Origin of the sequence: Alicyclobacillus acidiphilus NBRC 100859 (assembly GCF_001544355.1) — a bacterium.
Classification (GTDB): domain Bacteria; phylum Bacillota; class Bacilli; order Alicyclobacillales; family Alicyclobacillaceae; genus Alicyclobacillus; species Alicyclobacillus acidiphilus.
In genome coordinates, this window is the sequence record NZ_BCQI01000018.1 from 1 (window position 1) to 57,533 (window position 57,533).

A 57,533-nucleotide genomic window follows, 5' to 3' on the forward strand; every position below is an offset into this window, starting at 1 on the left:
CTGTGAACCGCTTATTCGTCGCGGATAAGATGATTCGACACACTTAAGCGTCTCTCAGCCGCTTATTTCGCCTCCGTTCCGACATTGCCCTGCCTGCCGTTCCAGCCGGCCTTGTGCGGCCCACGGTCCGCTGCCGCAGTGCGATCGCGAAGCCTGGCGAACGCGGAGAGTGGAAGGGAGTGACAGGGTCAGCGGCCGGGTCACCGACAGGGTCACCGACAGGGTCACCGACAGGGGCAAATAAGCGGCCTTGGGCCGCTTATTTCGGCGAAATGGCCCGGATGGCTGGCAAATAGGCGGCCTCAGGCCGCTTATTTGCTTCCATTCCCCCAGAATGGCGAGGATTCAGTCACTTAAGCGTCTGTGAACCGCTTATTCGTCGCGGATTAGACGATTCGACACACTTAAGCGGCCCAAGTCCGCTTATTTCCGCCTCCGTTCCCGGAATTGCCCCGCCGCCCCGCCGCCCGGCCGCCCCGCCGCCCGGCCGCCCCACCGCAGTGCCGCTCCGCAGCATCGCATTGTGTTCAGGTTACGCCAGGCGATAGCGGGGGAAATCGGACGGGAGGATGGATTCCGTCTCGGACTTTGGTCGGATGTCGATGTCGGCCGTCCGGCCGTTGCGGGCACAATGGGGCGGCATTACACTGTGGCTACCGCTGTCGCGGACAAGTGGCGACTATCGACTATCGACTATCGACGGTCAATGGTCAATGGTCAATGGTCAATCGTCGACCATCGATGGACATCCAGGTAAGGTGGCATGTGGTATGCGTAAAAACGTTATTCTCGGATTGTTGATTCTGGCGATAGGCATCATTTATTTGATGGCGGAGATGGGCGTCTTGAGTTCGGGCGCAGTTTGGCTGTCGGGCCCGGTTCTGTGGCCGCTGGTCTTGGTCGCGGCCGGCGTGTTCGGTTTGCCGAGTCGCGGCCGGTTTTCCGGCACGTCCGTGTTCATGATTGTCTACGGCATCCTGTTGTCGCTCAAAGACACCAAACAGTTCGTTTGGTTGAACCACATTGGCGGTTGGAGTCTCTTCTTCGGTGTCGCGATTGTGCTTGTCGGCGTGTCGTTTCTCATGCCGCGAGGTCACCGCTGGCGTTGGCACGTGCCGGTGATTGTGATCGATCACGATGGCCGAAAGAAGCGGTACGGCTACCGTTCGAGTCGTGCGTCGTCCATGCGGCATACGGGGGATGATTCGACTGACATAACAGACGGATCGGATGAGACAATCGATGTGGACGTATCTGCCGATTCGGGGAGCGGGACATCCGGGCGAGAGCGGGGGAGTGGACACGCGAAGGAAGCCGGACAGGTGGAACGAACCAAGAGATTGCTGGGCGAGCTGCACGTCGGTCAAGCGCCGTGGGTGCTGCGCGATCTCGACTTATGGAACGGCCTTGGCGATATTCGCGTGAACTTGGCGACCGCGCATATCGAGGATGGCACCTACACCATTGACGTGGCGGGCTGGATGGGCGATATCCGCGTGCTGGTGCCGGAGGATTTGGCCGTATTCGTTCAGGCGTCCGTATCGCTTGGCGATTTGACAGTGCTCGGTGAATCGCATAGCGGGGCTGGCTGCTCGGCGACGGTGGAAGACCCGAATTGGGCGACAGCCAGGCAGCGATGCCACATCCGAGCGGATCTTCTGCTCGGCGACATCAAAGTGGTTCGCGTATGACGGTGAAGAATGGAACGATTCGGACGCGCTTCGCAACATACTGCGGACTGCTCGGTGCCGCGGCATTTGCAGGCGGCGCCGTGTGTGATCGCCTGGCGGGGTATGGCCAGGCAGAGGTGCGTGGGCACATCGGCACGTGGGCGTGCTTTGGCGTTGGTGCGCTGGTCGTCGGCGCGCTTGTCGGCTACTGGCTTGCCCAGGGGATTCGCCGGCGCATCTACGATATCGAAGAGGCGGCGGTCTTGATCGCCGGTGGAAGATTGCACCACCGCATTACCGAGACGGAAGGGCGCGACGAGATCAACGAGGTCGTTCAGGCGTTCAACGCCATGGGCGAACGCATTGAGAGCCAAGTGGCCGCGCTGCAAAAACTTGCGCAAGAGAATTTCGATCTCGCCCAAACCGCCGAGCGAGCCGCCCAAATGGAGGAGCGCCAGCGCCTGTCGCGGGAACTGCACGACTCGGTCAGCCAGCAGTTGTTTTCGTTGACCTTGCTTTCGGCAGCCCTGCGTGATCGGTGTCCGGCGGAAGACACCGGCCTCGCCGCGCTCGCGGCGCAAATGGAGGTCCTCGCGAGCCAGGCGCAGCGCGAGATGCGCGCGTTGCTCCTGCATATGCGCCCTATCGATCTCGACGGCAGAGGCTTGCGCGAAGCCATCGAAGCGTTCTTGCAGGCCGTCGGGGACAGGCATGGACTCGCGTGCGTCTTTCGCGATGACACGGCAACGGTGCGGGGGAGCGTGATTGACGAACAACTCTTCCGAATCACGCAGGAGGCGGTGACCAACGTGTTGAAGCACGCGAACGCGTCCACCGTCACGGTCACCTTGTCCGAGTCGAGCGCGTACGTGGAATTGACCGTTTCCGACGACGGGCGCGGCATGCCGATCCAGCAGCGCGGCGAGGCGCTCGGGACTGGCGGCGACACGATTGGCCTGAGTGCGATGCGGGAACGCGCCGAGCGGCTTGGCGGCCAATTGAGCATTTTGCACCGTGATCAAGGAACCACTGTTCGGGCGGTCATCCCTTTGATGTCGTCCGGCGGATCGGAGGAATCGCCATGATTCAGGTATTGCTCGTGGATGATCACGATATCGTTCGCCTGGGGCTTCGCACGTATTTGTCGGGCCTGCCCGAATTCCATGTCGCGGGCGAAGCCACAAACGGCCAGGAGGCGGTCGATCTCGCCCTGCGCCTCTGCCCGGACGTCATCCTGATGGACCTCTTGATGCCCGTGATGTCCGGGGTGGATGCCATCAGGGCCTTGCGTGCCGCCGATTGCACGAGTCACATCGTCGCGCTGACGAGTTCGGTGGAGGATAAGACTGTGTTGGAAGCGATCCGTGCGGGTGCCTCGTCGTATGTGCTCAAGACGACCACGGCGGGCGAATTGGCGGAAGTGCTGCGGCGCGCCGCGGCGGGGCAGTCGACGCTCGACCCGCAGGTGCAGCGGACCGTGCTCGGAGGACTGCAATCTGCGGGATCGAACGAACCATGGCAGGAGCTCACCGAACGGGAGCAGGACGTGCTGCGCGCCATCGCCAAGGGCCAAAGCAACCAGGAAATCGCTGACAGCCTCGGCATCGCCGTCAAGACCGTGAAGACGCATATCAGCAATATCTTCGTCAAGCTGGACGTCCAGGATCGCACGCAGGCGGCGATTTACGCGATCCGCCACGGCTTGGACTGAGTCACTCGTCCCCGCTCGCCGTACGGATCAATGGCATGATGATGGGCGTTGGCGCCTTCATGTACGTGGCTGTTTGTACGACCGCCTTGGCGGCGTTCGACAAAGTCAGTGGCTGGCTGTCGTCGAATGCGCCGTCGTTCAGCGACAGCAACCCGAGGCTGACGGCGATGGCGTCTGCGGCCTCGTCGGTCGCCGGGATCGTCGAGAGGTCGGTCGGGTTGAACGTGAACAGGTCCGGGTGCGACAGCAAAGCGTCATAGCCGAGCGCCTCTGCGAGGATATGGGCCGCTTGGCCCCGTGTGATGTCGGCGGTGGGCTGCAGCGGGTGGTTGGGATCGAGCCAGCCTAATTCGTAAGCGGTCACCAGTTCGCGATACGCGGGATTGTCCTGTGCCACACTGGACGTGGCCGACGTGATCTGCGGCGATGCCGCGGCTGTGGCCGCGTTGTATTGGTTGACCGTTCCGAGGGCGTCCTGGACGAGCTTGACGAAGGACTCGACGGTCATCGCCTGATCCGGATGCACGTCGCCGTTGGTGTCGACCGGAATCAGGCCGCGCGACGCCAACAACTGCAACTGCGCCTGATTGGGATCTGTGCCGATGTCCTTTATGGTTCCTGTGTACGGTTGATAGGCGAGCGCAACGTTCTCGACAAATTGGCCTTGCAAGGCGTCGAAGTAGCTGTCCGTGATCGATTGCGGTTCAGGCGTGTACGCCAGTTCGACTTTCGGCGCTGGGGCCGAGCCGCCGTTCGCCGAAGTCGGCTGAACGAGCATATACGACAGTTGCAACGGATATTGCGTCAGATATGCGGATTCTGCGGCGGAGAGATCGACCGCGTTTGCTGCGGATGGAAGCTGCTGGCCGTCCTGTTGCAAATTGAAGTTGAGGGCTTCCAGTTCTCCAGTGTTCGGGTTCAGTTGGACGCTTCCACCTGCCGCTTGGTCCGGAATACCGTTGACCAGCGACACAATCTGGTACCATCCGCTTGGATTGTCCCCGTTTGTCCCGTCTGCGCCAGATACGTCGGCGTTCGACACCAACGCTAGGTTGTCGAGATGGCCCGCATAAACCGTCTTCACAATGTTTTCCGCGTCTGTTTCAAGCGCAGCGGCTGACAAGGTGTGACCTTGCGATGTCTGCGATCCGTCCGACGGGTTCGCGGCATATTCCGAATAGTTGGTCACGTAGCCATAGGTCGCATCCACACCGACGTTGACAATTCGTTTCGGGGCCGCATCCGATTTCGGCAACGTGAACTGAAAATTCCACGTCTGGCTGCCCGCGCTTTCCCACTCGTTTTCCGAGACCAAATCCGCATCCGGCAATCCAAACGCTTGCTCGACTTCGCGCAAGGCCTGTGCCTGTGTCCAATTCACCGCCGTCGAGCCGACTGGGGACGAGGTTGTTCCGTTGGCCAGCGGTGTCGGCCTTGTGTACGCTGTCGGCGTCGATGTGGTGCCGTTCGGCGACAGGTACAGGCCTGTCTGCGCGTCGATCGCGATGGTCGGCCCGCCTTGATTGACGGCGAAAGTTTCATCCCAACCGTCGCCTTGGTTGGCGGGTACATATTCGAGGGCCAACTTTGACGATCCGTCGCTTTGGAAGACCTCGTCGTACTCCAGATGCAATCCGAGCGCTGCCTGATACGCCTTCGTCGCTGCCGCCTTGGACGCGTCTGGCGTTGCGCTCGGGAATGACACGTTGGTCCACTGTTCATCGACGCTTTGGAGCTGGCCGGTTTGGTCGATGACGATGTCAAACCCGTCAAATGGCGCAGGTACGCCATTGACCTCGCGTTCGAAGGAAAAATCGTACGTCGTCGGTGATCGCAAGTCCGTTTCCGCCTGCGGCCGCACTTGCATCGTCACTTGGCCAATTCGCTTGGGATACAATTTTTCGGCCCACGATTGCGCGATACTCGCCGCCTGCGACTGATCTACCGGCGCTGGGAACGCGAATGAGAGATTCGATGGATTGTGGCTGTAGCTCAAGATGGTTCCGTCGATTGCGTCGACGTTGACGTAGTAACTGTCCGCTGGGCCGTCGTCGTCGCTCGATCCGAAGGTGATGTTGTACGAAGGATCCGAGCCGGAAGAATCGGCGACAAACGAGTCGCTTTGCACCACGTCCGACGCTGGGATCGAGAAAAGCTGCCGCGCTTCCTGTTCCGCTTGACTCAGTGTCCATTTGGCCGCGGGAACGGACGCGGTCGCAGCGGCCCCGGACGTGGTCGACGCGAATGCGGCAACCGGCATGGCGGAACCGACGACGGACATGGTGAGTACGGTAAGCGCTTGGCGTGGCGAGAGTAGTCTGTGTTTCATCAGCCCAACCTCCAACTTGTAGGATCGTCCGAAAAACGTCACAGACGCTTCTAGGGACTGGAATCCAGTCATCCAAACTGACGCCTGAGCTCTGCTGGACGTTACAGCGATGTTGCGAGTTGACGAATAAAATCGCTTGGAGGAACGAAATCCGTCGTTCGAAATCCGTCGTTCATGTTGAGGTTTTTTGTCGATTTGGGACAACCTACTTTAGGAACTCAAGTGAGCGAGGAGGAAACGCTGTGAATGCCAAGCGTATTTTCTTGGTTCAAGTTGTGGTTATTCTTGTCATCTTGGCGGGCGCGTTCGTCGGGTATTACTTTTATCACCAGTCGACGAAGTACCTCAAGACGGACGATGCCCAGGTGACGGGTCAACAGATTGTCATCGCTGCGCCGGTCGATGGCCAGGTCACGTCCTGGAACGGATCGGAAGGCACCCACTTCAGCCAAGGCGATGTCTTGGGGACCATTGCCGCACCGGGGGCGAGGGGAACTACCTCGGTTCAGGTGACCGCGCCGCAAGCCTCCACGGTGGTGCAATCGAACGTCGTGGACAACCAGTTCGTCGCCGCCGGCACCCCGCTCGCGTACGCGTACAATCTGAATCAACTGTGGGTGACCGCCAATATCAAGGAAACCCAGATCAAAAACGTCAGTGTCGGCCAATCGGTGGACGTCTATATCGACGCATATCCAGGTACGACGTTTCCTGGTGTCGTGCAACAGGTCGGCATGGCGACCGCCTCGACGTTCTCCCTGCTGCCAACGAGCAATACCGACGCCAATTTCACGAAGGTAACTCAAGTGATTCCTGTTCGCATTCGACTGCAGACGTACACTGGGCAATTGGTCCCAGGAATGAGCGCTTCCGTTCGCATTCACAAGTGAGGAGGTGAGCGATGTGGCCGAACTGGAAGGGAATGCGGCTGGTTCGTTCCCGGATCGATCAGATCGGGGAGAGATCCGCAAGGCCCCGATTTTGATTTCGTTGGTGTTGGGCGCCTTTACCGCCATCCTCAATCAGACCTTGTTAAACGTCGCGATCCCGAAATTGATGACCGATTTCAACGTCTCAGCGGATACCATTCAGTGGTTGACCACTGGGTACATGCTGACGAACGGAATTGTCATTCCGTTGACCGCGTTCCTGATTGGCACGTTCACCACGCGCCAACTGTTCTTAGGGGCCATGATCTGTTTTGGAATCGGCTCCGTTTTCTGCGCTGGCGCTCCGGATTTCATGGTGATGATGATTGGACGCGTCGTTCAGGCAGCCGGTGCAGGTATCATGATGCCGCTGATGATGACGGTCATTTTGAATCTGTATCCGCCTGAAACGCGCGGGAAGGCGATGGGGACCATTGGCATCGCCATGTTCTTCGCGCCGGCCGTGGGGCCGACCTTGTCCGGCTGGGTTGTCCAGAGCCATTCCTGGCGCATACTCTTTTATATCGTCATACCGGTTGTCGTGATCGATCTCATTGTCGCGAGTGTGTTTTTGACGAACGTGACCGAACGCACATTTCCGAAATTTGAGACGACAAGTTTTGTGACGTCGACGCTTGGCCTCGGCTCGCTGCTGTACGGCTTCAGCGAAGCGGGGAACAAGGGGTGGGGTTCCGGCATTGTTCGGGCGACGATTGTCATTGGTATCGTCTTCATCGTCCTGTTCATCATCCGGGAGCTGACGTCGACGCATCCGCTGCTCAATCTGAGGGTGTTTCGCTACACGGGATTTTCGATCGCGGCGGCGGTCAGTTGCGTGGTCAACATGGCGATGTTCGGCGGAGCCCTGTTAACGCCCATGTATGTTCAGAACATCCGAGGCTATTCCGCGCTCGATTCGGGGCTGCTGCTGTTGCCTGGGGCGATTCTGATGGGCATTATGTCGCCCGTGTCCGGCGCCTTGATGGATAAGTTCGGCGTGCGGCCGCTGGCGTTGATCGGACTCATCATCACGGTCATCACGACGTGGGATTTGGGGCACCTGACGTCCAGTACGCCGTTGTCGCACATCATGTGGGTGTACACGTTCCGCATGTTTGGGATGGGCTTCATCATGATGACCGTCATGACGTCCGGCCTCAACCACCTCCCGCGGACATTGAACAGCCACGGCACCGCGGCGGCGAACACGGTGCGGATGGTCGCGGGATCGCTCGGAACGTCGCTCTTGATCACGGTGATGACCAACCGCACCAACACACATTACAACACGTATATCAACCACGTGTTGACGACGAATCCGCAGATCTCTCTCCAGTTGAGCACCTTGACGAACCAATTGGCCCAGATGATGGGCCAGCCTGCAGCCATCGGCAGGGAAATCGCGACGTACCTTCTGTATGAAGAGTCGCAACTGATGGCGGCTGTGCAAGGCGTGGACGACGCCTACCTTGTCGCTGCGGCGATTTCGCTCCTGGCTTTGATCATGTCGCTCTTCCTGCGAAATGTGAAACGCCCCGTGCCGCCGAGCCCGGCGGACCAACCGGAACTCCCGGAAGGTCGCTCAACGCGCCGCGCCATCGTGATACCGAGGAGGACGTTGCGACACGAAACCGAGTAGCGGGGGCGTCCAGGCAGCCTAAGGCTCACAGCCTTGGCTGCCTCGTTGTTCTGACTCGCCATCGGCGGACGGCGCCCGAACCAAGTCGGGTGGCAGTGTCCGAAGCATCTCGACAAATCGAGTGCCTCCGTCCAGGAGATCGGATTGCAGGGCTTCGCGCAGGGCTTTCGCGGTCGACGGCGACTTCGCGGTTGTGGAAATGGCAATTTGAACGACGCCTGCATGTACTGTGCTAGGCAGGTGAAAATCGCTGTGTGCCGCTTTGCTTGCGACGTTGATCAAAATCCGGCGGGCCTGCGCCGTTTGGCGAACCGCTTCGTTGACATCGGCGTCGTCAGTGGCGGCAAAGGCCAGAAACGCCCCTTCTAGGTGATGGGGTTGGTAAGTCTCGGCAATGTATTCGATCTCGCCCAACTCGACTCGGGCTCGCAGTTCATCGGAAATGTGCGGGCTGACGACGACAACCCGGGCTCCAGCGCGAACCAGCGCGCGGACCCGGCGCGTTGCCACACGCCCTCCGCCAACGACCAGACATCGTTTGTCACGGATTTGTAACATGATTGCGTAGCCCAAATGGAGTTCCCGCCCTTTGTCACATTGACTTTCTGCTCAGTTCAGTTTACATTTACGTTATCATTAATTCCAGATATGTTTATCGGAATATGGGGTGAATCGCGTGACCTTGACAATTGACCATACCGATTTAATTGCAGAGCTTGCAAATGAATTTGAATCCGCAGAACCGCAGAAGATTATTGAAGAAGCACTTCGCCGTATTCCGAATATCACGTTCGCATGTTCCTTCGGAGCGGAAGACATGGTGCTTTTGGATATGTTGATGAAGATCAACCCGGAAGCCAACGTGTTCTATCTCGATACCAACGTTCTCTTCGAGGAAACATACGACCTGCGGGATCGGGCTGTCGAGAAGTATGGCATTCCGAATCTTCGCCAGGTGCTCCCGACATTGACGCTCAAGGAGCAGGCGGAAAAGTACGGCGACGCATTGTGGGCATCGGATCCCAACAAGTGCTGTGACATTCGCAAGGTACAGCCGCTGACGCAGGTTTTGAAGGATTACGACGGTTGGATTACGGGAATTCGCCGTGAACAGGCGCCGACGCGCGCCAACGCGAAGACGTTTGAAGTCGACGCGAAGTTTGGTCTCGTCAAGGTCAATCCGTTGGTTCGTTGGACCGAAGGTCAAGTATGGCGTTATATCAAGATGAACGATGTTCCGTACAATCCGTTGCACGACCAAAACTACCCGAGTATCGGCTGTCTCCACTGCACGCGTCCGGTCAATCCAGGCGAAGACCCGCGCAGCGGCCGTTGGGCGGGGTTCAACAAGACGGAGTGCGGACTGCATCCAACCGCGTAACGTGTCTCATCTTCTTCGCTTCGGCGTGTTTGGAGCCGAAGCGACGTTCATTTGACTGAGTTTTGAAATAAATAGGGCACCATTGAATGGGCAGTGAGGTGAGACAGTGGATCAGGAGAAGAAGCTATCCAAGGTGGAGTACATCAAGCAGTCGAGCAACTATCTTCGTGGCACGATTGAGGAAGCGTTGGCCGACGACAGTACACATTTCAGTGAAGAGAATATTCAAGTTCTGAAATTTCACGGAACGTACCAGCAAGATGATCGTGATCTGCGCCGTCAGTTGACGAAAGAAGGCAAAGAACGTCATTACATGATGATGATTCGCGCTCGAATTCCCGGCGGCGTGTTGAGTGCAGATCAGTATTTGCAATTCGACAAGTTGGCCGATGAATACGGAAACGGCACCATGAGGGTCACGACTCGCCAAACGTTCCAGCTTCACGGCATCCTGAAGTCGAATCTCAAAGCGACCATTCGCGGCATCAATGATGTTCTCATCACGACGCTCGGCGGATGCGGAGATCAGGTCCGCAACATCGTAGGCTGCGCGGCACCGCATGAAGGCCCGTTCTACGATGCTGTCCGACAGGATCTGTTGGCGGTCGTTGACGCGACGTCCGCGAAGACGCACGCCTACCATGAGATTTGGCTCGACGGCGAGCGTGTCGATCCCGCCGTGGACGCAGCCAACGAGACCCTGTACGGCGAATCGTACCTGCCGCGCAAGTTTAAGATCGCGTTCGCCTATGAAGGCGACAACTGCGCCGACGTATACTCGAACGACATCGCCGTGATCGCCCATCGGGACGGAGATTCCGTGGCTGGCTACACACTTGCCATCGGCGGGGGCATGGGCCGTACGGCGAGCGACAAGCAGACTGCGCCCCACCTCGCGAAGGCGTTCTGCTTCGTCGAACCGAGCGAACTGGTCGAGGTGTGCAAGACGGTGATTGCGATTCAGCGTGATCACGGCAACCGCGAAAATCGCAAGTTCGCACGGATGAAGTATCTCGTGGCAAACAAAGGCATCGCCTGGTTCCGCGAGGAGGCCGCGCGCCGTTTGGGCTACGAGTTGAAGCAGCCCCGTGACATCGAATGGACGACCTCGGATGATCACCTTGGCCGCATGGAGAGTCCCTCAGGCAAGGTGCACCTCGGTCTGTTCATCCAGAACGGGCGCATTCACGATGTCGAGGGCATGTCGCTGAAGAGCGTTCTGCGGGAGATCATGATTGCGTATCAGCCGCAGGTTCGGTTGACGACGCAGCAGAATCTCATTCTGGCCAACTTGTCGCCGGAAGCCGCGGACGAGATCGAACAAATGCTTCACGAAGCGGGTGTCAAGCTCGCCGAAGAGCATACACAGCTGCGGCTGCGCTCGATGGCGTGCCCTGCGATGCCGACCTGCGGCTTGGCCATCGCCGAGTCGGAGCGGGCATTGCCTGCCGTCATCGACGATCTGGAAAAGACATTGCATGAGATCGGACTTGGAGAGCAGCCTATTTCTGTGCGAATGACCGGTTGCGCCAACGGCTGTGCGCGACCCTATATCGCGGAGATTGGGTTCGTCGGCCGCGTGATCGGCAAATACGACTTGCTGCTCGGCGCAAACGTCGAGGGCACACGGACCAACCAATTGTTCAGAGAAATGGTGCCGGTTCACGAGTTGGTCCCCACGTTGCGGCCGCTGTTGGAGGCGTATCGCGATGAGCGGCAGGCTGGCGAGTCGTTTGGGGATTATTGCAGCCGTGTTGGGATCGAGAGACTTCAGGATCGGTTTGTCCCTGTATCCTAAGTCGCGCATACAGGGGGTTACATGATGGCAACTGGCAAGGTGGTTCTCGTCGGCGCGGGCCCTGGACATCCGGGGCTCCTGACAGGGCGAGGCCGGCAGGCCATCGAACAGGCGGACGCAATCGTCTTTGATCGACTTGCTTCGCCGCGCATTCTGGCCTACGCGAAACCGGAGGCCAAGCTCATCTACGTCGGAAAGACCGCGAAGCACCATACGCTGTCGCAGTCGGAGATCCAAGATGTGCTTGTGTCCCTGGCGCAACGTGGGCTGTTTGTCGTTCGCGTCAAAGGCGGCGATCCGTTCGTCTTCGGCCGCGGTGCCGAGGAAGCCCGCGCCCTCAGCGAGGCCGGCGTGAAGTGGGAAGTGGTGCCAGGGGTCACATCCGCGGTTGCGGTGCCTGCTTACGCCGGCATTCCCGTAACGTTGCGCGACGTCTCACCATCGTTCAGCGTCATGACGGGCCATCGATCCGATTCCGAGGAACCCTCACTGGAACACGACGGCTTGTTGCGCGGGACTGGGACGTTGATTGTCCTGATGGGTGTAGCGCATTTACCCGACATCGTCGAACGGTTGATTTCGAGCGGCAGGTCACCGCACACACCTGTCGCCTTGGTTCGCTGGGGCACTCGGGCGGAACAGACGACGATTGTCGGCACGCTTGCGAACATCGTCGATGTCGCCGCGCAGCGCAAAGTGACCTCGCCCGCCGTGATCGTGGTCGGCGACGTGGTGAAGGAGCGAGACCATCTGGCCTGGTTCGAGCAGTTGCCCTTGTTCGGCAAACGAGTGCTCGCCGTCGCTTCGACGACCAACCAAGCGATGGCCTTGGCGACCGTTGCGGAAACGGCAGGAGCGGAAACCTACGTCGCCTCGATGGAACAGCTCGCCGCGCCGAATCGCGACGCCCTGTCCGACTTTTGGCGGCAGTGCCAGACATGCGCCGCCAGAGTCGGTGTCTTTTTCACCACGTCCTTCGGCGTCCGCACGCTGTTTGAAGATATGCGTGAACGCGGCATGGATGCCAGGCAGCTTCATCGCTTGGTCATTGGCGCCTCTAATCCGTTTGTGGACGAAACGCTTCGCTCTTTTGGTCTGCTTGCCGATGTCAGCTCCCGCGAACAAATGACCGCCGCAGGCGTCGATCTCTGGTGGACCGAGTCGGCGGAGTGGCTGGAGTCGGCCCAGCGGATGGATGGGACGGAGGAAATCCCGGATCGTCGGATCGCCGACAAGGCCGCCGTGATGCGTCGGCTCCCTCTGCTGACGCGGCGACAGCCGCATGTGGATCCCGATGCCGCCATTCTCACCTGGCGGGATTTGCTGCACACTTGGGCTGCCGACGGGATCGACTTTGCGTGGGTCGCGTCGGACGCTGTGAACGTTCTCGACGACTTGGGCCTCAGCCAAGGCGAGTTTCCCGTTCTGTACGCCAAGGCTGGCGTGATGGACGAAAGGGCTTTGTTGAGCGAGATCGACGAGCAAGCGGGGAGCGGAGTGGAGTTGGACAAACGGCAGCGGAGCGGGAGATTGGCGGAGGTTCATAGGCGATGACACGCGGAGTTCTATTTATTGCGCATGGGACGCGTCGGCGTCACGGGATCGAAGAGTGCAACGAATTTCTGCACGCGGTGGCTGAGCGGCTCACCCCGCGTTCGGCCCCGCTTGCGACCTGCGCGTTTCTGGAATTGGAGCCGCCTGGCATCGAGGACGCCGCCGAACAACTGATTCGAGCCGGCGCGACTTCCATCACCATCGTGCCGTTGCTGCTGTTTGCCGCCGGCCACATGAAGTCGGACATCCCAACTGAAATCGCCACGGTCCAATCCCGCCATCCGAACGTCGCCTTTGATTTCGTCGAGCCGTTCGGCGAAGACGACGCGTTTGTGAACGCCGCCGTCGATCGCGCCCGTCAAGCGATCCGCCGCACGAGCCTGCCCGACAATGCCCGGGCTGTGCTGTTTCTCGGCCGCGGTAATCGCGATGACACGGCCCAGACAGCTTTTGAGCGCGTCGCAGACCGATTTGCCAAGCAACTCTCGGCCGCGGAGGTCGCGTCGGGGGAAGTGCCGTTGGCGCCGCTTCCGCCGCGTAAAGTTCAGATCGGATATTTGGCGGGTTCAGGCCTATCCCTCGAAGCTGCGCTGGATTCCCTGGCGGAAGAGGATTTTCGCGAGATTGTCATCCAACCGTATCTTTGGTTTTCCGGATGGCTCACAGACACTTTGCCTGATCGCGTTGAATCATGGCAGCGATCGTCCCGCCAAGCCGCCTTGGTCAACGTAACCATCGCCCGCCACTTGGGTGTCGACATGTCGATGGTTCACGCCGTCGCGCGACGCATTGCCAAGATTGGCTTGTCGCGGCTATCATAGACGTATCTCGGATGCGCATTTTCCTATTCAGGTGGAATATCCAATGATAAGACGATCCAAACCGCTCCTTCTGAAGCTGGGCGTTTTGATTCTGCTCATAGGCCTCCTCGCGCAGCCGGCTTGGCGCTTGTTGAACTGGGGATATCAAACGACCACGACGACCCTCGACATCGTGAAACTGGTTCACCACGACTTTCCCAATATCGGATATATCGAATTAGGCAATAGTTCTCCTTTGTTTCAGAATCGTCTCTTGGCGAAGAACACACTTGGGGTATATGTGCTGTTGACCGACGGCATCGAGTACAACTTCGTCTGGTACAAACTGGCGAAGAGGTTGGTCTTTATTAGCGAGGGCTGGGTCAATCAAGCGGTCGCCAACGGATTTTCGGATTCAAGCCCATTTGTATGATGAGGCGAATGGGGTGCGCCGGCAGCGGTGGGGCGGCGGTGGGGCAGCGGAGTCGCCGGATGCGAATAAGCGGCCCAGAGCCGCTTAAGTGTGTCGAATCATCTGATAAGTGACGAATAAGCGGTCGAGGGACGCTTAAGTGGCGTGGAACCGGCGTGATCGAGGCGTCGATAGGCGAATAAGCGTCGGTGGGCCGCTTACATGTGCCGATCCGTCCGGTTCTACACGAATAAGCGGCTGAGAGCTGCTTAAGCGGCAGCAGCCCATCGCGCCGGCGCACGATCCCGCCCGCCACCGCGATCTCGCCGCGCTCCCGCTCGCCATCCCGCCGCCTGGCATACGAAAGAGGGCTGGCCCGCAGCCCTCACCGCAAGCGCAGCCTATTGTAGATTACCAATAGTACCCATACGGAGACGCCAGCGCGCCCAAGGTCAACCCAGTGAGCGCTCCGAACGCGAAATAGCCGAGTGGTGCGTACACCGGTTGCACGTCCTCGGTGGCGTTTAGGTCACCGAGTGTGGACGCATTCAGTTCTCTTGTGTCCGCTGAAACGGGCGATGTGTGAATCAGGTAGATGCCGTGATGGTGCACACTGTGGAGAATACCAGGATACGCGCGGCCGTTCACGTGGTAGGCGATCACGTGCCGACCGACCAGTCGCTTTGCAACAGGATACAACGGATGTGTCATGCTGCATTCCCCCTCCTTTCGTCCATTCAGCGTATGCTGAAGGGCGGACGCAAGAAGGGGACAGGTGTCCTGTTAGGCGGGTCAAAGCATGGCGGGATCGAACAATCCGAATCTCCGATCCGCCGGTCGGCTGTCGGCAGGGGTGCCGCCGGGGGGATTGGCCGGCGATTCTTGCAGGCGGACACGGTGCAGCACCATCGCGGGCGAGGTTCGAATCGCTCGAAATCCCATGCCCGCAAGGCGTTTGAGCCAAGCGTTGGCGTCCCGATCCGCCGTTGGCACGTCGATGAACGCGGTGTTGCTTCCCGTCAATTCGAGGGCGTGTTGGACCAGCTCCACCGCGGTGTCTTCGTCCTGCGCGACGATGGGACCCAATCTGACTCGACCATCCGCCGGTAAACATAGACAAAAGCCAGACGCGTTGGTGACCGAATCGCTGTCGCCGACAAGCCAGGCGTTTGGCCAACGCTGCACCGCGCGCAGGATTTGTGGACGATAGACGCCGCACAGGGTTTGTTCGAGAGACGCCAGGTGCGCCCAGTGGGAAGCGGGCAACGGCTGGCTTAACGCTGCACCGAATGCCGCACTGCTTACGCGACGATTGCGAATACGTCCGAGCAGGCCTGGCTTGTCCGCTGGATCGCGCGAGAGCCGGACCACGCTGTCGCAATCGACGAAACCGATTTGGCGATACAGTGGGTAGCCGAATTCTGTCGCAATCAACTCGAATGTCGCCGGCGCGGATACAGAATTCATCGCGAATTCGAGCAAGGTGCGGGCGATGCCCTGTCTGCGCGCGTTGGGATGGACGATCACGTTGCCAATTGACCATCTGCCTTCGCCGCGTGGAAACAACGTGATCATGCCAAGCAGCGATCCGCCATCCACCCAGCCGTACCAGGTGCCCGTGTCGAGGTAGAGTTGCAGACGCGGCCAGTCCACAATCCATTCGGCGAGTTGGAGGAGACGGATGATGCCTGGCGAGTCGGCGGCCGACAGTGTGCGAATTCTGCCGTCTATCACGCGAACACGACCGTCTTGTTGCCGTGGACGATGATTTGGTCGTCCAAGTGCCACTTCACGGCGCGGCTCAATACGGCGCGTTCCACCTGGCGGCCGGCGAGTTTCAGGGCTTTCGCGTCGAAGCGGTGATCGACGCGGGTCACATCCTGCTCGATGATGGGGCCTTCATCCAACTCTTCGGTGACGTAGTGCGCTGTGGCGCCAATCAATTTCACGCCGCGATCGTACGCGCGCTGATAGGGATTGCGGCCGATGAACGCCGGCAAAAAAGAGTGGTGGATATTGATGATGCGTTCAGGGTATCGGTGTAAGAAGCCCGGACTCAAAATCTGCATGTAGCGCGCGAGGACGACGACATCGATGTCGTCGCCGAGCAATTCCAGTTGTGTCGCTTCGGCCCGCGTTTTGTCGGCGGGATCGACCGGCACGTGGTGGAATGGAATGCCAAGGCCTGTCACGAGCGACTCGGCGTCGCGGTGATTGCTCACGACCATGCGCAAGTCCGCGTTGAGGTGGCCATCCTGCCATTCCCACAGCAACTCTTGCAGGCAGTGGAGTTCCTTGGACACAAAAATGGCCATCCGCTTTTTCGATCTCGCCGGAGAGTATCTCCACTCCATTTGATAGCGGCTCGCGAGGCTCTCGAAGTCTCGGCACAGAGCCTGTTCGTGATTGGGGAGACTGTCGAGATCGAACTCGATCCGCATAAAAAACGTACCGCCCTCAGGCTCTGTGGTATACTGCGCCGATGCGGTGATATTGGCGTTGTGCGCCGCCAGAAACTGGCCGACGGCCGCAACGATACCGTGCCGATCCGGACACGATATCAATAGCCTGCCTCGATTTTCGTTCGCTTTCGTCATGAGGACACCTCGATGCCTAACTGTTCTTGTTGTTCTTTCGACAGGACGATCATCTTCGCCTTCGATGTCGCCTTCAATTCGCCGGATTCGCCTTCGATTCGGGCATCGACGAGAAGCAAACGCGAAGTCACTTTGCTCGGACGCGCCTCAATTCGAACCCGCTCGCCGACCCGAATCGGCGCTTTAAAGGAAATGTTCAATTCCGCGGTCACGGTCACCAGACCGAGGTTTAATGGCACGTAAGCCGATGCTTCGTCCAGCAAACAACTTGTGATTCCTCCGTGCTGCACACTGGGCCAGCCGATGTGGTGTTCTTCCGTTTGAAACACACCCGTCACGCCATCGCCGTCTCGTGTGAATTTAAGATGAAGCCCATGCGGGTTTTTGTCGCCGCAGGCAAAACAATAATCGTAGCCCAATGCAGACACCTCCATACATGCCACAGAGCCGATGTGTTGGCCCCGTGTCCAATCACCATTATGAAATTTCAAGATTTGCCTAGCAAGCGCCGCCTAGCAGGCGATGACTCAAATTCTACATCTATGTGACAAACTCATGAAATGGTAGAATGAGTGGCGATTGGATCATAGAGAGGGGACGAAACAGATGTCTGTACAACAGGTGGACACCTTCGACAACGGCGCGGGCAACGCGTTCCGATTGTTGAGCCTGCGGCGGAAGGTGCTGGCCATTACGGTGATCAGCGTGCTGGTGAGCTGGCCGATTTCCAGTCTGCTGAATCAATTGGTTCAACATTTGTTTCCCCACGTGCGTTTGGACATCTACGTCAACACGCTGATCAGTCTGATTGTGACGACGGTGTTGGTCACGTACACAGTCCAGTGGCTGATCATTCGCCCGCTCAACCGCGTCATTCAGGCGATGCATTCTGTCGCCGAAGGCAATCTGGCCATTGACGTCGATCACCACACCAACGACGAGGTAGGCAGTCTATCCAGGGCGCTCAATCACATGGTTGGCAACTTGCGTCAGCTCATTACCGAAGTGGCGCAAGCGTCGGAACAACTTGGCGCCGCGTCGCAGGAATTGTCCGCCAGCGCTGAGGAGAGCGGCAAGGCTTCGGAGCAGATTGCAACGACCGTCCAAGAGGTGGCGATTGGAGCAGGGCGCCAAACGGAAAGCCTCGAGCACAGCTCGAAGTTGTTTGAAGCCATGTCCGAGGAAGTGAACCGGATCGTCGAGCGATTCGAACGGGTCCACGAATCTGTCGAGGTATCGTCCCAAACGGCTGAAGCCGGCAGTCAGGACGTCGTCCGCGTGATCGAGCAGATGCAGTCGATTGAGCACGCCGTTCGCGAACTGGAATCGGTCATCCGGGGCTTGCATGATCGGTCCGCCGACATCGGCATGATGCTTGAGACGATCACGCAAATTTCCAAGCAGACACATCTGCTCTCGCTCAACGCCGCAATCGAAGCCGCCCGCGCAGGTGAGGCCGGCCGGGGATTCGCCGTCGTGGCCGGGGAAGTCCGCAAGCTCGCGGAGCAATCTGCGGCCTCCGCCACGGAAGTAACCGGCATCGTGACCACGATTCAGCAAGAGACGCAGCTGGCGCTCGAGTCCATGAGCCTGTCGACCTCCGCCGTCGAAGCAGGCACGGCCGTCGTCCACCAGGTCGACCAGTCGTTTGGACGAATCCGGGCAGCCATCGAAACGGTCGCCGACCAAATGGACGAAGTCTCCGAATTTGTAACGAACATCGCGCACGACGCCGCGCTCTCCAACGAACGCGTTCGCGAAGTGTCCGAAGTCGCCCGTCAGACGGCCATGGGCATGGAGAACGTCGCCGCCTCCACCGAAGAACAACTCGCCTCCATGGAGGAAATTTCGGCTTCGAGCGCAGCCTTGACGCATATGGCGGAACGCCTGCAGGAAGTCATCGGCCAGTTCCGCACCAATTGACCTGGCAGCGACGGCTGACGGGCGCGGAGGAAGCGGAGGAAGCGGAGGAAGCGGAGGAAGCGGAGGAAGCGGAGGGTCGCCTGCGCGATCGCGCTGCCGGCCGGGCGATGGGGCGATGGGGCGATGGGGCGATGGGGCGATGGGGCGATGGGGCGACCGACGCGAATAAGCGGCGCTAGGCCGCTTAAGTGTGTCGAATCATCCGATCCGCGTCGAAATAAGCCGTCGAGGGACGCTTAAATGGCTGAAACCGTCGTATTTTGGGGGGACGCAGGCGAATAAGCGTCCTTGAGCTGCCTATTTTGCGGTCGATCCCGCCATGTCACGCAAATAAGCGGCCGTGGGCCGCCTATTTGCCCGCTCACCCTCCGTCACCCCGTCACCCGGCACTCGTCGCGTCCTCCCGCTACGCTGCCACGCCCCCCACGTCACCCATCGCGATCCCGCCGTCGCAAGGGGAGTTTCGCCCCTTCCGCCCTACGCTTCTTCCACCGTCGGCGCCAGATCCGCTTCTGTCGGATAGGGTGCGTCCGCGAGAGACGCGAGGGTGTACGGGCGCAGCAACTCAGGCAGGATGCGGCGGACTGAGGTCGATCCGATGCGCTCCGGGTTGAACGAGTGAATGGGCATCACGACCTGCGGCTGAATTTCTTCGATGATGGCGCAGATCTCGTTTCGGGACGCGTGCCCGGTGGAGCCGATGGATTCAAACGCGAGACCATAGTGTTCGAGCCAGCGGAGCATGTTGTCCCAGGCGGGATCGTATGGGCCCAAGGGCGATCCGTTGGCGTGCATGAAGACGCCTCCGGCCTCTGGCGCGATGTCGGAGAGCAGCCAGAAACGGTCGTACGTCAGTTCCATGAGATACGACGCTTCCCGATGGGCGACGTCGTTCGCGGTCACACTGGGAATTTGCTTCTCTGCGATCCAGTCGCGGACGGGTTGTGAGAGTTGAATCGAGGGATCGGACCAGACGGCGAAATCGGCGAGGCCCTCGAACACATGCACGAGATATGCGGTCTCCGGCTGGAGAATCAGGGTGCGGCCGGTCTGCTTGGCGGCATTGTAAAATGCGAGATAGCGTTCCGGATGGCGGCGGTAGGCGTTGAAGTAGGCGCCGCCTGCGCTGTTGGCGGTGAGCTGCAGGGCGAGATCGGAGAGCTCGGCCTCGGTCGTGACGGACTCTTCGCCAATGGCGCGCGTGCCTTCAATAAACAAGGCGTGCGGCTGGAACGCTCGCGCCAATTGCGCGAATTCGCGCGTCCACTCCGGGTGCGCTCCGTGGAGGCGCAAGTCGCCTGAGTAGAGCAGGCGGACGTCAGGCGTCTCGATGAAGATGGAGCTGGCGCCTGGGGTGTCGTGATCGACCCGGTGAAAGTGAACGGAAATGGGGCCATGGGAAACACGAACGCCGTATGCAAGCGGCGTGTAGTCGAGTGTTTGACCTGGGCCTTCTCCAATTTCGTCCAGCGCGCTCAGCATGCGAAAGGTGTCGGTGCTGAGAAAGACGCGTGTGCCGCTGAGAACGTAGGGCAAGAGCCCGGTGTGATCCAGGTGGCAGTGACTGAGCGCGATGGCGAGCTTCGGGTCGGCTGGAGCGGTGAACAGATTGTCGATGTCCGGGGCGACGCCGACGCGAACGAGATCGCGAATGCCGCGCTCCCGCAACGTTCCGTCGAAGATGGGAATGTCGCTTCGAAACGCGCGTCCCATGTCGAACAGCAGGCGATAACCATCATGTTCGACTTGAATGATATTTCCTCCGATTGTACGGGTTCCTGCGTAGAAGGTCCACGTTGTGGTAGCCATCCGCACACTCCTTTTGTGCAACGTTCACACGATACTTCATGCAATGCCTGATCGACATTGGATTCGCCGTCTGCTTGCCAAGTCCTTGCTTGTCTTCCGTCAACCTTCTATAAAATCGTAGCAGATTGGAAAATTCATTGGCTGACTTTACGGAAAATTAACCTTTCTGTGATAGAGTATCAACTGACAAAATACGCGCTGTGGTCGAATTGGATCGAATGCGGCGCGTGCTCAAAGAGAGGAGTACCCGAATGCGCCTTCGAAGGACGATGACCGCGTATCTTATGCTGCTGCCTACGTTGGTCTTGATCGGTGCGTTTACCGTCTACCCCATCTTCAAGTCCTTTATCATCAGTTTCTACGACTGGGATATGCTCAATCCCGTCCGAACGTTTGTCGGGTTCTCAAACTACGTGCATATCTTCGAGGATCCGCTGTTCCGCACCGCGTTGTTCAACACGCTTCTCTATGTCGTTCTTTTTGTGCCCATTGTACTCGTGGTAGGCCTGGGCGCGGCGTTGCTCCTCAACGCGAAAATTCGATTCAGACCGTTCTTTCGCACCGCGATGTTTCTTCCGTACGTGACTTCGCTGTCGGCGACAGGCATCATTTGGTCCTGGATATTCAACAATCAATTCGGCATTCTCAACTATCTGCTCCATTTTTTCGGAATCCAGCCGCAGGATTGGCTGAACAATACGCATTTGACCATGTTTAATTTGGTTCTTCTGAGCGTTTGGCAGAACGTCGGTTACGTCGCCGTGGTATTTCTCGCAGGGCTGCAAGGCATCAGCCGCCAGTACTACGAAGCCGCCCAGGTCGATGGCGCTTCCGGCTGGCATCGGTTGAGGAACATTACCATTCCGCTGCTTTCGCCGACGACCTATTTTCTCCTTTTGCTCACCACCATCGAAGGCTTCAAAGTGTTCCTCCAGGTATACGTCCTCTACGGCGAGACGCCAGGGCCCAACAATACAGGCTTGACGCTGCTCTACTACATGTTCAACGAAGGCTTCAACGATTATCGAATGGGCTACGCTTCGGCCGCGGCCTATGTCCTTTTCCTGATTACGTTCATCTTCACTCTGGTGCAGATGCTGCTGTCCCGCCGCGTGCACTACGACGGCTGACACGTTTTTCCTGCGGCGGCTGGCCCGCGTTTGCGTGCGGTCGATCGCGGCGGTGTCCGGCGTGTTCCGTCGTTCCACAAATTTCAGTATTCGAGGTGCCCTATGCGGAAATGGTGGATTTATCTCCTACTGATTCTATTGGTTTTGTTCGTCATTGGACCATTTATCTGGATGTTGTCCAGCTCTGTGAAACCTGAGGGTGAGGTCCTGTCGCAAGTCCCGCACCTTTTCCCGTCTCACTTCGAGTGGGGCAACTATGTCGCGGCTTGGAAATCCGCGCCGTTCGGCCACTACTTCCTCAACTCGTTCCTGATTTCCGCCGCTGAGACGCTCTTCGATCTCACCTTTGGCGCGATGGCCGCCTTCGCGTTCGCCCGCATCGAGTTCGTCGGGCGCCGCGTCATTTTTGTCATCCTGCTCGCGACGATGATGGTGCCGGGCGAAGTCCTTTTGATCCCGAATTACATCACGTTGACCAACCTCAACTGGATCAACACGTATCAAGGTCTGATTGTGCCTTGGATGGTCAGTGTCTTCACGATCTTCCTGATGCGCCAATTCTTCCTGTCGATGCCGCAGGATTTGTTCGACGCGGCGGAAGTGGATGGCTGCCATCCGATGCGGACGTTGTTCGGCATCGTCATGCCGCTTGCGAAACCGATATGGATTACGGCCGGTTTAATCAAGTTTGTCGGATCGTGGAACGCTTTTCTATGGGTTATGATTGTGGCGAACTCGCCCAACCTGTACACCTTGCCCGTGGGGCTCGTCAATTTTTCGTCCAACGTCGGCACGGTCTATAATCAACTTATGGCCGCTGCGACATTCAGCGTCGTACCGCTGATTGTGCTGTTCTTGGTCGGCCAACGTTATTTCATCGAAGGCGTAGCTAGATCGGGGATACGGTAAATGGATATGAGTCGCGTGAACCAACTGAAAGATTGTCGTTTGTTTATTTTCGATCTCGATGGCACGGTCTATGGAGAAACGGAGCACTTTCAAACGTATGCCGACGAACTGACTCGCTTTGTCCCGCAGGACAAGCAGCAGCAGTTCCAGCAGGAAGTCATGAACGCGTTGGCTGAAAGCGGGCGTTCCCTGTACGGCAAGGTCTATGCTCGCGACACGGGAGAAGTCGTCGCGGTGAATGACGGTAAACAGAGCGAAGCCCATATGCACGTCGACGATCCGTGGGGATTGCTGCAAGTGAAAGCGGCCGTCTACGGCGTTCCTGAAGAAGCGCGAAACCAGGCCTTTTTGGCAACCCGAGATTGGATGGCGGCCGAGGCGTTCGCGATGCGTCCATTGGTCGGTTTTCGCGAGGCTTTGCTACGGCTCAAGGCGGAAGGGCGACACATGGTGCTGGCAACCAACAGTCCTGAACCCGACAGTCGATCCATTCTGACCAAACTGCAATTGATTGACGTGTTCGAGGATTTCGTATTCAGGGCGAAGAAGCCGTTCGAGACGCTCAACCATTTCCGCCGCTGGCTGGACAAGTACGATGTGGCGCCGGAGTTTGCGGTGAGCGTTGGAGATCACTATCGAAACGAGATTCTGCCGGCGATTCAACTCGGCATGAAAACCGTGTACGTCGACAGGTATATTCGCGAACCGCGTCCGGATGTGACGGTCCAAGTCAATCACCCGGAAGAACTGACGGCAGTCCTGCTGGGGAGTTTGAAATCGCCCCTCTAACCGTGCGACAATGTGGGTAATCGCATGAGGGAGGGTGAATGCCAGTGGAGTATCGCACGTTGGGAAAGACGGGACTCAAGGTCAGCGCGCTCGGCTTTGGCGGATCGGAGATCGGCCATGGCGCCGATGAACAGACGGTGGATCGTCTGTTGGGCAGCGCGCTCGACGCCGGCCTCAATTTGATTGACACCGCGGCCTGCTATGGGCGCAGCGAAGAATTGATTGGACAGGCTGTGGCGCACCGCAGATCGGACTTTGTGCTTTTCAGCAAGTGTGGGCATGCGTCTGGGCTGCCGACGCCGGATTGGGATCCGAAGACCATCGAAGCGAGCATTGATCGCAGCTTGCAGCGTCTGAAGACGGACGTGATCGACGTCATGCAACTACATAGCTGTGGAGTCGAGATACTCCAGCAAGGCGACGTGATCGAAGTGCTGCAGAAGGCCAAAGAGGCGGGGAAAATTCGCTTCATGGGTTACAGCGGGGATCGGGAAGCGGCCAAATACGCGGTCGAATCCGGCGTCTTCGACACGCTGCAGACCTCCATCAACATCGCGGATCAAAGCGTGCTCGACGAAGTTCTCCCGCTGGCTGCAGAGCGGGGCATGGGCATCATTGCCAAGCGGCCGGTTGCCAACGTGGCTTGGCAATACGACACAACTCCGTCGAACAACTACTATGTGGAGTATTGGAAGCGGCTCAAGCAGCTCGACTTCGAATTCACGCGCGGACCTGTGGCGGACGCGGTCGGCACGGCGCTGCGATTTACGATCTCGACGCCTGGCGTGACCACGGCTATTGTTGGCACCACGAGTCCCGGCCGTTGGCAGCAAAACGCCAATTATGTGGATGCGGGCCCTCTCGACAAGGAAGTGTATGACGCCATTCGCAACCGCTGGCGCGAAGTTGCATCGGCTGACTGGGTCGGTCAAACTTGATGAATTCGACGGTCGCACAGCGCTGATCGCGGCAGCGATGGATGTGAGCGTGACTGAAGGTGAAATAGCGGGCAAATCTGCCCGCTATTTCTTTTTGTTCGACGGGTGCTGGGGATCGTGCGCGGACATTCCCAGTCATGCAAAGAGGGTCTGTCCCGAGCAGATTGGCTGCTTGTGGGATCAGACCCCTGTCACACTGTACCTATTCTCTCTTGTGTCGCATGTTAGCAAAGTGATACAGATTTGTCTAGGTATTACTCAAGCCTCAGGTGGAGCTTGCCAAATGACGACGCCGTTTTGTCCGCCGAAACCGAAGGAAGATGACAGGGCACGCGTGATTTTTGCCTTGCGGCTGACATTTGGGACGACGTCCTTCGGGGCGAGTTCCTCTTTGTCGTGGCAGTTCAGTGTCGGCGGCAGTGTTTCGGTTCGGATGGCCTGGATGCAGGCGATACTCTCGATAGCACCCGCGGTTCCCAGCATGTGACCGACTGCGCCTTTGATGGACGACACCGGGATTTCGTCGATGTGTTTGCCGAACGTTTCGCGAAGGGCTGCGGACTCGGCGAGATCGCCAGCCGGAGTCGCGGTTGCGTGCGCGTTGATATAGTCGATGTCATTGGCTGATAAGCCGGCGCTGCGCAAGGCTTTGGACATCGCGAGGGTTGCACCGCGGCCCTTCGGGTCCGGTGACGTTTCGTGGTATGCGTCGTTGGACGATCCGTAACCGACGAGCTCGGCATAGATGTGCGCCCCGCGCGCTTGCGCGCGTTCCAGGGTTTCCAGCACGAGCATTGCGGCGCCTTCCCCCATGACCATGCCTGTGCGGGCCTTGTCAAATGGCCGAGACCATTCGCTGAACGACTCCGGACCTTCGGTCGCGAGCGCGCCAGCGGCGCGCAATCCGGCAAGGATGGCGGGGCTGAACAGGCATTCCGCGCCGCCAGCCAGGACCATGTCCGCTTCGCCCAAGCGCAGCCAGTAGCTTGCTTCGCCGATTGCGTTGGCGGACGATGCGCATGCGGTCGAGTACGTCATCACGGAACCCTGGATGCCGTAGTGCATCGCGATGCTTGCGCCAGCGGCGTTCGGGATCGACTTTGGCACCAGGCGCGGGCCGACGCGCGACGAGCGGCCGGAGGACAGGCGCGCGGCACCGTCTTCCAGCGTTTGTACGCCGCCGAATGCGCAGCCGATGGAAATGCCGATGCGAGACGGATCATATTCGCCGCGCAAGGCCTCGGGGCTGGGGAAGCCCGCGTCCGCAAGCGCCTCCATGGCCGCGACCAATCCCATTTGCGTGAACCGATCGCTGTTTTGGATTTGCTTCTTATCGAGGTAAGGGGCTGGATCGAACGACGTTGCCGCCGCGACGACCGGGGCCCACCCTCGCAAATATTCGTCTTCTGTTTGGCGAATCGCTGACTGACCAGTGACGATTCCGTCCCAAAATATCGGCACCCCGACCCCGAATGGCGTAACGGCACCCATTCCGGTGACCACGATGCGCGTTTGGTTCGCCATGTTTGTACTCCTCTCAACACCACGATAGTAGAGCAAGTGGTGAACACCCTTAAATTTTATGACTAGGTCATAGTTCGTTATACTTATGATACCATGTCACTGTGCACATTACGACGATTTCCTGGAGATAAGGGGCTTCAATCGCGTGTTTGAAGCGGATCGGACGTGCTAAGATATGAAGATGTGCGATACATAGGGAGGTACAGAGGTGGGACAAACCGTTTCCAATCGATATCAGGATAAAGTGGTGTGCGTCACAGGCAGTTCGCGCGGCATCGGACGCAAATTGGCATTGCGTTTCGCGGCCGAAGGAGCCGACGTCGTCATCAACTATTTCCGCAATGGGGACGCTGCGCGTGAGGTTGCTCGCGAAATCGAATCACTCGGTCGCCGGGTGTTGCTCGTCCGCGCAAACATGGCGCAGGAAGAGAAGATTGTCGCGATGTTTGACGAAATCCGCAACGCGTTTGGCAGGTTGGACGTGTTTATCCACAACGCGGCCTCTGGCCGCAATCGGTCCGCGATGGAGGTCGACACCAAAGGGTGGGACTGGACCATGCAGGTCAACACGCGGGCCTTTCTCGTCGGCGCGCAGCAAGCGGCGCAGTTGATGCCGCAGACCGGAGGTGCGATGCTGGCCTTGTCTTCGTTTGGCTCGGATCACGTCTTTCCATACTATCTTTCCGTGGGTTCGAGCAAGGCGGCCCTGGAGTCCATTGTGCGGTATTTCGCGATTGAGCTGGCGGATCGGAAGATCAATGTCAACGCCATCTCAGCAGGAGCTGTCCTGACCGATGCGCTCGACCATTTCCCGGACATGGACAAGACGCTTGCCGAGGTAGAACGGAAGATGCCGTACCATCGGATGGTCACGCCGGACGACATCGCCAATCTCGCGCTGTTCCTGTGTTCGCCGGAAGCGGAGATGATCCGCGGCCAGACCATCAAAATCGACGGCGGAATCACACTGTTGGTGCCGTAGTCGACTCCGGATTGGGACGTGATGCAAACATGGACGGGTACAGGTTCAATCACGAGCTGCGCGTGCGCTGGTCCGAGGTGGACGGGCAGCTGATTGTATACAACGCCAACTATCTCGCGTATCTCGATCTCGCCTACTCCGAATATCTGCGACGCGAACTGAAGCTGGTCGAGGGCGTGCCGCCCACCGTGATCGTGAAATCGACGCTTGAGTTCAAGTCGCCGGCGAAATTCGACGACGTGCTGCAGATCTGGGTGAGAACGGTCCGCATCGGCACGAAGAGTTTCACCGTCGAGTTCTGTATCACGCGGGACGGGGAAGTCATCTTCGAGGCTGAGACGATTTACGTATACATCAATCCTGACGGCACGTCCGCGCCGTTGCCGGACAAGTGGCGACAGGTGCTCGAGTCGTACGAACGGAGGGAACATCAGTGAGATTTGCAGGCAAGGTTGCCGTGGTAACGGGCGGCGCTGGCGGCATCGGCCGGGCGAGCGCGCGTTTGCTGGCTGAGCAAGGGGCGAAGGTCGTCGTGGGAGATCTCAATCAGGCCGCGGGGGAAGCCGTCGCAAGCGACATTCGGGCCGCTGGCGGAGAGGCCGCCTTCGCTCCGGTCGACGTGGCGGACTATGAGAGCGTCGCGAGGCTCGTTCAGACGGCTGTCGAAACGTACGGCGGGATCGACATCATGTTCAACAACGCCGGCATCTTTGGCGACGGAAGTCAAAACGTGATCGATATGCCGATTGAGGCGTATCACCGCATGATTGCTATCAACCAGCACGGCGTCTATTACGGGATTAAGGCCGCCGCTGAACAGATGCGTGCGCAAGGGCGCCCTGGCGTCATCATCAATACCGCGTCCATTTACGCGTACATCGCCGATAAGAACCAGTTTCCTTATCACGCGAGCAAGGCGGCCGTGATCGGCATGACGAAGGCGGCTGCCCTGGAACTGGCCAGGTACGACATTCGGGTGGTGGCGATTGCGCCGGGGATGATCGACACTGGCTTGGTGGATCAGTGGCGGCAGGACGAGCGCGTCTGGAACACCATCCAGAAGGCGCACATGCGGCGCAAACTGGGTACGGCGGATCAGGTCGCGCAAGTGGTCGCGTTCTTGGCGAGCGACGAAGCGTCGTTCGTGAATGGACACGCTTATTTCGTCGACGATGGCGCCGCGTCGTTCAAGCGGTGAATTCAAGCGGCGAATACGACAACGGCTGGGTTTCCCCCTCATCAAAGGGGACCCAGCCTTTCTTATGTTCCAGTCCGCCTGTTCCGGTCCGCCGTTCAATCACGGCCAACGGCGGCGCTCCGGCCCTGATGGTTACACGTGCATCAGCACGTGGTCTTTCTCGCTGCCCGACAAGGCGTCCGAGATGAGGTTGACTTCGCGAACCATTTGGCCGAATTCGGCGAAGTCGATGGTCTGATCCGCATCGGACAAGGCTTTGGCCGGATTCGGATGGATCTCAACGATCACGCCGTGCGCGCCGGCGGCGATGCCAGCCCGGGCCATGGGACGGACGAACGCCGCTTTGCCGACGCCGTGCGATGGATCGACCACAATCGGCAGGTGCGACAAGTGCTTGACGACCGGTACCGCATTCAGGTCCATCGTGTTGCGCGTCGCTTTCTCGTACGTGCGAATGCCGCGCTCGCACAGGATGACGTTCGGATTGCCTTGCGCCAGGATGTACTCGGCAGACATCAGCCACTCTTCGACCGTTCCAGAGAGCCCGCGCTTCAACATGACCGGTTTCATCGACTTGCCAGCTTCGCGGAGCAGCGGGTAGTTTTGCATGTTGCGCGCGCCGATTTGCAGAATGTCGACGTACTCGGCAACGAGCGCCACCTTGTCTGGCTCCATGACTTCCGAGATGATGGGGAGTCCTGTCTTCTCGCGCGCGATGGCCATCATCTTCAGGCCCTCTTCGCCATGTCCCTGGAACGAGTACGGGCTGGAGCGCGGTTTGAACGCGCCGCCGCGGAGCAGGTGACCTCCGAGGCGTTTGACAGCTTGTGCGATCTCGACAATCCCCTCGACCGACTCGACAGAACACGGGCCAGCCATGATGGTCGGCGTTTGCCCGCCGATGATGTGGCCGCGAATGTCAATCACGGTATCTTCGGGATGAAATTCGCGGCTGGCCAGTGGATACGGGCTCTTGATGGGCACGACCTGGACGACGCTCGGCATGGATGCGAGCTTTTCTGTGAGGGCAGCGTGATTTCCAGGGACGACGACGGTTGTCGGGCCGGCCGGATACGGCGTCGCACCGGCTTCCAATACGGTGTCCAACACGTGTTTCTTCTGGGCGTCCGTGACTTGTTGATTGAGAATGATGACCATCATGCTTGGCTCCTTTCGCGTCCTGCGCGGTCGAGTACGTCTCGGGCTATCACCATTTTTTGAATCTCCGCGGTACCTTCTTCAAATCGCTGCATGCGCGCGTCCCGGTAAATCCGCTCGATCTCGCTGCTCTTAAAGTAACCGGGTCCGCCGTGGATCTGGAGCGCTTTGTCTGTGACGCGCTGCAGCATCTCGGTGCCGAACAACTTGGCCATGGCGGCTTCCGTCGTGATCGGCAAACCAGCGTCGAATTTGTCGGCTGCGTAGAGAACGAGCTGCTTGGCTGCTTGGATGTCTGTCGCCATCTCGGCGAGCCACATCTGAATGGTCTGCCGCTTGGCGAGCGGCTGGCCGAAAGTCACACGCTCCAGCGCGTGGTTCGCGGCCAGTTCGAGCGCGCGGCCGGCCGCGCCGACGCACGTCATCCCGATGGCTGTTCGCGACGGGTCCAAAAAGCCGCGGAATGCGACTTCGAGGCCGTCCCCTTCGCCGCCGAGGCGATTGGCCGCGGGCACGCGGCAATCGGTCAACCTCAGGTGGCCGTGCGCGGTACCAGTGACACCCATCGCAGGCGGCATCAACTCGATGTCAAGGCCTGGGGCATCGCGCGGCACCAGCAGCGCGAGCGTCCCTTCGCTACCTGTCGAACCTTCGAGCCGGCAGAAGAGGAGAAAGAAATCGGCGACGTCGCTGAAGATGATCATCCATTTCTCGCCGTTCACCAGGTATTCGTCGCCGACGCGCCGGGCCGTCGTCTTGATGTCGGCGCCAGAGCCGGAGTGAGGCTCGGTCAGCGTGAAGGTGACCTTGTGCTCCCCGCGAATGAACGGCAGGACGAACGTTTCCCGCTGTTCGGGCGTCGCTTTGCCGTCGATGGAGCGCCACAAACTGTTCATCACGTGGACGATGACGCGCATCGATCCATGCATTCCGGCGAATTGCTCCAGCAACAGCAAGTACTCGCGAAACGACAGGCCAACGCCGCCATAGTCGCGCGGCGCCGCCAAACGCAGGTACCCTCGTTCGTTCAACTCCTGCCAAATCGCAGCCGGGACAGCGCCGGATTCCTCAATCCGCTTTGCCCAGACCGACGCGGGGCCGCGGACATACGACTTGACGTCCTCCATCCATTCGTCGAAGGTGCGGTCCTTCACGGACATTCCTCCCAATTCATTCACTCACTTGCTTCGCGGCTCGATTTTGCCTTCTCGCGTCAACTTTTCCGTAACGTCGTTGCGCAGCACGTATTTTTGAATCTTGCCGCTCGCGGTGCGGGGCATCTCATCGATGATCTCCAAGCGTTCCGGCCAGTAGATCTTCGCCATCTGATGCGAACCCAGGAAGTCGGTCACTTCCGATAGATCGAGCGACGCGTATCCTTCGTTCAGGACAACGTAGGCGCAGGCGCGTTCGCCCAGCCTGTCGTCCGGCATCGCGACGACCGCGACGTCCGCCACCGCCGGATGCTGATACAGCAGATTTTCGATCTCGACGACCGGAATTTTCTCGCCGCCGCGATTGACGACGTCCTTCTTGCGGCCGGTGATTCGCAGATACCCATCTTCGTCGATCACGGCGAGATCGCCCGTGTCGAAGAAGCCGTCTGGCGTGAATCCAGCCTCAAACCACTCGTGGTGGTGCAAGTACGTCGCGAACATGGCCGGCGTCCGGATTTGATAATTGCCTTCTTGGCCCGGCGGCAATACGTTGCCATCGTCGTCCACAACGCGGATCTGCATGCCGTCGATGGCGCGGCCATCCGTGCCCCACAATTTTTCCACCGGATCGCCCGGTCGGCCCACGGTCACCAAACAACCCTCGGTCGATCCCCACGCGCCGACGATGCTGCAACCCAGCTTTTCGCGCGCCGTCTGTGCCAATTGCCGAGGAATCGCGGCGCCAGTCGCGATGAACAGCCGCAGTCCGCGCGGAGGTCGTTCGCACTTCGACAGGTCGGAGAGAAACGGCATCGCGGCCTGAACGAAGGTGGCACCGTGCGTCTCGATGGCGTCGCGCGCCCTGTCGACATTCCAAATCGCTTGGTAGACGCCGCAGCCGCCGATATAGAACGACACGAGCATGCCGTAGAGGAACCCGGTCTGATGGGCGAGCGGCGAAGGCACCCAAATGTTGTCGTCCTCCGTCAGCCCAAGCGTCGTCGTGTGCGCCTGCAAGGCGTTCGACAGGCTCTGGTGGGTATGGAGCACACCTTTCGGCTCACCCGTCGTGCCTGAGGTGTACAGGAGCTGCGAATAGCTGTCCGCCGTCGCGCGCCGTCCGCGCAAGACGTCCATGGCCTGGCTGTCGGCCAACGCCGTTTCCGGCGCAATCAGTCCGCCGAGCGTGTTCACGGTTGGATCGACCGTGCGGCTGTCGATCACGACGACGTGTTCAATTCCCTGCACTTCGGCCTGAACTTGGTCCGCGAGGACGCGATAGTCGAAGCGGCGGAACTCATCTGGAATGACGAGCAGACGGCTGCCGGAGGATTGCATGATAAATTTCACTTCGCGTTCGCGAAGCGACGGCAGCAAGGGGCATGGCACAGCGCCAATTCGCCACAATGCCACGGTCAGGACGATGAACGGCCAACCGCTCGGCAACTGATACGCAACGGCTTCGCCTGGTTGGACCCCGAGGTCCAGCAGGCCGAGCGCGCAGCGATTGGCGAGGCGATCCAATTCGCCGTATGTGAGTGTCGTCGTGGTGGTCTCACCGAGATCGACGACAGCGAGTTTATGCGTATGCTGCCGGATAGCTTCATCGAGTTTGTCTAGAAAGAGCGGAGAAGACATGGCCGCCTTCCTTTCATTCCGTTTTTCATACCTGGTCATATAAGCATTCTAACGGGGGTTGTCGACGAATTCAATACCAGGTGTTAATATCAGATTATAATTTTGCCTCGAGAATATGTCTCCCAGCTTTTTCGAGAGATTGAAAGGAGAACCTCGCAGTGGCCGCAACGTCATTACATAGTCGTCCTCGACAGTACCCGGCGTTAGGGAAACCAGGGCGTATTGGAACGTTGAATTTGCCGCATCGCATGATCATGGGATCGATGCATATGGGTTTGGAAGGGCGCAGAGACAAGCTGCAGCAACTCGCTGAGTTCTATCGAGCCCGTGCGCGCGGCATGGCGGCGCTCATCATCACCGGCGGTGCGGCTGTGGTGCAGGAAGGCGGCGCGGACGAGATGTTCGTGTTGACGAACGACGACGACTGCCGCATGCTCGCCGAGTTGGCCGCTGCCGTCCACGAAGTCGGCGGCAGAATCGCGCTTCAGTTGTTCCATTCGGGGCGCTACGCCGTGTCGAGTGAAATTGGCATGCAGCCAGTCGCACCCAGCGCGATCCCGTCCAGGTTGACGCGCGAGACGCCGCGAGCCTTGACCACGGATGAGGTGGAAGCGACGATTGAGGCTTTTGGCGAGGGGGCTCTTCGGGCGAAGGAACTGGGGTTCGACGCCGTGGAAGTGATGGGTTCCGAAGGATATCTGCTCAACCAGTTTCTCTCGCCGTTGACGAACCAGCGCGACGACCAATACGGTGGCGATTTCCCCCGGCGAATGCGGGCTTCGCTGGACGTCGTCCAGGCCATCCGCAAGCATGCGGGCGACGATTACCCAGTCATCTTCCGGATGTCTGGCGCCGATTTGATGCCAGGCAGCACGACGATGGAGGAGACATTGGCGTATGCGCAGGCGTTGGAAAGGGCAGGCGTCGACGCGCTCAACATCGGGATCGGATGGCACGAGTCGCGGGTCCCCACGGTGCAGCAGGTGGTGCCGCGCGGGGGATTTACGGCCATTGCCGGCAAGATTCGCGAAGCCGTAAAGGTTCCCGTGATTGGTGCGAACCGCCTGAACGTTCCGGAAGTCGCCGAACGGGCTGTCGCCGAAGGCTATCTCGATTTCGTCGCGCCCGCCCGGCCATGGCTGGCCGATGCGGAGTACGGAAAGAAAATTTTGGCTGGCGATCGCGCCGCGCTGAACGTCTGCATCGCGTGCAATCAGTCTTGTCTGGATCACACCTTGGTGCAGCCGCACCTTCCTGTCAGTTGTCTGGTCAACCCACAGGCCGGGCAAGAACTGCTGTGGCCAATCGCGAAGGCTTCGACTTCTCGGCGGGTGGCCGTGGTTGGCGGCGGTCCAGCAGGGCTGGAAGCGGCCGTGACAGCCGCGCGACGGGGCCACAAGGTGGTATTGTTTGAACGTTCGGCGAGTCTTGGCGGACAATTTCGGATGGCTGGAAAAATTCCAGGGAAGTACGAATTCTACGAAACGATTCGGTACTATACTGAAATGCTTGAACGGCTCGAAGTGACTGTTACAATGCAGACAGAACCTTCGCTTGAGGAACTGGCTGATTTCGACGACGTCATCGTGGCGACGGGCGTTGTCCCGCGCATTCCGGATCTTCCCGGCATCGATTTGCCGCACGTCGCCACGTATGCGCAGATCCTTCAGGGAGAAGTCGCCGTCGGACGGAAGATCGCCATCATCGGCGCTGGCGGCATTGGCTGCGATGTGTCGACGTACCTGGCCGAAAGCAGTCACGCGACGCCAGACGCGGTTGGCTATTTCCGATCCCAATCGCTCCCCGAACCTGCCCCGCTCAGCCGCGACATTACCGTCCTGGCCCGCAGCGACAAGTACGGCAATGGCATTGGTCGGAGCACGCGTTGGGTCGTCAAGCAGGAAATGAGCCGATTGGGTGTGCGCGTGATGACCGACGTGCAGTTCGTGCAAATCGTCCCTGACGGCGTTCGTGTCGAAGTGGCGGGGGAGCAGAAGACAATCGAAGCAGATCAGGTCATTCTCTGCGCAGGGCAGGAACGTGCGCCGTTGTTCTCGGACGCGGACGCGTCGGCTTCGGACAATCTGTCCGAGGCTTTGGCCGGACGAGCCCGCGTGCACATCGTGGGAGGGGCTCGGGAAAGTCGGGGCATCAACGCGGCGCGGGCCATTCGCGAGGCGTTCGAAGCGGCGTATCGGATCGATTGAGCCAGGGCCAGGGACAGAGTCAGCGATGGACGCGGATCGCACAGGCATCGGCGTCTTCATACATAATTGTTCGAGAGGGGTTTGGACAGGTGTTACTTGAAGGAAAAAAGGCGTTTGTCACCGGCAGCAGCCGAGGGATTGGGCGGGCGATTGCCATCGCCATGGCCAAGCAGGGTGCGGACGTGGTGATTCACTATCGCAGGGAACCTGACGAAGCTGAGGCAACTGCGGCAGTCGTTCGCCAGTTGGGGCGCGAGGCAATCGTCGTCAAGGCGGAATTGGAGAGTCAGGAGGAGTTGAACGCGGCGTTCGACGTGATCGAACAGACGTGGGGCAGGCTGGACGCGTTCGTCGCAAACGCGGCGGCCAGCGCCTTCAAGCCCATCGAAGCGCTGAAAGACTACCATCTCGATCGCACCTACAAAGTGGTCCTCCACAGTTTCGTGTTCGCCGCGCAGCGATGCCTGCCTCTGATGGAAGGCCGAGGCGGCCGCATCATCGCCATGTCGAGCATGGGGAGCACGTTCACCTTGCCGCGGTATTCGACGCTCGGTTCCGCCAAGGCGGCGATGGAAGCGATGACACGCTATCTGGCCGCTGAATTTGGTCCCAAGGGCATCACGGTCAACGCCATCAACCCCGGTGTGGTCGATACGGAGTCGGCCCGCTTTTACGGCGGCGACAACTACGACGACTATTGCCGGGACGTCATCGCTCACACGCCGCTTGGCCGCCTCGCGACGCCGGAAGACGTCGCCGACACGGCCGTATTTCTGGCGAGCGACTTGTCCAGGTTCCTGACCGGCCAAGTGATTCGTGTCGACGGCGGCTTGACGCTGTCCACCGGGGGATTTGAAAGCTTTTAAAGCGTCGGCCCAGATTGCGCGACAGCCATCTGGCGAAAGCATCCGAGCGAAGAATTTGCTAGGATAGAGACTGGATGAATGTAAAGGAGAAGATTGTACATGGCAGAGGCGTTAAACAGAGAACAAATCGAAGAACGGGTCCGCAAAGTCGTGGTCAACCAGTTGCAGGTTGAACCGGCGGACGTCAAGTCGGAAAGCTTGTTCGTGGACGATCTCGGTGCCGACTCCCTGGATCTGACGGAATTGGCCGTCGCCTTCGAGGATGAGTTCGAGATTGAAATTCCTGAGGCTGATTTCGGCCAATTGTCCACTGTGGCTGGGGTCGTAGCTTATATCAGCGGACGCTTGGCTCAATGACTTGGACGAACGGGCGCGCACTCGAGGCGCCCGTTCGTCGTAAAGAACGTGTCCGAAAAGTGCCGGTATCGACACTTTTCGGACAACCTCACAGAGGGGGTTGCCAGATTGTTTGACTTTGTTGGAAGAACGTTGTCAGAAGCCCGTGCGCAGGCTTATCTGGATAAAGGTTACTGGACGCAGGAGTCGTTTGTCGACGTCCTGGAGGCGGATGTCAAGGCGTATCCGGAATTCGTCCATCAGGATGAGGAGCGCTCCGTGACCTACGCCGAATTGTGGGCGGAAATTGAATCCGTCGCCGCTTCGTTGTACGAGATGGGCATTCGCAAGGGCGACACCGTCGCGTTGCAATTGCCAAACGCGCTCGATTATGTCGTCGGCGTGTTCGCGGCTGCTCGAATTGGCGCCATCGGCGTGTCGCTGCAAATCGATCTCGGTCGTCAGGCGATTCACTCAAGTCTCCAGACGTCCAAAGCGAAGGTCTGGATCATCGCCGATCATTTCCGCGGACAACCGCTGTACGAAATGGCCGAGGAGATTGCGGCGGATCTGCCCGCGCTCAAACAGGTGGTGCTGCAAGGCGATCCTGAACGGGCGCCGGAGGGCGCGGTGACGTTTGCGAGTCTGCGATCGACCGGAAAAAAACTGACGGACGCGGAATTGGCGGACAATCGCCCAGGTCCGTTGGACGCTTTTCTAATGGTGTTTACATCGGGGACGACGGGTTCCCCCAAAGGCGTCGTTCACCTGCACGCCAATTACTTGTGGGCGTCCCGCGCCTACGCCAAAAATTTTGGCTACGAACCGGGGGACGGCGTTTTGTGCCTGGCGCCAATCTGCCATCAGACTGGCATGCTGGCGGGCGTGATGATGACCATCGCGAGCGGCGGCCGAATCATGTTGCTGGAGCGGTTTTCGGCATCCCGCGTGATCAAGTGGATCGAACAATACAAACCGGCTTACCTCGTTGGCGCGCCGCCGCATGTGATCCACGTGACAAATGCGCCAAACCTGAAGGAAGCGGATACGAGCAGCGTCAAGTTGTTCATTTACGCTGGAGCGCCTGTTCCGAGTTCGGTGCTGGAGAGGCTGCAGCGCGAAGGCGGCATCAAAGTAGGCGGCATGTTCGGTTGGTCGGAAGGCTTTTTGGCGACGGCGACTCGCCCGGACGATCCGCTGGAGGCGCTCTCGTCCACGGTCGGCTTCGCCATTGAGGGCACGGAGGTGCGCCTCGTCGACGAAGACGGCAACGATGTCAAGCCGGGCGAACCGGGAGAGATGTGGTCCCGTGGTCCGAACTTCAGCGCAGGGTACTACGAAAATCCGACTGCGGCCCATCGCCAGTGGGACGCGGAAGGCTGGTTCCACTCCGGCGACGTGCTGCGGCAAGACGAAAACGGCCGATATCGGTTCATCGCTCGCGCGGACGACATCATCAACCGCGGCGGCACGAAAATTGACCCGAAGACCATCGAAGACGCCATCGCGCAACACCCGGCAGTCGAGAATGTCGTGGTCGTCGGCGCCCCGGACGAGACATTGGGCCAACAGACCGTCGCTTGCGTCATCCTGCGCGAAGGGCTGGAACCGTTCAGCCTGCCCGAACTGCGCGACTTTTTGGGCAAGCAGGGATTGGCGAAGTTCCAGTATCCGGATCGGCTGGAGTTCATGACCGAGTTCCCGACGACACACTCTGGGAAGATCAAGAAGAAGGATCTGCGCGAACGTTTTCGCCTGGAAGCGGAAGCCAAAGGCATCGTATAACGAGCTAGGACGGTCCTGAGAGGGAAGATGGCCTTGCAGGCCATCGCCGTTCTGCGAGGGAGCAGCGAGGAGGACAAACATGAGCATTTTGAACGCGTCGGAACTTGGAACCATCGCGCCGAATCGACCGCACTATGACGAGGCTCTGGTTCGCCGGGCGAATGAGATCCGGAATCGAGTGATTCAATTCCGTCAGGAAGAGGCTGGCGAATGGGGTCAGCAAATTGAACGGGATGAAAAAATCCCGGAAGCCTTGTGGGTGCGCTTGCGGGAACTTGGATTCCACAAATTGACGCAGCCGCAGTGGGTTGGCGGCGAAGGTTTGCCACTTGGGCTGTATTTTCCGATTCTCGAAGAGATCGCCCACTGCCACGGTACGATTCGCATGATGTTTCACGCCTACAACAGCATCTGGCGCACGGTTGGACAAGGTACAAAGGAGCAGCAGAAGTACTGGCTGACGAAGATGGTGAACGAGGGCGCCCTCGTCGCGTTTGCGTTGACAGAACCGGACAACGGTACGGGGATCGACTTGCGGACGACAGCCACCTTCGAAAACGGGAAATACGTGCTCAACGGCCGAAAGCATTTGATCACGTTCGCGGAAGAGGCGAGTGTGCTTGCCGTGATCGCGAAAACCGAAGGCGGAGCGGGCCGCGGCGGGTTGACCGCGTTTCTCGTGCCGCAGGGCCGCGCTGGCATGAAACTGGAGCCCATGGCGCACATGATGGGCGACAAGGGCTGCTCGCACGCGGTCATTACGTTTGACAACTGCGAAGTCTCGGAAGACGAAGTGCTTGGCGAAGTCGGTGAAGGATTCGGCGTCGCCGTGCGCGGTTTTCTGGATCAAAGTCGCGCGTGTATCGCCCAAAGCGCCGTTGGCCTCGCCCAAGAAGCGCTTGATGTGACGATGACCTTCGTCCGCCAGCGGGTGACCTTCGGCAAACCCATCGGCAGCAGACAGGCCGTCCAGATGCGCTTGGCGGAGATGCAGATAGCGGTGCAGGCGGCTCGTCTTCTGTGCCTCGACGCGGCATACAAGTACGACGCTGGCGAAGATATTTCTCTGGAAGCGGCGATGACCAAGGCGAATGCCATTCGCATGGTTGGCGACGTCACCGACGGGGCGCTCGCCTTGTTCGGCGGGATCGGCTACAGTGTGACCAGTCCGGTGGAGCGTTTGTACCGCGACGCGAGATCGCTCTGGTTTGAAGAAGGCACGGCAGAGGTCCAGAAGATGACCATCGCGGAGCAGATGCTGACCAACGCCCGCAAACGGGAGCGGGCCGCGCGGCAGGCAGAGTGATGAGGGCGGTTCAATTCAGCCCGGAATATGGGCTGCAATACGTCGATATGCCACGTCCCGATTTGCGGCCGGACGAGGTGTTGCTGCGTGTGGACGCCTGCGGTGTTTGCGGCAGTGATCGACAGGTCATCAAGGGAGAATCGGCGCCCCAGGGAACGGCTTTCCCGGTCATTCTCGGCCACGAGGTGGCTGGCACCGTGGTCGACTGCGGCGATCACGGTGCAGAGTGGCCTGTGGGCACGACGGTGATCGTCCATCCGTTCACCGCGTGCGGCACGTGTGCGGCGTGCGCGCGCGGCCAAGACAACCTGTGTATCCGCCAGGGGTGCATTGGCTACACGCGCCCGGGTGGATTCGCCGAATTCGTCGCTGTGCCTGTGGCCCAACTCGTCCGTCGGCCGGAGACGCTCGACCCAGCGGGTGCGGCCCTGCTCGTCGACGCGTATGCGACCCCATACCGCGCCCTGATGGAGGCCGAGATGGAGCCAGGCCGCACAGTGCTCGTGATTGGCACCGGGGGCCTCGGCCTCGCCGCGTTGCAGCTGCTGCAGGCCTGGCCCGCCGCGTCTGTTGGGGCTGTGAGCCGCCGTGCGGAAGGCGTCGCTATCGCGGAGTCGTTCGGCGCGCATCTTGCCGTCACCACGGAAGACGACCCTCGGAGTGTCGCGCGAAGTCTGCGTCGGTGGTCTGGAGCCGGGGGAATCGACATCGTGATCGATACCGTGTCGGATCGCTTGAGCGTCGCGTTTGCCGTGGATGTCGTCCGCAATGGCGGTACCATCGTCTGCGTCGGCATGTCCGCGGACAGCGTCGAGGTGCCGATGGCGAAGCTGGTGCGCCGCGGGATCCGCGTGATTGGCAGCTACGCATCGCGGAAAGCGGATGTCGAATCCATGGTCCGGTGGGTCGCTGAGGGTCGGTTCGATCCGGCGAAATTGATTGGTGAACAGTTGGACCTGAGGTCGGTTGCGGCGGCGTTTTCGCCAGCGAGATCGGCCGGGCGTGTCGTCGTCTTGCCGAATCAGGCGGATGTCGGTGCGCAAGGCGGCTGACGCGGCGGCTGGGAGTTGCACATTTGTGGACCGGAATCGACAGGAGGGAAGCCCGTGCCAAGTCAAGCATCCGTCATCTTTTCGATAGCTTGCAGATTGCTCTGGCGCGACGTTTGGCTGCCGCTGCTTGAGCGATCCCACGACTTGCGCGACGCCCTCGAGCGGGACCTCATCGCGTCCGGTGAGGACGAGCAGGCCTTGACAGATTGGCTTGTCAATCTGTTTGACGCCGAACAGGCGCCTGTGTCGCTCGGTGGCGTCCGTGAGGCTCTGTACCACGCGTTTGATTCGTTCCGGTCCATGCTGTCGGCGGAGGATCGGCACGCATGGCAAACCCGCATTCTCCAGGATCCGGTTGCGGCAAGATCTAAAGTGGAGACGCTCCTGCTGGATTTTCCCGACGTACCCATTGTCACATCCTACTACTGGCGCAGCGATCCTTGGCGGATCGCCTGGGTGTTGCACGAAGGTACGTGGTGGCAGTGCCGCTTCGATCCCGCAGCCATTCAGGCCCGCGGCCCCGAAGGGATGGTCGTTCGCCCGTTCACCGAAGTCCTGGCGTCGTTCACCGCCGTTCACCAAGACGCCGCGGTTCGCGCGGAGCAGTTGCACGCTGAACGGCTTGCGGTTCGCTTTTATTCGGGCGAGCACATCGTCTACCCCTGGTTTACGCAGCGATCGGCCGCAATCGCCGACGCTGGCTTGAGCGATGATGAGAGGAAGAGAATCGATGGCCCGTGATGATCGCGCAAAACAAAGCGACCGGACTAGCACGCCGGAGGAGAGGCTCGCACGCGGCAAAATTTGGTTGATTATGCTGGGGATCCTCGGCGGATTGATTGTCATCTTCAGTGTCGCAGTCACCAAGTTCGCTTCAGGCATCTCCATCCTGGGCTTCGTCATTGGCTTTTTTTGCATGGTGGTTGGCGCCATGGCCGTATTTAGCAAACGGGACAAGTAACGCCATCGGCGTGAGCGGGCTGAACTTGGGCTCCTGGTGGGGTAAAAAGGCAGGAGCGGCTCTCATAGAACCACTTTGCGCAATCCATCCTATGCTCGTACATCACAAAGGATGGAGGGATCGAAGTGGCGAAGCCGGACAATCGCAAGGACAACGTTGAACACCTGCAACAAGCCCTGAATCACACCATGGAAAATATGCGCGAAGCAGAGACGATGTTGGAAGCCCATGGCGACGACATGAACCCAAAGGACAAGGCCGCGCTGGAACAGAAGAATCGGCGCCGTATGCAAGCGATTGAAGGATTTCGTGAAGAAATCAAGGATGAAGCACACTATCAGGAGCACAACGAATAAGGACATCGCCAACCGCATGAATATGGTGAGTAACAGCAAAAATCGGGGGCCCATGTGCGGCCCCCGATTTGCGTGAAAGTTGTCAATACGCTTTTGCGAACCACACCGCATGAACCGATTTCTGGCCGCAGGCGACGCAGGATTCAGGGTGTGCCGGCGGATCGAACGGGATGTTTCGACTCGTTGCCGAGCAAGCGTCTTTGACGGCTCGTTCACAAGCTTCGTTCCCGCACCATCCTGCGAGAACCAAGCCGCGATCGCCGTTGATATAGCCGACGAGTTGTTCCATGTTGTCGGCCACGTGCGATCCTTCCTGAAGGCGCCGCGCTGCCGCAGCGTACATATCCGACTGGATGGTGGTCAACAACGCTTGCACGGCCGATACCAATCCGGTCAACGCCACCGGTATTTTGTCGCCCGTATCGCGACGGGCCAGGATGGCCTGGCCGTGTTCGAGATCCCTCGGCCCGATCTCGATTCGGATTGGAATGCCGCGCATTTCATACTCGTTGAATTTCCAGCCTGGGCTCACGTCGTCGCGTGCGTCCATCTTCACTCGAATGTCACGCGCCTGCAGCTCGTCCAAAATCGTCTGCGCAGCCGCAACGACTGGCTCCCGCGATTTCGGCGGACCAATGGGGATGACGACAACCTGCGTTGGAGCGACCTTCGGCGGAACAACCAAGCCGCGATCATCCCCATGCACCATGATGATGGCCCCGAGCAGGCGGGTCGAAATCCCCCAGGACGTGGTGTACACGTACTTCAACTGGTTGTCCTTGTCCAAATACTGAATGTCGAAGCCTTTTGCGAAGTTTTGGCCAAGGTAGTGCGAAGTCGCCGTTTGCAGAACCTTTCCGTCCTTCATCAACGACTCCAGCGAGTACGTATCGACTGCGCCGGCGAATTTTTCGCTGGGCGTCTTTTGCCCTCGAATCACGGGAATGGACAGGAAGTCCTCGACGAACGTCGCGTAGATGTCCAGCATTTGCATGGTCTCCGCGCGCGCTTCCTCTTCCGTAGCATGCGCTGTGTGGCCTTCCTGCCACAAAAACTCGCTCGTCCGCAGGAACGGCAGCGTTCGCTTCTCCCACCGAACCACGTTCGCCCACTGGTTCAAGAGGACCGGCAAATCGCGGTACGACTGTATCCATTGAGCGTACATGTGGCCAAACATCGTTTCGGACGTCGGCCGAACCGCAAGGCGTTCCTCCAGCGGATCGCCGCCGGCTTCTGTCACCCAGGGAAGTTCGGGATTGAAGCCCTCGATGTGTTCTTTTTCCTTCTGAAAGAAGCTCTCGGGAATAAACAGCGGAAAGTAGGCGTTGCGGTGCCCGGTCCGCTTGAACGCTTTGTCCAGTTCACGCTGGCATGCTTCCCAAATTTCATACGCGTCTGGCTTGAACACGATACAGCCACGAACCGGAGAATAGTCCATCCAGTCCGCCTTTTGAATGACATCTATGTACCAGCGCGAAAAATCTTCCGATTGTGGTGTGATCTCTTTGACAAATGCCTTATTTTCCTTCGCCATTACGGGCCTCCTAGACAAGGGTATCCTTCCTGCCATCTTACGGAATGCAACAATCGGCGTCAATTACGGTATACTCAACACACAAAGGAATACGGGAGTGAGCGCTGTGGACAATGTGACGCATGCCTGTCTCGGGATGGGTGTTTACGGAACCTACGTTGCCCTCACAGGCGACGCGTCGACTGGAGCCGTGGCTTGGTTGGCTTGTGGAGCGGCGGTTGCCGGCGCGGAGTTGCCTGATTCAGATATCGGATTTCGGATTTTCGGCGACGCTGTGAATTATTTGTACCAGCATCGCCAAGCATCTCACAGTATACCTTTTTGGATTGGCTACTCCTTGTTGACCGGAGCCATCTTCAACCTGTTTATCGGACACCACTTTCTGCTGTTCACCCTGCTGGCGTTTGTCGGCGTTTTGACACATATCGGTTCCGATGTGCTGACCACATATGGAACGAAAGCGTTGTGGCCATTTTCGGGCAAGCGGATTCGCGGAGACGTGTTGTTTGTCACAGAGCCCATTTTCGTCATACTGGCCGTGATTGGCGTCATCTTTGGCAGAAATCCAGCCAATCATCCATGGCTCGTTTACACGTTGGACGGCATCGCGCTGCTTTATACGCTGTGGCGGTGGATCCTCCACCATTGGTTGTTTGGTCGTGTCGCCAACCACGTGCGAGGTATGGCCGAATCAGGTCAATTTGCATCTGCGAATCCACTTCGTTTTCGTGTCACTCCTGCCCTTGTGCCCATCCCGCACGGGTACAAATATGTTGTGACGGACGGGGCTCGTTTTCAGTTCGGCTCGTTCACTTGGCGCGGCGAACCGATGGACGAAGCGGTGGTGGAGACAACCCAGTCGCCGGAGGTGGCATTCGCCTTGGAGAACAGCCGGGTGGGCCGGGCCATGCAATGGTTTTCGCCCATGTTGGTGGCAAAGCAGGAAACCGAAGGAAGTCTGACGGTCGTTCGCATGGCTGACGCCGGTGTGCGTTACTTTGACACGTTGTCGTTCAGCGCCGCTGTGGATATCGCTCGTACGACCGAGGGCGAGTTGGTGCTGGTCAACGAGGGCCTGAGAACACAGTCGGTCGACTTGCCGAAATCATTCAGCGACACATGGAAGCGCGTGGGCAGACGGATGCGCTTGACCATTCCCACCCCAAAGGGTTATCGATCCGGAAGATAAAACCCCCGATTACTTGTCAGCCTGATGACCTGGGTCGTCATTCGACTTCTGTTTGGCAAGTTGATCTCTTTCCCGTAAACATTCGGCCAACAATTCGAGCAGGCGCGACGGATTTTCCAGGGCGTCTGCTTCTGCCAATTTACGGGCGATTTCCTGATAGTCGGCTTTCTCCTCCGCCGCTGAACTGGCAACCGACACGGAATTCGGCGCTGAATCGGGCACGGAAGCGGTCGATTGGCCCGAAGACCAAGGCAAATCGTTCGCAGCTTGGTCGTCAAAATAGGAGAGCGGAACACCGTACGCGTGCGCCAAGCTGGCGACGACTGCAAACGACGGATTCGGGCGAGACCCGTTCTCCACCGCGCTCAAGTGGCTGATGGAAATGTTCGCCTTTCGCGCTACTTCCGCAAGAGTGTAACCTCGTTCTTCCCGGAGTTGCCGGAGCCGCTGCCCAATTTCCACTGGAAGACCTCCAAGCGTCGTCTCTATGTCTACAAATGTAGAATGACTGTCCGCCAAGGTCAACGTGTAAAATGAAAAATTATTGATCTACTGGTATGAGATACAACGTGACGCGTTGTCCAGTGACAAAGCAGCGGCGCTTCCAAAAGGTGTGGAACGGGTGATCGATCGGTTCTCCTGCATAAGTTTCCATAGTGGACCAATTCAAACGGTTCATTCCCCGCATAGCTCGAACGTTGTTGGCCGGAATGGCGCATACCAGCCAGTCCACGCCATACACATGTCGTGCGAGATCGACCGCCCGTTCTTTACAGTACCTGTTCATTCCCGTCCCCCGAACCTCTGGCACCAGGTACGTGCCAAGTTCGAGAAACCGTGGACTGGTATCGTCGCCCGGATGCAAAAGCAGCACAATCAACCCCAGCGGCCTTCCATCCTCGCTGGTTAACACGTCGATTTGCCCCTCTTGCAACCACGAACGAAACGCCCATTCGGCAAGTTGTTCCTCGAACCGATCATCCGTGCGGATATTGGAATCCCAATCTGGATCATCTCGATGCAGCCGGTACAGTTCGCGCAGGCAATCCCAATCGTTTGTTCGGAACACCGCCTTGCTGTCGGATTGAGGCGGGCCATCCATGTCACCATTGGCCATGTTTTCACTTCCATTCCACAATCGAAAAATAGAACTACCGGAATCTGGGGGATTCTGATATGATTTTCACAATAGTAGAAAACACTTGGAGTGGTTCAATTGACTGAACTGGCTCAGCGGCTAAAATACTACCGCAAATTGCGCAAGATGTCAGTTAGGGAGCTCGCAGCAGCTTCCAATGTGAGTGTAAGCTATATTTATGCCATCGAATCGGGGTCGAGGGGCAGCAATGTCGCGAAACTCGGACGGATCGCGCAGGCATTGCAGGTGCAGTTGAGCGATTTGTGGGGAGACGCTCGCCGCGATGGCCAAGATGAATGAACCGTGGTTGATTTTGGAGGAGGCCCGCAAGCAAAACGGATTTACACAGGCGCAGTGGTGTGAAGGAGTGTGCGCACAATCGCAGTACTCCCTCATCGAACAAGGCGTACTCGTTCCTGACGATACGTTGATGGATGCATTTTTACACCGGTTGGCTCTCCCGGCAGCGTCGAGGGAGGATTTGGGCGAAGTTTGGAGACAGCACCGCCGCGCTATCGAACTGCAAATTCGATGGTGGCGGGCGTTTGTTCGAGGAAGCGCGCCATCTGTCGCGTTTGAAGCGCATGGGTTCGAAGCGGACGGGCAGGGGACGTCCGATTTGACCCTCGAGGCAGAGTGCTACAGTCTGTGGTGGTTGGCCAGAGATATGTCGCATCGGTCGCTCGGACGCGGTGCGGATGCAGATCCGGACCCTGTCGCATGCAAGGTATCGGCCTTGTGGAGGCGCGTGATTTCCGAAAGTCATCACATCCCCCGGCACATGCGAGCGCTTGGCGATCTTCGGTTGCGCGTCGTGCTTGCTTCCGTCGAAGCGATGGCGGCGAATCTCCATGGCCGGCACCAATCCAGCTGTCTGTGGCTCGCGCGCGCGAACGATATGATCTTGCAGATCCCGAGTTATTGGGTGTAGGGTGAACTAAGGAGCTTACGGTAGAGGTGGCGGCGCGATGGCTACGGAAGAACAACGCGGATACGAAGATGCGATTCACCAAATCCACAAGGCCTTGGAGCGGAGAAAGCATCATTTGTTGGAACAAGCTCCGAAATCCTGCGACGATGACACAAGCAAGCAGATTCAGATCAGGCTGTCTGAAATTGACCACGTGATCGAGATTGTCCGATCACTCCATCGCTAGGCAGGTTGAGAAGCGTCTGCTACACTTTCTTTAGTACGTCCACGTGGTAAAGGATGAAGGGCATGACGCTCGAAAAATTGCGATCCGCTGACGTTGAGCATTTGTTCAAGGCCATTTTAGCCTTGGAGACAGAAGAGGAATGTTTCAGGTTTTTTGAGGACTTGTGTACAATTGGAGAGGTCCATTCCCTTGCACAGCGGCTTGCGGTTGCCCGGATGCTGCGAAATGGAGCGACCTATCATACGATTGAAGAGGAGACCGGGGCAAGCACCGCGACCATCAGCCGAGTCAAGCGCTGCCTGTATTACGGTGCGGACGGGTATCGCCTGATTCTCGATCGGATGGAAGAACGCTCATAATTTGGCTCGCGAAAACATTTGACATTTCCCAACCTTCTTTGTAGTCTGCATATGGTGCGCAGATGTTCAATTTGGTGTATTTTGGACTGCGTTGCGGATACTTACGTATAGACAAGTCGTTTGCATGTTGTGTTCAAGTCATGTTGTGTTTACGTATGATATCGACCTTATAGGGAAAATAGGTGACGAATAACTGTGAGACTCTTGGAGCAGGTGCAGGAACTCGGACAATTACTCCATCGTTCTCAAGATCAGGTGGAATTTAGTGAAGTCGCAGAATTTTTAAGCAAAGTGATGGCAAGCAACGTTTATATCGTTGGCCGAAAAGGGAAAATTCTTGGGTACGGCGTGGCAGAACACGCGCTGACCGAGGAATGGCTGGACATCATGACCAAAGATCAGCGTTTCCCAGGGGACTTCAACAAGCATTTGCTTCGAGTTGAACAGTCCATCGCGAATTTGACGGAAGAACAAAAGCAGCCGTTCTACGTGTTCTCGCCGGAAGAGAATGCGTCGTTCAAGGCCAAGTACATCGCCATCACGCCGGTGATTGGCGCGCGTGAGCGGCAAGGGACATTGGTCTTCGCGCGCTCGGAGCGTCCGTTTGATGAGGACGATATTGTGCTTGCCGAGTATGGTGCGACCATCGTGGCCTTGGAGATTGTCCATTCGCGTCAACAGCAGAAGGAAGAAGAAGGGCGCCAGCGGGCATTGGCTCATCTTGCCGTAGAATCGCTCAGCTTTTCAGAACTGCAGGCAGCCAAATATTTGCTCGACGCCGTCCGCAATGCCGCTGACGGGATCGTCGTGAGCAGCCAGATCGCGGACGAGCATGGCGTGACGAGATCGGTTATCGTCAACAGCATCCGCAAACTCGAAAGCGCAGGGACCATCGAGAGCCGCTCGCTCGGTATGAAGGGGACACACCTTCGCATTCTCAATCACTTCGTCGAGGATGAAATCACGCGCCAGTTCGAGCGGTAAATATGTGCGGCGCGGCGGCGGCTGGCGTGTGGTGCGGTGCCCGGGTGTCCCGCCCGATCGCGCCAGTCCGCCGCCTCGATGTGATTGTATCGCTTGGACCGCGAGCTGACGTGGCAAACGCAGCGGATCGAATGGAGCGGGACAGGGACGAATAAGCGGCCCACGGCCGCTTATTCGAACGAGAACGGATAGAATGGGGAAAATAAGCGGCCGGTGGCCGCTTATTTCTCCGAAATCGGGCGGATGGCCTGGTGTGGGGGCGATTTAAGCAGCCCAGGGTTGCTTATTCGTCGTGGATCAGACGATTCGACACAAATAAGCGGCCCTAGGCCGCTTATTTGCTGACGCCGCCGCCCCGCGGAGCGCCCCGCCCGATCGCGCCAGTCCGCCGCCCCGTTTGGTTTTTTGCGGTGGTCCGGCGTTTCAAGGCGATACAAAGTTGGCCGGACTTCATCGGGACGACCATGTGTCGCCGAGTTGGCTGTAATAGTAGCATAGGGTGCGCAGCCCTCGGTCGAAGTTGTCGAGGGAAAAGCGTTCGTTTGGCGCATGGAACCGATCCTCGTTCAACCCAAAGCCCATCAGGACCACCGGTACCTTCAGCAGTTGCGAGAACGTTTCGACCACCGGGATCGATCCGCCCATCCGCGTGAACACAGCCTTGTTTGGATATGCGTACGCGTACGCCTCAGCGGCAAGTTGAATGGCTGGGTGATCATACGGAGCCAAGTACGGTTTGCCGCCGTGTCCCTTGTGGAAGATGGCGACGGCGCCTTTTGGCTGGTGCTTTTTCACATGTTCGGCGATCCGCTCCAGCACATGGTCGGATTTCTGGTTTGGAACCAAGCGGCATGTGATTTTGGCCGTAGCCACGCTGGGGATGACGGTCTTTGTGCCTTCTCCTTGAAAACCTCCGGAAATGCCGTTGATCTCGAGTGTGGGACGGACCCACACACGTTCCAGCGTCGAATAGCCCGGTTCGCCATGCAGAGCGGTCAGCCCGAGCGACTTCCTGTACGCTTCGTCATCGTGGCCCAGCGTCGCGTAGCCCGCTCGCTCTTCTGCCGACGGTTCGAGGACGTCGTCGTAAAAGCCGTCGACCGTGACGCGGCCGTCGGGATCGTGAAAGGTGCTGAGCAATTCGACCAAAGCATGGACGGCATTCGGCACGGCGCCGCCGTAGAGGCCGGAGTGGAGGTCTGACGAAGCGGTTCTGAGCTCGACTTCGCCCGCCGCCAGTCCGCGCAAACCGTACACGATGGCGGGCAGGTCCGGGCGGATCATCGTCGTGTCGGAAATGAGCACCATGTCGGCCGCAAAGATGTCGCGGTGCTCGTCCAGGAAGGCGTCCAGGTGTTTCGATCCGACTTCTTCCTCGCCCTCGATGCAAAACTTGACGTTGACCGGCAGCGTTCCTCGCACCGCTAGCAGTGCTTCGAGCGCTTTGATGTGCAGAAATGTGGGCCCCTTATCGTCGCTGGCCCCGCGAGCGTACAGATGGTTGTCGCGGACGGTCGGCTCAAACGGCGGCGACTCCCAAAGCTCAATCGGATCGACCGGCTGAACATCGTAGTGGCCGTAGACCAGCACGGTCGGCGCGTTTGGCCTGTGCAGCCAATCGGCGTACACGACGGGATGGCCAGGTGTGTCCATGATGGCGGCGTGATGGAACCCGGCCCTGCTCAAGCTGTCCCGGATCCACTCGGCCGCCCGGCGGACGTCGCCGCGATGTTCGCTGAGCGCGCTGATGGACGGGATCGACAACAGTTGCTTGAGTTCTTGCAACTGGCGATCCCGCTCTTTGACCAAGTAATCTTCAATGTCTTGCACTTGGCATACTCCTCTCTTGGCTTGTCGAACAGTGAACGCTTCTCTTCGCAAACGAGCATACCGTAAAAGCGCGGGACAGGGAAATGGAAGGGCCAAAGCCAAGTTAACAAGTCGGCATGCAGAGTTTTTTGCTGACAGCGAACGATGTATACTCATAAAGAATGTCGGCGGCGCCATGGAGCAGGAGGAGATACAGGGATGGACACCCAGGAAATTGCCACGCATTTAGTGCGCAATAGTTATCGCATGTTCAAGGGTCGCACCTGTCATCCAGAACCGGATGCGATTCGGCAAATAGTCCTCTTGGTTAGAGCATCCTTGTTGCCCAACTATTTCGAGGTTCAGGCTCAAAGTTCATTGACTGCGACGATAGAGCAATTGCGCAAAGTGCTGACAGAACAAATTCATCGCGCCACATATCAAGAGTGTATGGGAAAGGGCGGCACCGCGGAGACGCACGACGCCGCACGCAACACGGCAGACAAATTCATCGAGCAATTGCCGCTGCTGCAAGACCTGTTTTATGAAGACGTGATTGAAACATTGAACGGTGATCCTGCGGCCACAGGCAGCGACGAGATCATCTTGACGTATCCTGGCGTATTGGCGCTTGGTATTTATCGCATGGCCCATCTTCTCTATGGTTTGAACGTCCCGTTGCTGCCGCGCATGATGACGGAATATGGCCATCGCCTCACGGGTATCGATTTGCATCCGGGCGCGACGATTGGGCGTGGCATCATGATCGATCACGGCACGGGCATCGTCGTCGGGGAGACGGCGGTCGTCGGGAACCACGTGAAATTTTACCAGGGCGTTACGCTCGGCGCGCTGTATTTTCCCAAAGACGAGGCTGGGGAACTGATCCGCCAGGTCAAGCGCCATCCGACCGTCGAGGATTACGTGGTTTTGTACGCCAATTCGACGGTTCTGGGCGGAGACACCGTCATCGGTCATCATAGTGTGATTGGATCGAACGCGTGGGTCACTGAGTCCGTTTCGCCGTACAGCAAGGTCGTGTACGAGACCGAGAGCATTGTCCGGCCGCGCGGGATTCAACACTCCTGACAAGCGTCTTGGAACTGACGATAGATTTGGACAGATTGAGAAATCTTTGGCTGGGGCATGGAAAAATTTCCGCATCTGTGTTAACGTTGTGGTAACCCTTTACCCCTGATTGGGCCACCTGCAAAGGTGTCCCTCTTTTTTTGTCTTCATGCATATCGATGCGAGGTGACCACGGCATGACGGACCATTATGTCTATGTCGTCGAGTGTTCGGATGGTACGCTTTATACAGGGTATGCACGAGACGTAGCACGGAGAATTGCGGCGCACAACGCTGGAAAAGGCGCCAAGTACACACGCGGAAGGACGCCTGTCCGCTTGGTCCACGTGGAAACGTTTGAGGAAAAATCAGACGCGCTCCGCCGCGAGCGGTCATTGAAGCGGCTATCGCGCCCGGAAAAGCTGAAGCTCGTGCATTCGCATACCATATCCCTTGAATCATCTCCAAAAATTCTATAGACGATACGCACGAAATGAAGTATTCTGATTCCCATGGCAGTCCACCAGTGGAGGATCGTATGGGAATTCTTCTGCTTCGCACCAAATACGGCTTTCTTGTATCGTCGCAATTCCTTTCGCAAATTGGCGACGCGTTTTTGCGCACGGCCCTACTCGTTCTCGTGGCCAAGCACTTTGGGACGAGTCCAGTGGGCATCAGCTTAATCCTAGTCGCCGATTTGCTTCCCTCTATCGTGTTGGGCCCGTTTGCCGGCGTGATCGCGGATCGATACAACCGCAAACACATCATGCTCGCGGCCGACTTGCTCCGGGCTCTCGTCGTTCTCGGACTTCTTGCAACGCTCGGTCTTCATTCGTTTTTTCTCACATTCGCCCTGGTTTTGATTCTTGGCTTTGTCACTTCGTTCTACGGTCCGGCCAAAAGCGCGGCGATTCCGGCGATCGTCGGCGATGATCACATCGGCGATGCCATTGGTCTCTCCCAGTCCGTGTCCGCACTGACACAGATTGTCGGCATGGCCTTGGGCGGTGTGTCCGCCGGCTTATTTGGCATCGGTCACTCGTTTTTGATGGACATGGTCTCGTTTCTGCTCTCCGCGGCTCTCACGCTGCCTCTGCCGAGCCTGGCCGCTCCGGCTAGCGAGGGTGAAGCAGGGGGGATGTTCAATTTCGGCTTCGCAGGCGGCTTTGACGCGATTCGCGAAGCCCCGATCCTTCGCTTCCTGCTCATCATGCTTCTCCCTGTCACGTTTGTGCTCGGCATATTCAACACGGCACAGTCGTCCGTGCTCTTGCAGTCGTTGCACCTCTCATCGTCCATGTATGGTTACAACGAGGCCTGTTTCGGCGTTGGCTCGATTGTCGGCGCCACGTTGGGATCGCGATTGCTCAAGCGAATTCGGGCCGGTTCGCTGCTGAACGGCGCCATCGGGGTGCTCGGTCTCTCGTTTGTCGGCGTTGTCGGTGTCGTCTGGGCGCGCGATCACGCCTCCTTTCTGACATCGATGGCAAGTGCGTTCGCATGGTCCGCCTTGCTGGGCGTGATTGTTCCCATCATCAACGTCCCCGTCAATACGCTTTTTCTGCGTGCCACGCCAGCGCAGGTTCGCGGCAGGTGCGCGGCCCTTCTGCAAGGCAGCGTCAACCTGTGCACGTTGATTGGACTCTTGATGGCCGGTGTGCTGGGTTCCGCAGTCGGCAGTGTCGCCATGACCTGGGGAAGCGGCGTGCTGCTCGTCCTGATCGTGTTGTGCATCCCGTTTGCCAAAGGCTTCAAGTCGCTCCAAATGGACGTCAAACAGCCCAGCCCTGGTGACCATCGCAGCGAGGTTCGCGAGCCAGTTTCCCTCATCTCGCCAGCGACGTTGGCGGCGCCGGCGCCAGTATCCGCCGTGATCGAGGACATGCATACCCTGTCGCTGCTGAACGAGCCAGAGGGGTTGGCTGTCATGGCCGCACTTGAATCGGGGCCAAAGGCCATCGACGAGCTTCACGTGGACCTCGTGAACGTCGGGATCGCGGTGTCGCGGGATACGCTCGACACCTTGCTGAACCGCATGGCCGACTCACACCTGCTGACGCGGTTGGATCTCGACGGCATCCCGCAGTATCGCGCTGCAGGAGAGTACAATGTGCCTGTCGCAGTGCTGCGCTCCAATCCTGCTTACGCAGAACAAGCGCTCTTGCGCTACGTCGACGAAGCTCGACGACGGCTGCTCGACGACATATACGGTCAAAGCGGGCTACCGGGCCCAGGCAAGGTGCGCATGAGCCTCGACATGAAACTCCTGAGTGAAGAAGAGTGGCTGCGCCACAGCCTGAGGGGTGAATCGGCTGGATCCGCGGCGGATGATGACGGAGAAAACGGCGGATCGGGAACGGCGAGCGATGCCGCGCAGGATCCGGATGGAAAGCACCTGTATGTTGAAGTGAGGATGAGCTACCGGCTGAGGTAAGTCGTTCGACTCATTGCGTACCAGGGAAGTGGCCAGGGCTGCGGGCGGGAAGCGGAGGGGGCGACGCTCGGCCCCCGCCTCTGTTACGGCCCTGAGCGCAGGCCGGGTCGTCTCTCGCCCCTCCGGCCCACGTTTCAAGTCACTTCCCGACGGACAGCGTCAACCGCTTGCCGTTTACGTCCCAGTCTTTCGTGAGATCGGCGTCGGCCAGCGGGGCATCTGCGAATTCGCGAATCAGCACGGTTCCTGCGATCCTATCCGCGTTGCGCCGCAGGATGTCCAAGACGTCCTCGTCGCCGGCGGCGTAAAACCGCACGTGGTGGGTCACGCCATAGTCGACTTCCTTGCGCATCATCTGCATCTTCGAAATGATCTCGCGAACGAAGCCCTCTTCCACGAGTTCGGGCGTGAGCGTGGTCTCCAAACCGACAAAGCCGCGCGCGTCTGCCGAGATGAGCCCTTCAAAGCGCGCCGTGTAGCGGATTTCGCCGTGCTCGCTGGTCAGTGTCTCGCCTTCGATCACGACGCTGCCATCGCGCCGGAACGCCTCAATCGTCGCGGCGTCCGCAGCCTTTGCGGCTTGGTTCAGCTGCTGCGTCTTCTTGCCGAAGCTTTTGCCGACGGCGGCGAGATTCAAGTAGATCTCGGGCCGTGCGACATCGTCGAGTTCCGCGAACACGATTTCCTTCACGTTCAACTCGTCTTGCAGAATGTCCGCAAATTTCTCGAGTACCGGCGCGTCCGCTTTGGGTACGTACAATTTCGACAAGGGCTGGCGCGTCTTGATCTTGCTCTCGTTGCGCAAGTGGCGCCCGCCTTCGACGACGCGAAGGACGGTGGCCATCTCGCGAATCAGCGACTCGTCAACCAGGCTCGGATCGGCGACGGGGAAGTCGCACAGGTGCACGCTCTCTGGCACATCTGTCCGAGCGCCGTTGAGGCGCACGATATTTTGGTACATGTCTTCCGAAAGGAAGGGCGTGATCGGCGCGGCGAGCAGGGCGACGGTGGAAAGCGCCTCATACAAGGTCAGGTAGGCCGCCACCTTGTCGTCCTCCATGCCGCCAGCCCAAAACCTGTCGCGGTTGCGGCGAACGTACCACGTCGAGAGATCGTCGACGAACGCTTGCAGCGTGCGCGCGGCCGAAGTCGCATCATATTTCTCGAAGGCCGCGTCGACGCTCTGGATGGTCTGGTGCAGCCGCGCTATCAGCCACCGATCCATCAGCGGCCGATCCGCCGCCGGAATGGGCTTCGCCGTCGCCGGATCGAACCCGTCAATCTCCGCGTACAAGGCGTAAAACTGGTGGATGTTTTGCAACAGATCGATGAACTTGCCTTTGCTCTCGGCGACCGCCTTGTGATAGAACAACTGCGAATTCCACGGCTGCGTGTTCGAGACGAAGTAGTAGCGCAGGGCGTCGGCGCCGTGCATGTCGAAGGCTTCGAACGGATCGATCACGTTGCCCTTGGACTTCGACATCTTCTTGCCCTTCTCGTCGAGCACGTGGCCAAGCACGAGGACGTTCTTGTACGGGGCTTTCCCGGTCACGGCCGTCGAGATCGCGAGAAGCGAGTAGAACCAGCCGCGCGTTTGATCGATGGCTTCACAGATGAAATCGGCCGGGTACAGTTCATGGAACCGTTCCTGGTTCTCAAACGGGTAGTGCAACTGCGCAAATGGCATGGAACCCGAGTCGAACCAGACGTCGATGACTTCCGGCACCCGCTCCATCGTGCCGCCGCAGCCGCACGCCCACGTCAGTTCGTCGATGTACGGCTTGTGCAGCTCCTTCGGCAATCGGCCCGCTTTCGCCTGCAGCTCCGCTTTCGAGCCGATGCACTCCAGCTTGCCGCAGTCGGCGCACCGCCAAATGGGCAAGGGCGTTCCCCAATAGCGGCTGCGGGAGAGGTTCCAGTCGATCACGTTCTCCAAAAAGTTTCCCATTCGGCCGTCGCGTACGTGTTCCGGGATCCAGTTGACCGTCTTGGCGTTGGCGATCAGCTGATCCCGAACTTCCGTCGTGCGGATGAACCACGAGTCGATGGCGTAGTAAATCAGCGGCGTATCGCAGCGCCAGCAGTGCGGGTACGAGTGCTCGTGTTTGTGTTTGTCGTAAAGCAAGCCGCGATGGGCGAGCGATTTGACGAGATCGACATTCAGTTCCTCGTCCTTCACGAAGCGGCCTTCGTAATCTTTGACGTCGGACGTGTAACAGCCTGTGTAATCGACGAAGTTGATAAACACGATACCCGCGGCGCGGCAGGCCTTGTAGTCGTCTTCGCCGTGCGCCGGGGCCATGTGGACGATGCCTGTGCCGCTTTCGGCCGTCACGTGGCTGGACGAGATGACGATGTGCTTCTTGCCCTCCACGGTGACGTACGGGAAGACGGGTTCGTACGCGGTGCCGGCCAGACTGGCACCGCTCTTCTTCTCGATCACGCTGTCGCCTTCCGCCATGAAGTGATCTTTCAGATCTTCGGCGACCCACACGTTCTCGTTGTGCTCGACTTTGTGGATGAGCACGTAGGTCAAGTCGCTGTGGACAGCCAAGGCGACGTTGCTCGGCAGGGTCCAGGGCGTCGTCGTCCAAGCCAGGATGTAGGTTGGCCGGCCATCGACGTCGCCGTCTTTCACGCGAAACTTCGCGGTCACCGACAGATCCTTGACGTCGGCGTAGCCCTGCGCCACCTCGTGGCTGGACAGCGTCGTTTCGCAGTGCGGGCAGTACGGACTCACGCGATGCCCTTGCTCCAACAGGCCTTTGTTGAAAATCGTCTGCAGCAAGTTCCAAACGGATTCGATATAGTCGTCCGTCAGGGTCATGTATGGATGGTCGAGATCCGTCCAATAGCCGAGCCGCTCGGTCAATTCGCGCCAAGTTTGCTCGTACGTGAACACGCTGTCGCGGCACGCCTGGATGAACTTTTCGACGCCAAACTCCTGAATTTGCTTCTTCCCGCTGATGCCGTATTTTTTCTCAATCTCGATTTCGACAGGCAGCCCGTGCGTATCCCAACCGGCCTTTCGCATGACGTGATAACCCTTCATCGTGCGATAGCGAGGGTACAGGTCCTTGAACACGCGCGTCAACACGTGCCCAGGGTGCGGCCGGCCGTTTGCCGTCGGCGGCCCTTCGTAAAACACCCACTCTGGTCGACCTTGGCGATTGGTATCGCTCTTGTGGAAGACGTCGTGCTGTTCCCAGAAGGACAGCACACGACTCTCTCTTGCCTTCGGCGCTTCTTTTGCATCCACTTTCCGCAGTGCCATGATTGCTTCCGCTCCTTTTGTCTCTTCGGGCTCACATAAAAAACGCCCGTCCCTGTGAAGGGACGAGCGTGTGCTCGCTGTACCACCCAACTTAGCGACGCCGCCCCAAATGACAAGGACTCGCCGCTCCATCAGCCGAACGACAGCCGCGCTTCGCCGAGATCGCCTTTCCGGTTCTTCTCTCCGGTTTTCGGCCAGACTTGCGGCCTAACGGACCATCTGTTCGCCCTCGATAACGGGAGGAACCCGAAACTGCCTACTAAGCCCAAACCCATCGTTCAGCAGTTGCCTCCGAGGTGATCTTCGCCGACCGAGCGATGCGCGGGCTTTCACCGTTCCCCGCTCGCTAACGCATCCTCTTGCCGCTACTCGTCCTCTTCACAGGCCGTACATGTGTCGCTTTGTCAAACATAGTATACCGAAGTCGTTTCGATGTGCAACTGATGCGGGCACACGAACTGGTCGCGAATTGGACATGAAGTGGATGCGAACTGGCAGCGCGTTCCATCGGAACATCGCTCGGAAATTGGGCGGTGACGCGCGCCCGTCCATACTTGTACAATGGGAAGAGACTTGTTGTACCATCCGGAATGATCACGGAACGACGAACACGCAGGAATGCGGAAATGGTGGAGATAGCGATGTTGACCATCACGACAGAAGCCAGGCGCGAGCTGATTCGGTTTGCCAAAGAGGAGTTGTACGAAGGCGAGTTCATTCGAATCGCCCGAGCCTACCAGTGCGGCGGCCCGCGGTTTCAATTGACGGTCGACGACGTGCGAACGCAGATGGACGTCGCGATTTCGCTGGACGGCGAGGTCCTCGAGGCCGACCGCGGGCTCGATCACGACGTGGCCATCGTGATCGACAAGACGTGCCTTGGTTTGTTGGCCAATGCGCGGATTGACTATGTGCAATCCGGCTTCGTATTTGAGGAGTCGGTAGGGGCGGTGTGCTGATTGGGGTGGCGGCTCGACGAGGACGCGCAAGCGATTCAAGGCAGGGATGCGGTGGTGCCACTCCTGCCGAAAGAGTTTCGTTTGTTGGCCTTTCTGTGCAGCCATCCCAATCAGGCGTTCAGGCGCGAGCAATTGCTCGACGCTGTCTGGCCAGGGGAGACACCTGTGGATCGGACGGTTGACGATCACGTCTATCGCCTTCGCCGCAAACTTTCGATGGCAGGCGCTGATGCGAGCGCGCTGCAAACGGTACGTGGGCACGGTTACAGGCTCGCTCTGCCGAGCGTGGCGCCGAACGGCCAAGTGGTGCGCGGAGATTTTGCCAGGTCTGCGCAGATCGCGCTGGACCTGTCGTTCCAAGCGTCGCTTTCCACGGACAATCCCCTTTTGGCTGATCCGATGTACCGGGATCAGGTGCGGCAGATGTTCTACCAGTACGTCCTGTTCGGCCACGGCGTCGGGATCGACATCCTGCGCGAGAATCCCGCAATCTTCGGGATCCAGCGCGACACCGAACTGCGGCTCGGCGCGTGGGACAAGTGCGGGGACATGCGCGCTATCCTGGCCGATTCCGACGCCACCTTCACGGAAAAGTCCTTCTGGCTGCTCTCGTACTATCACCATATCGGCAACGACGAAGCGAAGGCCTGGGCATTTTGGAGGCGGGCAATCGAGTCGTATATGCTGCCGGCCCATCACCATCTTGAGGCAATTTGCTTCGCCTTGCCAGACTGTTACTTGCGCCTCGGCAGACTGGACCTGGCGCGACAAGCCATCTCCGATA

Annotated in this window: 55 protein-coding genes (1 of these 55 running past the window's edge); 39 read left to right on the forward strand and 16 right to left on the reverse strand. The window is 58.8% G+C overall.

Annotation, left to right across the window (positions count from 1 at the left end; genetic code table 11):
* Nucleotides 1–569: 569 nt before the first annotated feature.
* From liaF to AAC01S_RS08950, 3 genes are read left to right on the forward strand one after another with little or no spacing between them, the layout of a single operon-like run.
* Nucleotides 570–1,691: a cell wall-active antibiotics response protein LiaF gene (gene liaF, locus AAC01S_RS08940; protein ID WP_067621353.1), complete on the forward strand. Its 1,122-nt coding sequence runs from the start codon at nt 570–572 to the stop codon at nt 1,689–1,691.
* Nucleotides 1,688–2,755 carry a HAMP domain-containing sensor histidine kinase gene (locus AAC01S_RS08945; RefSeq protein ID WP_067621354.1) on the forward strand — a complete coding sequence of 356 codons (1,068 nt, stop codon included), beginning with the start codon at nt 1,688–1,690 and terminating at the stop codon, nt 2,753–2,755. The genes liaF and AAC01S_RS08945 overlap by 4 nt, the downstream gene beginning before the upstream one ends.
* Nucleotides 2,752–3,381: a response regulator gene (locus AAC01S_RS08950; protein WP_067621355.1), complete on the forward strand. Its 630-nt coding sequence runs from the start codon at nt 2,752–2,754 to the stop codon at nt 3,379–3,381. Before AAC01S_RS08945 ends, AAC01S_RS08950 begins: the two co-directional genes overlap by 4 nt.
* Nucleotide 3,382: 1 nt before the next feature.
* Here the strand turns inward: AAC01S_RS08950 and AAC01S_RS08955 are convergent, their stop codons facing one another.
* Nucleotides 3,383–5,710, reverse strand: coding sequence for a YcdB/YcdC domain-containing protein (locus AAC01S_RS08955; protein ID WP_067621356.1), 2,328 nt, complete (start codon nt 5,708–5,710; stop codon nt 3,383–3,385).
* Nucleotides 5,711–5,952: 242 nt separating this feature from the next.
* On the opposite strand from AAC01S_RS08955, the gene AAC01S_RS08960 reads away from it, so the two are divergent.
* Together AAC01S_RS08960 and AAC01S_RS08965 are read left to right on the forward strand one after the other, a co-directional pair.
* Nucleotides 5,953–6,600 carry a beta-barrel domain-containing protein gene (locus AAC01S_RS08960; RefSeq protein ID WP_067621357.1) on the forward strand — a complete coding sequence of 216 codons (648 nt, stop codon included), beginning with the start codon at nt 5,953–5,955 and terminating at the stop codon, nt 6,598–6,600.
* 22 nt (nt 6,601–6,622) lie between these two features.
* A complete protein-coding gene (locus AAC01S_RS08965) occupies nt 6,623–8,278 on the forward strand; it encodes a DHA2 family efflux MFS transporter permease subunit (RefSeq protein WP_067621406.1) in 1,656 nt (551 codons plus the stop codon).
* An 18-nt stretch (nt 8,279–8,296) separates the two neighbouring features.
* On the opposite strand, the gene AAC01S_RS08970 is transcribed toward AAC01S_RS08965, so the two are convergent.
* The gene (locus tag AAC01S_RS08970; RefSeq protein ID WP_157071111.1) at nt 8,297–8,836 is read right to left on the reverse strand and encodes a precorrin-2 dehydrogenase/sirohydrochlorin ferrochelatase family protein; all 540 of its coding nucleotides are present in this window, start codon (nt 8,834–8,836) and stop codon (nt 8,297–8,299) included.
* A gap of 118 nt (nt 8,837–8,954) precedes the next feature.
* Between AAC01S_RS08970 and AAC01S_RS08975 the strand changes: the two genes are divergently transcribed.
* The 5 genes from AAC01S_RS08975 (at nt 8,955) to AAC01S_RS08995 (ending at nt 14,244) form a co-directional block, all read left to right on the forward strand.
* Nucleotides 8,955–9,659: a phosphoadenylyl-sulfate reductase gene (locus AAC01S_RS08975; RefSeq protein WP_067621359.1), complete on the forward strand. Its 705-nt coding sequence runs from the start codon at nt 8,955–8,957 to the stop codon at nt 9,657–9,659.
* Between the two features lie 106 nt (nt 9,660–9,765).
* Nucleotides 9,766–11,457, forward strand: a complete 1,692-nt coding sequence (locus AAC01S_RS08980; RefSeq protein ID WP_067621360.1) for an NADPH-dependent assimilatory sulfite reductase hemoprotein subunit — start codon at nt 9,766–9,768, stop codon at nt 11,455–11,457.
* 24 nt (nt 11,458–11,481) lie between these two features.
* A complete protein-coding gene (gene cobA / locus AAC01S_RS08985) occupies nt 11,482–13,011 on the forward strand; it encodes a uroporphyrinogen-III C-methyltransferase (RefSeq protein ID WP_067621361.1) in 1,530 nt (509 codons plus the stop codon).
* On the forward strand, nt 13,008–13,832 hold the full coding sequence (locus AAC01S_RS08990; RefSeq protein ID WP_067621362.1) for a sirohydrochlorin chelatase: 825 nt from the start codon (nt 13,008–13,010) through the stop codon (nt 13,830–13,832). The genes cobA and AAC01S_RS08990 overlap by 4 nt, the downstream gene beginning before the upstream one ends.
* Before the next feature lie 43 nt (nt 13,833–13,875).
* Nucleotides 13,876–14,244 carry a hypothetical protein gene (locus AAC01S_RS08995; RefSeq protein ID WP_067621363.1) on the forward strand — a complete coding sequence of 123 codons (369 nt, stop codon included), beginning with the start codon at nt 13,876–13,878 and terminating at the stop codon, nt 14,242–14,244.
* 390 nt (nt 14,245–14,634) lie between these two features.
* Here the strand turns inward: AAC01S_RS08995 and AAC01S_RS09000 are convergent, their stop codons facing one another.
* From AAC01S_RS09000 to AAC01S_RS09015, 4 genes are all read right to left on the reverse strand, one after another.
* Nucleotides 14,635–14,934 (reverse strand): hypothetical protein, encoded by a 300-nt coding sequence (locus AAC01S_RS09000; RefSeq protein WP_067621364.1) that lies wholly within the window; start codon nt 14,932–14,934, stop codon nt 14,635–14,637.
* Nucleotides 14,935–15,015: 81 nt separating this feature from the next.
* Nucleotides 15,016–15,957, reverse strand: a complete 942-nt coding sequence (locus tag AAC01S_RS09005; protein ID WP_067621365.1) for a GNAT family N-acetyltransferase — start codon at nt 15,955–15,957, stop codon at nt 15,016–15,018.
* On the reverse strand, nt 15,954–16,820 hold the full coding sequence (gene purU, locus AAC01S_RS09010) for a formyltetrahydrofolate deformylase (RefSeq protein WP_067621366.1): 867 nt from the start codon (nt 16,818–16,820) through the stop codon (nt 15,954–15,956). The genes AAC01S_RS09005 and purU overlap by 4 nt, the downstream gene beginning before the upstream one ends.
* On the reverse strand, nt 16,817–17,248 hold the full coding sequence (locus tag AAC01S_RS09015; protein WP_245630143.1) for a PaaI family thioesterase: 432 nt from the start codon (nt 17,246–17,248) through the stop codon (nt 16,817–16,819). The genes purU and AAC01S_RS09015 overlap by 4 nt, the downstream gene beginning before the upstream one ends.
* 178 nt (nt 17,249–17,426) lie before the next feature.
* On the opposite strand from AAC01S_RS09015, the gene AAC01S_RS09020 reads away from it, so the two are divergent.
* Together AAC01S_RS09020 and AAC01S_RS09025 are read left to right on the forward strand one after the other, a co-directional pair.
* Nucleotides 17,427–18,743 carry a methyl-accepting chemotaxis protein gene (locus tag AAC01S_RS09020; protein ID WP_067621368.1) on the forward strand — a complete coding sequence of 439 codons (1,317 nt, stop codon included), beginning with the start codon at nt 17,427–17,429 and terminating at the stop codon, nt 18,741–18,743.
* Entirely contained in the window at nt 18,740–18,922 is a 183-nt protein-coding gene (locus AAC01S_RS09025; protein WP_067621369.1) for a hypothetical protein, read from the forward strand. The genes AAC01S_RS09020 and AAC01S_RS09025 overlap by 4 nt, the downstream gene beginning before the upstream one ends.
* Before the next feature lie 298 nt (nt 18,923–19,220).
* Here AAC01S_RS09025 and AAC01S_RS09030 read toward each other — a convergent pair whose 3' ends face one another.
* On the reverse strand, nt 19,221–20,552 hold the full coding sequence (locus tag AAC01S_RS09030; protein ID WP_067621370.1) for an MBL fold metallo-hydrolase: 1,332 nt from the start codon (nt 20,550–20,552) through the stop codon (nt 19,221–19,223).
* A 251-nt stretch (nt 20,553–20,803) separates the two neighbouring features.
* Here AAC01S_RS09030 and AAC01S_RS09035 point away from each other — a divergent pair, with 251 nt between their 5' ends.
* From AAC01S_RS09035 to AAC01S_RS09050, 4 genes are all read left to right on the forward strand, one after another.
* Complete coding sequence (locus AAC01S_RS09035; RefSeq protein ID WP_067621371.1) at nt 20,804–21,682, forward strand: carbohydrate ABC transporter permease; 879 nt, start codon at nt 20,804–20,806, stop codon at nt 21,680–21,682.
* A gap of 102 nt (nt 21,683–21,784) precedes the next feature.
* Nucleotides 21,785–22,591 carry a carbohydrate ABC transporter permease gene (locus AAC01S_RS09040; RefSeq protein WP_067621372.1) on the forward strand — a complete coding sequence of 269 codons (807 nt, stop codon included), beginning with the start codon at nt 21,785–21,787 and terminating at the stop codon, nt 22,589–22,591.
* Between the two features lie 6 nt (nt 22,592–22,597).
* A complete protein-coding gene (locus AAC01S_RS09045) occupies nt 22,598–23,380 on the forward strand; it encodes an HAD family hydrolase (protein WP_370670819.1) in 783 nt (260 codons plus the stop codon).
* A gap of 44 nt (nt 23,381–23,424) precedes the next feature.
* A complete protein-coding gene (locus AAC01S_RS09050; protein WP_067621407.1) occupies nt 23,425–24,318 on the forward strand; it encodes an aldo/keto reductase in 894 nt (297 codons plus the stop codon).
* Between the two features lie 258 nt (nt 24,319–24,576).
* Here the strand turns inward: AAC01S_RS09050 and AAC01S_RS09055 are convergent, their stop codons facing one another.
* Nucleotides 24,577–25,842 carry a beta-ketoacyl-[acyl-carrier-protein] synthase family protein gene (locus AAC01S_RS09055; RefSeq protein ID WP_067621374.1) on the reverse strand — a complete coding sequence of 422 codons (1,266 nt, stop codon included), beginning with the start codon at nt 25,840–25,842 and terminating at the stop codon, nt 24,577–24,579.
* 208 nt (nt 25,843–26,050) lie between these two features.
* Here AAC01S_RS09055 and fabL point away from each other — a divergent pair, with 208 nt between their 5' ends.
* From fabL to AAC01S_RS09070, 3 genes are read left to right on the forward strand one after another with little or no spacing between them, the layout of a single operon-like run.
* Nucleotides 26,051–26,824 carry an enoyl-[acyl-carrier-protein] reductase FabL gene (gene fabL / locus AAC01S_RS09060; RefSeq protein WP_067621375.1) on the forward strand — a complete coding sequence of 258 codons (774 nt, stop codon included), beginning with the start codon at nt 26,051–26,053 and terminating at the stop codon, nt 26,822–26,824.
* Between the two features lie 29 nt (nt 26,825–26,853).
* Complete coding sequence (locus AAC01S_RS09065) at nt 26,854–27,261, forward strand: acyl-CoA thioesterase (RefSeq protein WP_067621376.1); 408 nt, start codon at nt 26,854–26,856, stop codon at nt 27,259–27,261.
* On the forward strand, nt 27,258–28,022 hold the full coding sequence (locus AAC01S_RS09070) for an SDR family NAD(P)-dependent oxidoreductase (RefSeq protein WP_067621377.1): 765 nt from the start codon (nt 27,258–27,260) through the stop codon (nt 28,020–28,022). The genes AAC01S_RS09065 and AAC01S_RS09070 overlap by 4 nt, the downstream gene beginning before the upstream one ends.
* Nucleotides 28,023–28,154: 132 nt before the next feature.
* Here the strand turns inward: AAC01S_RS09070 and aroF are convergent, their stop codons facing one another.
* From aroF to AAC01S_RS09085, 3 genes are read right to left on the reverse strand one after another with little or no spacing between them, the layout of a single operon-like run.
* Nucleotides 28,155–29,180, reverse strand: a complete 1,026-nt coding sequence (gene aroF / locus AAC01S_RS09075; protein ID WP_067621378.1) for a 3-deoxy-7-phosphoheptulonate synthase — start codon at nt 29,178–29,180, stop codon at nt 28,155–28,157.
* Complete coding sequence (locus AAC01S_RS09080; RefSeq protein ID WP_245630141.1) at nt 29,180–30,334, reverse strand: acyl-CoA dehydrogenase family protein; 1,155 nt, start codon at nt 30,332–30,334, stop codon at nt 29,180–29,182. The genes aroF and AAC01S_RS09080 overlap by 1 nt, the downstream gene beginning before the upstream one ends.
* Nucleotides 30,335–30,358: 24 nt before the next feature.
* A complete protein-coding gene (locus AAC01S_RS09085; protein ID WP_067621380.1) occupies nt 30,359–31,975 on the reverse strand; it encodes an AMP-binding protein in 1,617 nt (538 codons plus the stop codon).
* A 158-nt stretch (nt 31,976–32,133) separates the two neighbouring features.
* Here AAC01S_RS09085 and AAC01S_RS09090 point away from each other — a divergent pair, with 158 nt between their 5' ends.
* From AAC01S_RS09090 to tlp, 9 genes are all read left to right on the forward strand, one after another.
* Nucleotides 32,134–34,182 carry an FAD-dependent oxidoreductase gene (locus AAC01S_RS09090; protein ID WP_067621381.1) on the forward strand — a complete coding sequence of 683 codons (2,049 nt, stop codon included), beginning with the start codon at nt 32,134–32,136 and terminating at the stop codon, nt 34,180–34,182.
* A gap of 89 nt (nt 34,183–34,271) precedes the next feature.
* A complete protein-coding gene (locus tag AAC01S_RS09095) occupies nt 34,272–35,048 on the forward strand; it encodes an SDR family oxidoreductase (protein ID WP_067621382.1) in 777 nt (258 codons plus the stop codon).
* Nucleotides 35,049–35,147: 99 nt separating this feature from the next.
* The gene (gene acpP / locus AAC01S_RS09100; RefSeq protein ID WP_067621383.1) at nt 35,148–35,405 is read left to right on the forward strand and encodes an acyl carrier protein; all 258 of its coding nucleotides are present in this window, start codon (nt 35,148–35,150) and stop codon (nt 35,403–35,405) included.
* 108 nt (nt 35,406–35,513) lie between these two features.
* The gene (locus AAC01S_RS09105) at nt 35,514–37,169 is read left to right on the forward strand and encodes a class I adenylate-forming enzyme family protein (protein WP_067621384.1); all 1,656 of its coding nucleotides are present in this window, start codon (nt 35,514–35,516) and stop codon (nt 37,167–37,169) included.
* 79 nt (nt 37,170–37,248) lie between these two features.
* On the forward strand, nt 37,249–38,475 hold the full coding sequence (locus tag AAC01S_RS09110) for an acyl-CoA dehydrogenase family protein (RefSeq protein WP_067621385.1): 1,227 nt from the start codon (nt 37,249–37,251) through the stop codon (nt 38,473–38,475).
* Nucleotides 38,475–39,527: an alcohol dehydrogenase catalytic domain-containing protein gene (locus AAC01S_RS09115; protein ID WP_067621386.1), complete on the forward strand. Its 1,053-nt coding sequence runs from the start codon at nt 38,475–38,477 to the stop codon at nt 39,525–39,527. The genes AAC01S_RS09110 and AAC01S_RS09115 overlap by 1 nt, the downstream gene beginning before the upstream one ends.
* A gap of 54 nt (nt 39,528–39,581) precedes the next feature.
* Nucleotides 39,582–40,268 carry a hypothetical protein gene (locus AAC01S_RS09120; RefSeq protein ID WP_067621387.1) on the forward strand — a complete coding sequence of 229 codons (687 nt, stop codon included), beginning with the start codon at nt 39,582–39,584 and terminating at the stop codon, nt 40,266–40,268.
* The gene (locus tag AAC01S_RS09125) at nt 40,258–40,488 is read left to right on the forward strand and encodes a hypothetical protein (RefSeq protein WP_067621388.1); all 231 of its coding nucleotides are present in this window, start codon (nt 40,258–40,260) and stop codon (nt 40,486–40,488) included. Before AAC01S_RS09120 ends, AAC01S_RS09125 begins: the two co-directional genes overlap by 11 nt.
* Before the next feature lie 125 nt (nt 40,489–40,613).
* Complete coding sequence (gene tlp / locus AAC01S_RS09130; protein ID WP_067621389.1) at nt 40,614–40,844, forward strand: small acid-soluble spore protein Tlp; 231 nt, start codon at nt 40,614–40,616, stop codon at nt 40,842–40,844.
* Between the two features lie 82 nt (nt 40,845–40,926).
* Here the strand turns inward: tlp and proS are convergent, their stop codons facing one another.
* Nucleotides 40,927–42,378 (reverse strand): proline--tRNA ligase, encoded by a 1,452-nt coding sequence (proS, locus tag AAC01S_RS09135; RefSeq protein ID WP_067621390.1) that lies wholly within the window; start codon nt 42,376–42,378, stop codon nt 40,927–40,929.
* A gap of 106 nt (nt 42,379–42,484) precedes the next feature.
* Here proS and AAC01S_RS09140 point away from each other — a divergent pair, with 106 nt between their 5' ends.
* On the forward strand, nt 42,485–43,567 hold the full coding sequence (locus AAC01S_RS09140; RefSeq protein ID WP_067621391.1) for a metal-dependent hydrolase: 1,083 nt from the start codon (nt 42,485–42,487) through the stop codon (nt 43,565–43,567).
* Nucleotides 43,568–43,576: 9 nt separating this feature from the next.
* Here AAC01S_RS09140 and AAC01S_RS09145 read toward each other — a convergent pair whose 3' ends face one another.
* Together AAC01S_RS09145 and AAC01S_RS09150 are read right to left on the reverse strand one after the other, a co-directional pair.
* Nucleotides 43,577–44,029 (reverse strand): helix-turn-helix domain-containing protein, encoded by a 453-nt coding sequence (locus AAC01S_RS09145; protein WP_083511645.1) that lies wholly within the window; start codon nt 44,027–44,029, stop codon nt 43,577–43,579.
* A 79-nt stretch (nt 44,030–44,108) separates the two neighbouring features.
* Nucleotides 44,109–44,684, reverse strand: coding sequence for a GNAT family N-acetyltransferase (locus tag AAC01S_RS09150; protein WP_067621392.1), 576 nt, complete (start codon nt 44,682–44,684; stop codon nt 44,109–44,111).
* Between the two features lie 90 nt (nt 44,685–44,774).
* On the opposite strand from AAC01S_RS09150, the gene AAC01S_RS09155 reads away from it, so the two are divergent.
* The 5 genes from AAC01S_RS09155 to codY all read left to right on the forward strand — a co-directional run bounded on the left by AAC01S_RS09155 (nt 44,775) and on the right by codY (nt 47,205).
* Nucleotides 44,775–45,005 carry a helix-turn-helix domain-containing protein gene (locus AAC01S_RS09155; RefSeq protein WP_067621393.1) on the forward strand — a complete coding sequence of 77 codons (231 nt, stop codon included), beginning with the start codon at nt 44,775–44,777 and terminating at the stop codon, nt 45,003–45,005.
* The gene (locus tag AAC01S_RS09160; protein WP_067621394.1) at nt 44,989–45,636 is read left to right on the forward strand and encodes a helix-turn-helix transcriptional regulator; all 648 of its coding nucleotides are present in this window, start codon (nt 44,989–44,991) and stop codon (nt 45,634–45,636) included. Before AAC01S_RS09155 ends, AAC01S_RS09160 begins: the two co-directional genes overlap by 17 nt.
* 37 nt (nt 45,637–45,673) lie before the next feature.
* On the forward strand, nt 45,674–45,862 hold the full coding sequence (locus tag AAC01S_RS09165) for a hypothetical protein (protein ID WP_067621395.1): 189 nt from the start codon (nt 45,674–45,676) through the stop codon (nt 45,860–45,862).
* Between the two features lie 62 nt (nt 45,863–45,924).
* The gene (locus tag AAC01S_RS09170) at nt 45,925–46,221 is read left to right on the forward strand and encodes a YerC/YecD family TrpR-related protein (RefSeq protein ID WP_067621396.1); all 297 of its coding nucleotides are present in this window, start codon (nt 45,925–45,927) and stop codon (nt 46,219–46,221) included.
* Nucleotides 46,222–46,416: 195 nt separating this feature from the next.
* Nucleotides 46,417–47,205 (forward strand): GTP-sensing pleiotropic transcriptional regulator CodY, encoded by a 789-nt coding sequence (codY, locus tag AAC01S_RS09175; protein ID WP_067621397.1) that lies wholly within the window; start codon nt 46,417–46,419, stop codon nt 47,203–47,205.
* A 450-nt stretch (nt 47,206–47,655) separates the two neighbouring features.
* Here codY and AAC01S_RS09180 read toward each other — a convergent pair whose 3' ends face one another.
* Nucleotides 47,656–49,035: a dipeptidase gene (locus tag AAC01S_RS09180; RefSeq protein ID WP_067621398.1), complete on the reverse strand. Its 1,380-nt coding sequence runs from the start codon at nt 49,033–49,035 to the stop codon at nt 47,656–47,658.
* Between the two features lie 198 nt (nt 49,036–49,233).
* Between AAC01S_RS09180 and AAC01S_RS09185 the strand changes: the two genes are divergently transcribed.
* From AAC01S_RS09185 to AAC01S_RS09195, 3 genes are all read left to right on the forward strand, one after another.
* Entirely contained in the window at nt 49,234–50,103 is an 870-nt protein-coding gene (locus AAC01S_RS09185) for a serine O-acetyltransferase (protein WP_067621399.1), read from the forward strand.
* A gap of 176 nt (nt 50,104–50,279) precedes the next feature.
* A complete protein-coding gene (locus AAC01S_RS09190; protein WP_067621400.1) occupies nt 50,280–50,561 on the forward strand; it encodes a GIY-YIG nuclease family protein in 282 nt (93 codons plus the stop codon).
* A gap of 59 nt (nt 50,562–50,620) precedes the next feature.
* Nucleotides 50,621–52,516 (forward strand): MFS transporter, encoded by a 1,896-nt coding sequence (locus AAC01S_RS09195; RefSeq protein WP_067621401.1) that lies wholly within the window; start codon nt 50,621–50,623, stop codon nt 52,514–52,516.
* A gap of 139 nt (nt 52,517–52,655) precedes the next feature.
* Here AAC01S_RS09195 and ileS read toward each other — a convergent pair whose 3' ends face one another.
* Nucleotides 52,656–55,790 carry an isoleucine--tRNA ligase gene (gene ileS, locus AAC01S_RS09200; RefSeq protein WP_067621402.1) on the reverse strand — a complete coding sequence of 1,045 codons (3,135 nt, stop codon included), beginning with the start codon at nt 55,788–55,790 and terminating at the stop codon, nt 52,656–52,658.
* Between the two features lie 641 nt (nt 55,791–56,431).
* Here ileS and AAC01S_RS09205 point away from each other — a divergent pair.
* On the forward strand, nt 56,432–56,749 hold the full coding sequence (locus AAC01S_RS09205; protein WP_067621403.1) for an iron-sulfur cluster assembly accessory protein: 318 nt from the start codon (nt 56,432–56,434) through the stop codon (nt 56,747–56,749).
* Nucleotides 56,750–57,533, forward strand: partial view of a winged helix-turn-helix domain-containing protein gene (locus tag AAC01S_RS09210; protein ID WP_067621404.1) — the 5' portion only. It continues 530 nt past the right edge of the window; the window shows 784 of its 1,314 coding nt (coding positions 1–784); its start codon is at nt 56,750–56,752; its stop codon lies beyond the right edge, outside the window.

Bases quoted from the DNA above. Each gene is read 5' to 3' on its own strand.
- AAC01S_RS09110 (WP_067621385.1), top strand. From the start codon at position 37,249: ATGAGCATTTTGAACGCGTCGGAACTTGGAACCATCGCGCCGAATCGA.
- AAC01S_RS08950 (WP_067621355.1), top strand. From the start codon at position 2,752: ATGATTCAGGTATTGCTCGTGGATGATCACGATATCGTTCGCCTGGGG.
- AAC01S_RS09000 (WP_067621364.1), bottom strand. From the start codon at position 14,934: ATGACACATCCGTTGTATCCTGTTGCAAAGCGACTGGTCGGTCGGCAC.
- acpP (WP_067621383.1), top strand. From the start codon at position 35,148: ATGGCAGAGGCGTTAAACAGAGAACAAATCGAAGAACGGGTCCGCAAA.
- AAC01S_RS09035 (WP_067621371.1), top strand. From the start codon at position 20,804: ATGCGCCTTCGAAGGACGATGACCGCGTATCTTATGCTGCTGCCTACG.
- AAC01S_RS08970 (WP_157071111.1), bottom strand. From the start codon at position 8,836: ATGTTACAAATCCGTGACAAACGATGTCTGGTCGTTGGCGGAGGGCGT.
- AAC01S_RS09045 (WP_370670819.1), top strand. From the start codon at position 22,598: ATGAGTCGCGTGAACCAACTGAAAGATTGTCGTTTGTTTATTTTCGAT.
- AAC01S_RS09205 (WP_067621403.1), top strand. From the start codon at position 56,432: ATGTTGACCATCACGACAGAAGCCAGGCGCGAGCTGATTCGGTTTGCC.
- AAC01S_RS08955 (WP_067621356.1), bottom strand. From the start codon at position 5,710: ATGAAACACAGACTACTCTCGCCACGCCAAGCGCTTACCGTACTCACC.
- AAC01S_RS09165 (WP_067621395.1), top strand. From the start codon at position 45,674: ATGGCTACGGAAGAACAACGCGGATACGAAGATGCGATTCACCAAATC.
- AAC01S_RS09170 (WP_067621396.1), top strand. From the start codon at position 45,925: ATGACGCTCGAAAAATTGCGATCCGCTGACGTTGAGCATTTGTTCAAG.
- AAC01S_RS08995 (WP_067621363.1), top strand. From the start codon at position 13,876: ATGATAAGACGATCCAAACCGCTCCTTCTGAAGCTGGGCGTTTTGATT.
- aroF (WP_067621378.1), bottom strand. From the start codon at position 29,180: ATGGTCATCATTCTCAATCAACAAGTCACGGACGCCCAGAAGAAACAC.
- AAC01S_RS09115 (WP_067621386.1), top strand. From the start codon at position 38,475: ATGAGGGCGGTTCAATTCAGCCCGGAATATGGGCTGCAATACGTCGAT.
- AAC01S_RS09040 (WP_067621372.1), top strand. From the start codon at position 21,785: ATGCGGAAATGGTGGATTTATCTCCTACTGATTCTATTGGTTTTGTTC.
- AAC01S_RS09085 (WP_067621380.1), bottom strand. From the start codon at position 31,975: ATGTCTTCTCCGCTCTTTCTAGACAAACTCGATGAAGCTATCCGGCAG.
- AAC01S_RS09160 (WP_067621394.1), top strand. From the start codon at position 44,989: ATGGCCAAGATGAATGAACCGTGGTTGATTTTGGAGGAGGCCCGCAAG.
- AAC01S_RS09030 (WP_067621370.1), bottom strand. From the start codon at position 20,552: ATGGCTACCACAACGTGGACCTTCTACGCAGGAACCCGTACAATCGGA.
- purU (WP_067621366.1), bottom strand. From the start codon at position 16,820: ATGACGAAAGCGAACGAAAATCGAGGCAGGCTATTGATATCGTGTCCG.
- AAC01S_RS09055 (WP_067621374.1), bottom strand. From the start codon at position 25,842: ATGGCGAACCAAACGCGCATCGTGGTCACCGGAATGGGTGCCGTTACG.
- AAC01S_RS08990 (WP_067621362.1), top strand. From the start codon at position 13,008: ATGACACGCGGAGTTCTATTTATTGCGCATGGGACGCGTCGGCGTCAC.
- AAC01S_RS09150 (WP_067621392.1), bottom strand. From the start codon at position 44,684: ATGGCCAATGGTGACATGGATGGCCCGCCTCAATCCGACAGCAAGGCG.
- cobA (WP_067621361.1), top strand. From the start codon at position 11,482: ATGGCAACTGGCAAGGTGGTTCTCGTCGGCGCGGGCCCTGGACATCCG.
- AAC01S_RS08945 (WP_067621354.1), top strand. From the start codon at position 1,688: ATGACGGTGAAGAATGGAACGATTCGGACGCGCTTCGCAACATACTGC.
- ileS (WP_067621402.1), bottom strand. From the start codon at position 55,790: ATGGCACTGCGGAAAGTGGATGCAAAAGAAGCGCCGAAGGCAAGAGAG.
- AAC01S_RS09195 (WP_067621401.1), top strand. From the start codon at position 50,621: ATGGGAATTCTTCTGCTTCGCACCAAATACGGCTTTCTTGTATCGTCG.
- liaF (WP_067621353.1), top strand. From the start codon at position 570: ATGGATTCCGTCTCGGACTTTGGTCGGATGTCGATGTCGGCCGTCCGG.
- proS (WP_067621390.1), bottom strand. From the start codon at position 42,378: ATGGCGAAGGAAAATAAGGCATTTGTCAAAGAGATCACACCACAATCG.
- AAC01S_RS09125 (WP_067621388.1), top strand. From the start codon at position 40,258: ATGGCCCGTGATGATCGCGCAAAACAAAGCGACCGGACTAGCACGCCG.
- AAC01S_RS09185 (WP_067621399.1), top strand. From the start codon at position 49,234: ATGGACACCCAGGAAATTGCCACGCATTTAGTGCGCAATAGTTATCGC.
- AAC01S_RS09020 (WP_067621368.1), top strand. From the start codon at position 17,427: ATGTCTGTACAACAGGTGGACACCTTCGACAACGGCGCGGGCAACGCG.
- AAC01S_RS09065 (WP_067621376.1), top strand. From the start codon at position 26,854: ATGGACGGGTACAGGTTCAATCACGAGCTGCGCGTGCGCTGGTCCGAG.
- AAC01S_RS09190 (WP_067621400.1), top strand. From the start codon at position 50,280: ATGACGGACCATTATGTCTATGTCGTCGAGTGTTCGGATGGTACGCTT.